The following is a 57,671-nucleotide window of genomic DNA, read 5'->3' as shown; positions in this document are numbered from 1 at the left end:
ATTAATCTGACGCAACAAGTTTTTCTCATAATTACGAGCTAACTTCTGTATTTGGTCGAAAGTAACCGTTTTATCAATCACTAATGAAAGGTCACGACGAACTTCTGGGAATTTTGGTAATTCTACAAAAGCAGCTTTGTCATTGTATTGTTTGAATAAATAATCCCAATCAAAATCAGCAAAGAAAACATGTTGTTTTACCTCAGCTTTTTTAGCTACGCTTGGTTTTACTAATCCTACTTTGGCTACTTCTTTTTTATTCAATAGATAGCTTATCCCATATTCAAAAGTAGCAGTTCCTTCTAATGGTTTTGTATCTAAATTTTTGAACCCTAAACTACCTAATACTTTATTTACAGCACTTGCCAAAGTATGAAAAGCTACTTTTTGCGATTTCAATTGCCATGTTTCATTTTCAGTATTTCCAGTCACATACAATGCTAAATGGCGTTTTTCAACGTATTTGTCATTGATTTTGTGATAGGTTTTACCAAAATCAAACACTTTTAAATCTTTCTGACGGCGATTGATATTATGGGCTAATACTTCTAATCCAGAAAATACCATCGTCTGACGCATCACGCCTAAATCTTCTGATAATTTATTCAAGATTTCAACATCATCATTTGGCAAATCAGCCTTAATCAACGCTGAATAAGCTGGCTTGGTTAAAGAGTTAGTAATGATTTCGTTGAAACCATTTGCAGCCAAAATTTGTGAGATTTTTAACTGTAATTGTTCTCTATCTTTATGAGGGAAGCCCGATAAAAATTCAGTACCCAAATTTTCTGACAACTCTACATTTTCAAAACCGTAGATTCTTAACACCTCCTCAATAATATCAGCTTCGCGCGTAACATCTACTCGATAAGGAGGAACTATTGCGGTGAAACCATTTTCATCTTCATTTTGAATCTGAATATCTAAAGCCTCAAGAATAGCTTTTACTAAACCTTTATCTAACGTTTTCCCAATCAAACGATTTACGTTTTTGTATAAAACTGGAATTGTAAAATCTGCAATTGGACTTGGATAAAAATCACTTACTCCCGAAGCAACTACGCCACCAGCTAATTCTTGAATCAACAAAGTAGCATATTTTAATGCATATAATTTAGCATTTGGGTCTGTACCACGTTCAAAACGGAACGAAGCATCTGTTTTCAAGGCATGACGCTGTGCAGTTTTTCTCACAGAAGCTGGGTTGAAATAGGCTACCTCTAAATACACACGCGTAGTTTCGGGCTTAATACCCGACTTTGTACCACCGAAAACCCCTGCAATACCCATTGGTTCATCACCATTACATACCATTAAATCAGTTTCGCCTAAAGTGCGTTCTACTTCATCAAGCGTAGTAAACTTTGTACCTGCTGGCATGGTCTTTACCACTACTTTTTGTCCAGCTATGGCGTGCCAGTCGTAAGCGTGCATGGGCTGACCTAATCCATGACAGATATAATTGGTAATATCTACAATATTATTAATCGAACGCAAGCCTATTGTTTCCAATGATTTACGCAACCATTCTGGTGATTCCTGCACTTTTACGCCATCAATCGTAACACCACAAAAACGTGGACAAGCCTCTGGGTCTTCTACGATTAATTCTATCGGGAAATTAGTATTGTCAACTTTGAAAGCTTCTATAGAAGGCAATGTAATAGCACGACCCGTTTTAGCTTTAATATCACGTGCTACTCCCCAATGCGAGGCAGCGTCTGCACGATTGGGTGTCAGACCGATTTCAATTAATAAATCAGCTTCTAAATTAAAGTATTGAGTAGCAGGCGTACCGTTTGGTAAATCAGTATCCAATATCAAAATACCATCATGCGAAGTACCAATTCCTAGTTCATCTTCTGCACAAATCATCCCTTCTGAAAGATGACCGTAAGTTTTTTTACTAGTGATTTTAAAAATCTCTACTCCTTTGGCATGGTCATAAAGTGTAGTACCAACTGTTGCTACAATTACTTTTTGTCCAGCATCTACATTGGCTGCCCCACAAACAATTTGCGAAGGTGTTTCAGCACCAATATCAACAGTGGTTAAACTTAGTTGCTTTTCTTTTACCATAAATCGTTCGCAAGTAAGTACTTCACCTACTACAAAACCTTCTAAACCGCCCAAAATTGCTTCGTGACGCTCGATGGATTCTACTTCTAAGCCCGTTCCAGTTAAGAGACTATCTAATTCTTGAGCCGACTCTGTTATTTCTACAAATTGTTTAAGCCAATTAAGGGAGATTTTCATTCTAAATGCAATGTAAGATTTCGTGATTGAGAATTGTTTTCTTTTAAAAATTTCTCGTAAATGCAAAGTTAAACAAAAAATAGAAGACATAAATAAACCCCACAAGATTGCTTGCATCTTGTGGGGTAAAGATTTTGTTAAAGTGTAGGCGATAAGTGCTTTTTATCACGTATCAAAAGTTATACTTTTGTGATAATACACAAAACATTTATTTAAACTCAACACTTTTAACATGAAAACACTCAATTACTTATTCATTTTAATTTTTGTTCTTATTTACGCCTTTCAAAGTAACGCACAAGAAAAATCACCTGACTACATCATTACGTTAGACAATGATACTTTAAGAGGAGACATATCTGAAATCAACAACAATTCAATTAATTTTAAAAGAGATGGTGAACAGATAAATAAAAAAATCAATGCCAACCAAATCAAAAGTTATTATTCTTTTCAAACTAAAGTGAGTGTAAGAAACATAAATATTGAAGGAGTTGAAGCACCTTATTTTCTTAAAGAAGTATTAATTGGATATGTTAGTCTTTACAAACTTGTTAAACCCAACAATTTATATCAGTTTTATTTAGAGCTCCCTGATAAAAGCATTGTTGCATTACCACAAAATAACACTTCTTGGGCAATACTTCGTACTAATTTGTTAGAATGCTCTAGCCAAATTTTTGAAAATCAGATGATTCAGAAAAACTATGCTTACTCTGAACCTTTCTTCAAGAGAGTTATCAAAACTTACAATCAATGTGTAAAGCCTAATGAACGAATTCATGAAACAACCAATGCTCAAAACGTTAATTATGGGATAATACTTGGGACAGGAATTGGAAATTGGAATTATACTTTTGATACGGGTACTAATCCTTTTTATAATTTCAATGGAAATGTGGGCAATCAAATTATATTTTCCTTAGGAGCATTCTATTCTTTCGGTTTAAGTAAAAAACTTTCTGCAGAAATCAATGTGATGTATAGTAAATACTATGGTACAAGGACTGTACCTATAATTAGTTTTGGTACTCCTTTAGATTCTTATTTATTCTCAATCGATGAGCAATATTTTAATATTCCTATCTTATTAAGGTATACTTTTTTATCAAAAAATGGCTTTAAATTATTTGGGAAAGCTGGTCCTTCCATTGGTTATGATTTAGTTTTGAAAGAAACACAGAAGCGTGAGAGTGTTGGAATAGACCTTGAAATTAATCACTTTAATACAACATTTATAGGTTATGGAATAGGTATTGGAATAGAAAAAAAGGTGAATCCAAAAATGTCTCTCAATCTTGATCTAAGATACTTAAGCCATAATGTTCAGGATAAAGTTAGTAATATAGGAATTAATAACACCTTTCAAATTACAGTTGGCTTAGGATTTCATAAATAAAAAGATAGTCCTGTATTCCAAAGACGAATACAGGACTATCTTTTTAAAGCTTCAATACTACTTGTGTTCTATCTGCTTTGCTTATTTTTTTGTAGTATTCAACAAATTCAGGGTAGCTCTCAGGAGGGAACTTTCCATGATTTCTGACGAATTTCCTAATATACAATAGGCTTCCATCTTTTATTTGAAATTCTGATTGGTAAGACCCAAATTTGTTTTCAAACTTTACCCCTTCTGGTTTAAACTCTAGGGCTACATTTTTAGGTAATTCATATAATACTGAATCAGTTTCTGTATAGGCCGTTTTTAATACTATTTCTGTTTGGCGTGGCTTATCTAAGGCAGGCGGAATAATATTTGTAACCGACATTAAGTTTGGGGTTAAAAACAACCTTGTCCCACTTTTAGAAGCACATTTTCTAACATTCAATGCTAGCTTTACTGTTGCCACAGGTATCATGCTTTTTTTGTCTTGTATAGAAAAGTCATTCAATTCAAAACTTGGTATACTTATGCTTTTATAAAGGTGTTTTTGTTGTTCATCGCGACTAGATAGATTTTTAATCTCCACATAATCATCTGATAACAGCCCTGTATATTCGGTAATTGCCTGAGCAGTAGCGTTGCCATCTTCCCCTAAAACTACTTTAATATTCCTATTTTGTTGGTTATCTTTTGTTTTATAAACAGGTGTGTGTACCAATTTCCCTCCCTCTGGAGTTGCCAGTAAAGCGTATCTATCACTAGTAAAATCAGATAAATAGCCAAAGGCATTATCTTGGGAAGTACACTCCAACCAAATAGTATCTGTTTTCATGGGTACACAAACTATTACATGATTGAATTGTTGCGAAGGAAAGTCTGTCTGAATATCTCTTTCATTACTACCTCCTCTAATAGAAGCATAAAATGATTCTATTCCTACATTTTTCAATAATGCCTTTGTGTAGTTAGAGAGTGCCTTACAATCGCCATAACCTTTTTCAGCTACATAACTAGCTTCAAAGGGTTGCCAACCACCAATACCCAATTGAATAGAAATATACCTAGTTTTCGACTGTAAATATTCATATATTTTTTTAACCTTTAACTTAGGGTCTGTAATATTGGCTACCAATTGTTTTACTTCCTGTTGAATATTTTCTGGTAAAATATCTCTTCCTTCGTTCAAAGTGTTATCAAACAAACCGATGTCTTTCCAAGTTTTCAGACTTCCCTTAAAGCCCTCTACCTCAAATTCATTGGGAGCTGTTAATACTCCTTTTCCATAGCGTGTCCATTTAGGCGAATATGTTTCATTTTCATACACTTTCATCCCCTTTACTTGCCAAGTATAAGTAGTACCTTCTGGCTTGTTTTCCAAAGTAGGTTCAGCCATCCCATTAATGCTTTTATAACGCAATGGCATACCTGTTGGCATTTGTATTTTCAACGAAGATTGTTCAACTGTTACATTTTCCTCATCTTCTTGTGGGAACCACATTGGATAAAAGAGTAAATTTTTGTTAAGTGTCTCAGTAATAAACTCTACTGTAAAAGGGAAAAGAGCATATCGAAATTCAGCGTGTTTATAACGATTATCGCCAAAAAGTGTTCCGTTGCCGTTCGCACTTCCGTCTTGAATATCATCTTTCTTGAGTTTCTTTACTTTCTCTCCATTACTATCATACAATACCCCTTCAAAATTGTTTACTTTTTGAAGTTTATTATAAAATAAATTCATAGAGGCATACTGCAATCCTTGTTCATCAAGGATTGTAATAATTGTATGCTGTTTTTCAATCGCTTCACCTAAGTTTTTTACGATAAAAACTGTTTCACTATTTCTGATAACAGCATGAGCTTTTTCCTTTAATTCAGCAGGAATACTAGCTACTGTCCAAGTATTTTGAGCAAATGAATTACTCAGCGTAGCCATGAATAGTAACGAACTTATTATGAATGATTTCATCATTTTATTGAGCTTTCTTTAAAACAATTTGTTCGGCGTGTTTGGCAATAATTTGGTCATAGAATCTCTTCAACAATTCATATTCTTCGGCAAAATACATCGTCTTCTTTAATTGTATTTTACTAGAAATAGAAACTCTATCCTCGGCTTTGCCCACTAAAAATGTAAATCTTCCAGAGTCTTCTGGCAAATTCACTTTCATGCTTTTAGGAACTTCCTCAATGACATACCCTTTAGGAATCTGATAAGTAGCAACAAAACTATCTTCAATCAAAGTTGCAAAATCGACTGGGTATTTCCTTTCAAGCGTAGTAAAAGGGTTTTTATCTTCTCCTTGTCCAATCATTGGACTAATGTAAATTCTTTCCCCAGCTACCCCTACACCTTCAGTAATATTCAGGTCTAATTTTATTTGTAGGGGTCTGGTAATATCTTTTTCATCTTCAATATCAACAGTCTTTATCTCCCATGCTGAATGTTTTTTCTTTAAATTTTCTATGTACTTTGCTTTAGTATCTTTTACAACACTTACCCTTTCATCATGTGCTAAATATCCCATGTGGTTTATGCTTAATTGTCCCTGTAATTGTCCCTCAGGGGTAATCTCCAAATTGGCTATCACAGTTTTGGCTAGTTTATCATTACTTTCCAACTTCACCCAGTCCCCCGAATCACCATGAATTAAACGCCCTTGTCCATTCAAACAACGTATTGGTAAAATACCCAAAGGCATCATTGGCTCAGTAGCATCTATCAGTAGCCATTTTCCTTGATAAGCAATCGCAGCAATCACATAATTGAATTTTCGTTCTAATACATAATGGTCCAAGACTCTCCCATTAGTTCTAGTACTCATCACAACAGGGTCAGCTTCTATATCTAATTCTCTTAATAAAACAATCAGCATCAAATTCATATCAGCGACATTACCTGTTTTCGTTTCAAAGGCTTTTTTCAAGTTACTGGTAGCCAAAAAGCTTTCGTTTTGGTTCCATGTCATATTTTTTGAAACGTAGTCGTATGCTGCTTGTATTTTTGATAAGCTATCCTTAGCAGTCAACTTTATAGTAGCTGCAACATCCTTCAAAAATCCTCCTTTATTTAATAATCTGCCGAAGCGTTCATATTCATTTAAAGTTTTAGAAAAGTCATTCCATGTTGATGAAAAATTCTTGTGAATTCCACCTCTTGGCGTATATGCAGAAATCTCAAACTCTACTTGTGTTCGGTAGTCATCAATCGTCGTGATATAAGGTTCTTCTCTTAATGCGGGCACATCTTTTTGAACAAATCTGTAATATGTGGCGTTGATTGTTCCTACGCCAGCACCAAGATTTATTGATTCTTGCGTATTGCTTGCAACAAGGAAGGGCTGATATCCTTGCGTTATTACTTGAAATTGATAAAATTCAGGCACTTTTACTTGGTATTCACTCCAAACTGTAGGAATACTTCTTTGAAATTCCCAAGGACGCACTTCAGTATCAAAATCAGATTCAATCATATAAGAAAACTCTATTATAGACCCTTCTTTTACATTTGGTAACGTAATTTTTTTAACACTGTAATATTCACTTTTCTTTTCTGAAAAGATAGATTCTTTCTCTAACTTGGTAACCTCGATTTTGCCATTAACAAGATTGTAGGTAGCCCCTTTGATATTAAGAGCGTATTCTTTGGCAGTACTATTTTTAGAAATACTTAATCCAAATGAATGGGTCGCCCAATCGTATCCTGACTTCTTGAGGATTTTGACTCTTCTGTGTCTTGTAAATAACACTTTCAACCCTCCTTCTCCTCGGTAGGTATAATCATGGGTTCCAAAATCACAAAGTACTACAGCCTCTGCTGCCGTATCTTTATCGTAGGTTTTAATTTGTAAATCTGCAATATCTACTTTACCATATTTGATGGGACTGTTTTGTGCGTAACTAGCAAAAGTCAACAATAGCAATAAAAAAAATAGTGGTTTTCTGAGAACTTTTAAGGGTTGGTTAATCATCTGGATATATTTGTTTGTAGTAGTTTAAATAGTGGTAAGAATAATCCTTTACTTTTTCTTCAAAATAATCTTTTCTGCATGTTTAAAAACAATTCTATTGTAAAACTCTCTTAATGCTCCATATTCTTCACTAGAATATATGGGCTTTTTCAAGGTTATTTTACTATCTATTTTAAAGCCTTCTTCCAATACAGTCGTTCTAAAGTCAAAGCGTCCTCCATTATTAGGCAAAGCGATACTCTCTGATTTCGGTAATTCTTCTATTGCATAATCTGTTGGAAGCTTATACGATGCACTAAATATTTCCTCTTGAGGCACACCAAACTCTACTGGGTAATTTCTAATAGGTGTTTTAAAAGGGTTGGTATCTTCGCCCATTCCAAGCATGGGTGACAGGTAGATGCGGTCGCCTGCTATTGAATAGGCTTCGTTTAAGGTAGTTGTTAGTTTTAGCACAGGCATCGTTTCGGCTGAGTCAACACCAGTTAATATTATTTTACCAAAATCATAATTAGGCTTATTTTTTTTATAATCGGCTAAATAAGCATCTTTTCCTTTAGTAAGCACCGCCGATTTGAAATAGATAGCATCATGCCCTAAGTACGATATATCAACATTTCCTTTGAGTTGCTGGTCAGGCAGCATATCCATCGTCATTAAAACTACTTTTCTGCTAGTTTGTGGTGCAGGAATTGGTATCCAACGACTATTTTTCTTGACAATTAATCTTCCTTTTTCATTCAAACAACGTAAGGGTAATTGCCCAACTTTGGTAAGTTTACTAGTAGCATCTAATAACAAATCTTTCCCGTTTAGTACGACATGAGCGATAGTAAAATCAAATCTATCTAGTAACACTAAATCTGTAGGGAAGCCATTTTCACGTGTACTTAAAATAACGGGATTAGCCTCAAAACCACACTCTCTGAGCAACCGTACCAACATCAAATTAACCTCTGCGGAGTTACCTATTTTTTTCTCTGCTACTTTATTAAGGTTAGTACCTGAGGTGAACACCCTGTTGTCACCATCCCACTGCATCGAATTTTGGATATATTGATAAGCCGCTGTTAATAACGACAATGAATCCTTGGTTTGGCTTTTTAATACTTCAGCTATCTTCTGGGCTTCATCATATTTCTTGATTTGCTTTCCGAAATAGTCACTCGTTAAAAGTGTTTCATTAAGGGTTTCCCAAGTCTGAGAATAATCTATTTTTCCCTGACTAGGGAAAAAAGTAGAGGCTAATTCAAATTCTAGCTTAGACCGATAATTTTCGATAGTCGTGATAAAAGGTTCAGGTTTGAGGGCTGGCGCATCAGCCAATGCAAATCTATAGTCAAGATAAGGGTCACGAATGCTCCCACGCATAAAATTGCGAACATCTTGTTTTGTTTCCTTTATTTGTAGGGGGAGGAGGCTCATCAAGGTTATTTTGAAATCAAAATAAGCAGGAATCTCAGCCCTTAATTCACTCCAGATAGTAGGAATGTTTGTCTGAAAATTCCACGGCCGTAGGCTATACCACAAGCCAGATTCTAATTCATAACTGAATTCTAGGACAGAGCCTTCACGAACTTGTGGGAACGTAAATTTTTTATAAAAAGTATTACCACTTCCTTTTTCTTCAAAAAAATCCTCCTGACCCATTGTATAGCTCACTAATGAACCATTTTCAAGGTTCCAAGTGATAGCTTTTAGGTTACTTACTGATTCAGATTTGTTTACATCAGAAAATAAATAAAAAGGGATTTTTTGGCTTGCAAAACTAAAGCCAGCCTTTTTTAGGATTTTAATTCGGATATGTCTTTTGTAATGTACTTTGGGCAAATCATCCCCAAAATAATAGGAATATTCGCCATAGTCGCAAAGTACTACGGCTTCAGCAGATGTATCTTTTTCGTAAGTCTTCATCTGAAGATCTTTCAAATCGATACTCCCAAAGGTTATTGGAATAGTTGGTCTTTGGGCATTAATACAAAAACTTAATAGGGCACAAGCGATAAATAGAATACACTTGTGAGGTGTAAAAATAGGTGACATGTAAGAGTTAAATTTGTTCGTGGCTTAATAAATTATAGCATAGTTACTCATAATATTAAAACTCTCAAAAAATATTATGAAACTTTTTTTTAATTAAAATACCAACAATTTTATCACTTGAGCGAAAGCAATTAAAAAGAAAGTCCAGCCCATAATCTTATCAAACATATTCTGCGATAAATATTGAAAAATCGCTCCCTTCTTCTTGATGGCAATCAAAGCACATAAATAATTTAATATAAAAGCACCTGCACTTGCTCCCAACACAAAAGCAATTTTATCAAACAAAAACTCAACTTTTAAGTATTCATAGTTTTGATAATTAATCAAAATAACTAACCAGAAAGCCATTATCGGAGGATTGAGAAACGACAATAAAAAACCTTTAATAAAGTCCCCCCAATAAGAAGTTACTTCAATATCTACATTTATTTCTTCAGACTTAGAAAGCTCTTCCTGCATTTGCTTTGGTTTCAAATACTTCCATCCTATTAATAGCAAAACAGGTAATATAGCCCATTGCATAATTTCAAAAACCTGTGGGTATTTATCAAATACTTTTAAGCCTTCTACGGCTAAATATCCATAAATTATTTCAGGAAGTACGCCTCCAATAGTCATCCATAGACCCGCTATTAGGCTTTTTCTAAGGGTAACTTGAATCACCGACATATTCAATGGGCCAGGGTGAAAAGAACCTAAAAAACTAATGATAGTAGTGACGGAGAAAATAATAAGTGCTTTCATGAGACGGTAATACGTTTAGATTATATAAAATGTTATTAAACAAAACTACTATATTTCTTTACTTTGGGTTTGTCGGCTGTATTACCAAAACATTATTTCCCGTAAATTGCATTTAATCTCGACAACACCGAGCTTAATATTAGCATCCATTTTATTCCTGTTTGAATAACAAGAAGGCATCAATCAAGCAAATGCAATCCTCAGAAAATAATCAAACATCATCCTATACAGAAGAAATCACCCTTTTTGCCGATGTAATTGTTCCCGTAGCAGTACCTAATACTTTTACATATCGTGTACCGCGTGAATATGCTGCCAGTATCACTACTGGACTTAGAGTAATTGTGCAATTTGGCAAAACCAAAGTAGTAACTGCTGTTATTGCGCGCATCCATAATAAACCTCCAGAAAAATATCATGCCAAGTATATTTTAGAAGTATTAGACGACGCCCCTTTGGTAAATACTAAACAAATAGAACTATTTTATTGGGTAGCCGACTATTATATGTGTACTGTAGGGGAAGTAATGAACATCGCTTTGCCATCAGGTTTAAAGATTTCTAGCTTGTCGAAAGTGCAGTTTAATCCTGAATTTGACAAGCCTGAATTATTAACTGAACGAGAAGTAGAAATCATTGAGGAACTCAAGAAACATCAATCCTTAAATTATGATGAACTAGCCCGTTTTGCTGAAGTCAAAAATGTTTATCATATCATCAAGTCTTTGATTCAGAAAAAAGCAATTATTGTTTTTGAAGAAGTACGTGAAAAATATTCCCCTAAAATTCTAAAAAAAATCAGGCTCAATACCTTTTATGAAGATACTAACTACCTAACCGCCCTAATTGGGGAATTGGAAAAAACACCAAAGCAATTGGATGTCATCCTGAATTATTTAAAATATGTCCCCGTATTACGCACACCAACATTAAATAAAAAAGGATTAGAAAAAAGTGCCTTGACTAAAGCCAAAGTTTCGGAAAGTTCATTGAATACCCTCTTGAAAAATGGTATCCTTGAACAATTTGAAGTAATCGTTAGTCGCTTTGAAGAAGACCTTGATTTCGTTGAAACCTCCGCTCCTACTTTATCACCAGCACAAGACAGAGCTTTCTCTGAAATCATGCAAAGCTTTCAGGAAAAAGATACCACACTTTTGCATGGTATCACGGGTAGCGGTAAAACAGAAGTTTATATCAAACTGATAGAACAGGTATTAGAAAGTGGATCACAGGTATTGTATTTATTACCCGAAATTGCTTTGACTACCCAAATTGTGGTGCGACTCAGAAAAGTATTTGGCGATAAAATGGGCATTTATCATTCTCGTTTTTCGGATAATGAACGTGTTGAGGTTTGGAAAGGTGTAGTATCTGGGAAGTTCCAATTTATAGTGGGTGTACGTTCTGCGGTGTTTCTGCCTTTTGATAATTTAGGACTTATCATCGTAGATGAAGAGCATGAGACTTCTTATAAACAATTTGACCCTGCTCCTCGCTATCATGCCAGAGATGTGGCGGTAGTAATAGCTCACCGACAAAAAGCCAAAGTGTTGTTGGGTTCTGCTACCCCCTCTATCGAAAGTTTTTATAATGCTAAAATAGCGCGATATGGTTTTGTGGAAATGAAAGAGCGTTTTGGAAATACTCAGTTGCCCGATATTGAACTGATTGACATCAAAACTGCCCGTAAACAGAAGCTGACGAAAGGCGATTTTTCTAACATGATGTTGGATACGATGGGATTAAATTTTGAAAAGAAACAACAAACCATATTATTCCAGAATCGTCGTGGATATTCGCCTTATATTCAGTGCGAAGATTGTGATACCATTGTGGCGTGTCCTAATTGTGATGTTAGCTTGACATATCATTACAGTAACCAAGAATTACGTTGCCATTATTGTGGACACCACGAACCAATGTCGAAGACTTGTCAAGCTTGTGGTTCTGCTAAATTGAAAACCAGAGGTTATGGTACGGAAAAGCTAGAGGAGGAATTACAACTATTTTTTCCAACTGCTAAAATTGCCCGCATGGATTTGGATACGACCCGTACAAAAACGGCATTCCAGACGCTAATTAATGAAGTAGAAAGTGGAGAGGTCGATATATTGGTAGGTACACAAATGGTATCTAAAGGACTTGATTTTGAAAAGGTTAGTCTTGTTTGTGTTTTTGATGCCGACCGAATGATTCATTTTCCCGACTTCCGTTCATCTGAAAGAGCCTTCCAAATGCTAACACAAGTAGCAGGGCGAGCAGGACGAAGAGGAACACAAGGCAAAGTATTGATTCAGACGAATAATCCAACACAAAAGATACTCAAACAAATCATCGAAAATGATTATGAAGGCTTATATCAAGATGAAATCAAAGAGCGGGAAGATTTTCAATATCCACCGTTTACGCGCATCATCAAGATTACGTTAAAACATATTGACCAACCAAATGCTGAAAAAGCGGCGAAGGCATTAGCGTTACAGCTAATCGAAAAACTAGGGACACAAAGAGTATTAGGTCCCGAAAAGCCATTAGTTGAAAGAGTACGCAATCAATATTTATTTGAGATTTTGATAAAATTAGAAAAGGCTATCAACTTAAAAGGAGCCAAAACATTTATTGCAGAGCAGGTGCAAAATATCGAATTTTCTAAGGATTTTAAGGGAGTGGGGATTGTGGTGGATGTAGATTGTGGGTAGGGTAATACACTTCAGATACAATCCTTTTCCGTGGTCTTTGGCAGACAGAACACGGAAAAAAAGTGAAATATAAAACGATAAAAATTTATACATTAAATACAGCCTCTTTGTAATATTTTCCTTTATATTCCAACGGAGACATACCTGTAATTTTTCTAAAGACTTCGCGAAATGCTTTTACATCTGAGTAGCCAACTTCATACATTACCTCATTAATCGTTTTACGATTGGTTTCAAATGATTTTTTTGCAGTTTCAATTTTCACTCTTTGCGAATATTCAATAGGAGTATTTCCCGTTGCTTTAATAAACCTTCGGTCAAAATTTCTTCTACTAATATTATACTTGGTAGATAAATCTTCAATAGTGATTTTTTCGGCGATATTCTTTTCAATGTATTCCTGTGCTTGAAGAACCACTTCGTCATCATGTTTTTTTTGCCCTGTGAAAATGGCAAATTCAGACTGTGCATTCCTATCCATTTCTATCTGAAACACTTTTGAACAATAAATAGCCGTTTGCCTGTCGTAGTATTTTTCAATCAGGTATAGCATTAAATTAAGAAATGAATACGCTCCGCCATTGGTATAAATGCCGTTCTCATCGGTAATTAATTTATCAATTTGCAAATTAACTTTTGGAAACATCATTCTAAAGTTTTCAGTAACCGACCAATGTGTAGAACAACTTCTCCCATTAAGCATTCCAGATGCTGCAAGCATAAACGCCCCTGTGCAAATAGTGGCAATTTCCGCTCCGTTTTTATATTGTTTTTCCAGCCATGGTATTAACAACTCGTTGTCTTTCAACGTAAGTTTATAATTATGATTTAAGGAAGGGATAACGATAAGATTTGTTTTTTCAATAGCCGAAATATTCAAATGTGGTTTTACTGTAAATAATCCCCCATTGAAATCTACTTTTTCAGAAATTCCAGCTAGTTGAATGATAAACAATTCTTTCTTGAAGTTTTCTTTCCAATAGTTATTTGCCTTATTAAATATTTCATACGCACCTGAAATACTGCTAAGGTTATTTTCGCCATTAGGAACGATAATAGTGAGATGCTTCATTGTTTTTTAGTAAAAATAGTAATTTATTCTGTCCAAATCAACCCATTATAAAGTCTATTTAACACCTCCTTAAAGTAAAGTTTAGACAATATATTTGTATTATAATACAAAAGAAAGAAACATGAAAGCATCTAATTTTACAACAACTATCTTAGTTGATAATACAGCGGAAGAAGTTTATAAAGCCATTAACAATATTCGTGGGTGGTGGAGTGAAGAAATTGAAGGTACTACAGACAAACTTTACAGTGAATGGAACTATCATTATCAAGATGTTCATCGTTGCAAGATGCTAACGATAGAACTTATTCCCAACAAAAAAGTAATTTGGCAGGTACTAGACAACTATTTTAGTTTCACCCAAAACAAAGACGAATGGAAAGGCAATACAATGGTTTTTGAAATAACCGAAAAAGATGGTAAAACACAGCTACAATTCACACAAGTAGGCTTAATGCCTGATTATGAGTGTTATGATATTTGTGAAAATGCTTGGAACACCTATATCCAAAAAAGTTTGTATAGCCTTATTACAACAGGTACTGGACAGCCCAACAGCAAAGAAAACCCACAAACTGAAGACGAAAAGAAAATGGCGACATCCAACTATACCACTACCTTTTTTGTAAGCCAAACTCCAGAGGAAGTATTTAGTGCCATCAATAATGTTCGTGGGTGGTGGCAAGGAGAAATTGAAGGCAACACTAATCAACTGGCTGATGAGTTTGATTATCGAATGAAGGAGCATCATTTTTCAAAACAGAAAATAGTAGAATTTATTCCGAACGAAAAAATTGTTTGGCTTGTAACCGATAGTAAATTAAATTCTTTTACCGACAAATCTGAATGGACAGGCACAAAGATAATTATTGAGATTAGTAAAATAAACAACAAAACACAAGTACGTTTTACCCACGTCGGTTTAGTGCCAACAATAGCGTGTTATGATGCGTGTTCGGGTGCTTGGGAGCAACTAATTCAAGCAAGTTTATTCAGCTTGATTACTACAGGAAAAGGGACAAAGGTTTTTGGATAATAAAGGCTATCTTGTTTAGAAAAGCAATTTTCGTTGATACAGAGATAAAAGCCTACTCAAACAACACAAATTTAACTATTATGAAAATTTAACATCTTTAATTTTAACTTTCAATCTTTTAGCTTTGCTTGTAAAATTACAACAAATAAGAGTAATACATTTTGCTAAAATATAACACATTAGTTACTCAAGTTTAAGTGCGACTTCTTCTGATTTTAATGTCAATAACGCTTTGCTCAACACTTAAATCAATGAGAAGACAGTTTTTTCAAAAATAGGTGTAGCTACTATATAAAATATTATTGTAATACTGTCGATTTTAAGTTCACTTATTTTACCGTATTCTAGCTTCTTAATAATTACCATTTGCCTTACTTGTAGTAGTAGCCGACATAGAAGGGCTATCGGTCATGTTTGTTGTCAGCGTGAACGACTTCGCTCCTGTTTTGGTAAGCGTTCCATTAATGCTGGCAGATAATGCTCCTGCTTCTTTTACGGCTAATACATAAATATCTCCACAAGAGATGCTACCACTCCAACCATTAGTAATAGTAAAATTGCCAGAACTACTGGCTGGCATATTATAAATAATATAAGAATTAACCTTATTCGTGGATACAATCATTACATCTGTTGAACCAGAACAAGATGAGGAAGGCGTTGTATAGCAACTTCCTGAATATGTAGTGCTACCAAAAGTAAATTCACCATAAGCAGGTCTTCGTCTTTCTTACAGCAAACAACAATTATGCAGACTACTGCCATTCCAAAGAGAGATTTCAGTAATGAAGTTTTCATAATTTCAGTCCTAAAAACCTTATTTTACAGAGCATAAGAAAACCACAAGAGCATCTTTTTTTAAACATAATAGTAATACAAACAACTGAAACAACTTACTTATTTATATAGTCAGTCAATCTACTTGTGGGGGTGATTACGTGACACAATTTACTGTAAATACCAATTATTTTAAAAATTTAAAGTAGAAAAGTGATACTTTGCTTAAAACAACTTACCTTGTTTAATAATTTTTATACTGAAATAATCCATCTTTTCTGGTTGCAAAGTTGTTGGATATGCAACCTCTCCACCAATGAAATAATCCGTTGCATAACTAAAATCAAACATTATTTCGCTTAAGATATTTACTTGAAAATTATAACTTAAAACGGGTTTTGCATCTTTTGCAAAGAAAGAAGGTTTTTCATAAAATACAGCAGGGCGAAGATAGGTTTCTTTTCCGTCGGATACCCAATGAAACATAAATCCACCCCCATATTTTATAATATCATACTTTAAAGTGCCTTTCCTAACATCATCAGTAGCAGAGTTACCCCCACGAGCCGCATCTTCATCATAAGAATAATTACCTTCTTTTTTGAAATAGCCACCTTCAGCAAAAACTTTAAATCTTGAGTGAGCTTTATGGCTCAAATATAATGATGCTGTTGACCCATATTCAACATAACCACCACTTGTCCCTGGGCTAAATGCACTAAACCCAACATTCAGCCCAGGATTAAGCACAAAAGATACTGCTTTGTTATTAAAAAAGCCAGCTTTAAAACCCATATGAAAAGTTGGAAGTGTAAACGATTCTATATACGATTTATTTACATGATATTGGCTTGCATTATTACTATAAATTGGCAAATTCTCATAGCCTAAGCCAGCTTGAAATTTCATTGCATACCATTTATAACTATAGCTATCATTTAGCATAGCCATCATACCGCCCATACCTGTAGCCAAACCAGCATATTCTAAATTCTCTTGTCTATCTTTTTCTTTCTGTTTTTCAACCCTTACCTGGCGTTCAGCTGTTTTTTTCCCTTCAAAGGCTTGATTGTATTTGTTTTGAGCAAAAGTACTTTCATTAGAGTTTTGAGCATAGTTTTTTGCAAGACTGTAATAACTCATTGCATTATCATATTGTTTACTGCTCAAAGCATTATCACCATTTTGGATAGCGCCATCAAATTGTGCTCTTTTTGTTTCCTGTGCTTTTCTTATTCGTTGTTGTTCTACTTCTTGGGCTTTTATTTTTTCTTGTGCTTGTTGTGCTTGTTTAGATACCATACCTATTGCATTTTCTAATCTGGTAATATCATTGTTTAAGCGGGCATAATCATTAATTGAATAATTAGAGGGGGTACCTGCACATAGCTCTTCATATACTGGGTTGGTAGTTCCATTCTTTTTTACTAGATTAAACATTTCCTGACAGAGGTTATTTTTTTTACTGATGAGCTCCATCATGTTGGCTTGAGAAGTAGCTTGGTTTGTTTTTTGATTATCATTTGTAGAATTATTTTGATCATTGCTCTTATTAGCATTTTGACCAGTACTATTTGAGTTCTTCCAGTTACTACCAAATAATTTCTCCTTTATCTGTCTTCCTTCACAATCAAAATAGTTATTATCTGAACAATCATATCCTTCAAAACATAGTCCCCAAATATCAACTTTATATTCATCAGAACTGCTACTTTTAAGTAACAAAGCAAGTCTTCCCCAGTCAACTGACCAAGTTTTTCCTGGTTCTATATAATACGTTGGCTGACCACCTCCAGACTTCTCATCGCCAACTGAAAGTTTGTAGGTGAATTTAACCGCTGTTTTATAATTGTTTTTTATTTTGACGCCCCACCCATAAGCTTTATTATCCTTTAAGTAACCATAATTTTTTACGGTAATTTCCAATTGTTTAAAACATTGATGCGAATATGTCATTTCGCCTTTTTCTTGTCCTAATGTTGTGTCAGCAAATACTGCACTTAAAAAAAAAGTTATTAGTAAAACTTTAATTTTCATCTTAGTAATTTTAATTTATAGTGATTATATAATATATGAAGACTTCCAGAAACCACTTGATACTTGCTTAACTAAATCTGAATCACCTCTAGCTTACCACATGGTAGAATAGAGGTATAAAGACTCAGAAGAATTATTTATAGGTGAATCAGTTTTATAAAAACTAATGCAAATTATCTTGCTATTGATGAAAAAAAAATAGCTAGTACTAGCTATTTTTTTTTCATCAATAGCAAGATAATACAGTTGAAATCGGAGAAAATAGATGCTTTCGCAGCATTAAACTGTGTAATTGATAATTTATACCCAACCTTCATGTAATGCTTTGCACACTAGTTCTACAGGCGTTGTAACTTTAGCTTTTTTCAATATGTTTTTACGATGAGCATTTACCGTATGTGGACTTATAAAAAGCGTATTAGCTATTTCTTTACTGCTTTTAGTCTCTACAATCATCTTTAAAATTACCCGCTCTCTTTGTGTAAACAAGTCTTCTGATAAGGTGAGGGTATTGGTCTCGGTAATATTATAATATGATGGTTCTCCGTCAAGTCCAATAATTGAAAAAGAAGGTGTTCCGTCTTTTTTTATGTGTGATATATCTGTGTCTACATCCAAAGTACGGTAGTAGTTTGTTTCGTCAAAATCTATTTGCAATGCTTGATGTAGTATTCGTACATAACGGTTGTCCTTTGTACGCATCCTCAAATCGTACTGCATTTTATATTTTGATATCTTCTCAAACGGCAAATCTTTGAAAAACTCAGCAATCCGTTGTTCAAATTGCATAAAGTAGGGTTTATCCTCAGGATGTATTATTTCCAAGAATTTATGAATATCCATTTCTTCGGGCAGATAGCCTAATAGATTGGTAACTCCATGACTTACAAAGTCAAAATCTGCCTGAAAAATATTGAATACATAGTAGTAATAAGTACCAGGCTGAAAGAGATTAAGAAGTTGCTTGTGTATCTCCAATTGTAATTTTAATTCTAAGGGATAACCAGGGCCTTCTTTTACTACCGTACTCCATATTTGTTTAGCTTTGACATAAAGTTGTGAATGCTGGTTTGACATACTATTAAATTTGCTGTGGTCTAATTGCTAAGTTAGGGGTAAGTTAGGTATGCATATTGAATACTCCAATTAGAAAGAGGAGCAATCGACTTTATATTGTTATTTTTTATCGTAAAATAACAATATAAAGCAATTACTAAATTAACCTTTTCATTAAACAAAGCAATGCTTTCAATCAAATATTTTTTGATTGAAAAATCTTTCTTCCTAAAGAATATCATCCATCATATTACAAAACCCAAAACATAAACAGAATTTCCTAGACGACCTTATAGCCATCGGAATCTATTCATGCACAATACCCTCTTTGTAATATTTCCTTTTATATGTCAACGAAGACCTACTTATTAGAAGGTGATACAGAAGGCGAAGTAAACTTTTTGATTTCTATTTTCCTTTGTCTCACCTTTATTACGAAATCAGTTGTTCCAATACTCCCGTTTTCAATTTTTATATCCTTACTATTATCAGGCACTTCAAATTCAGAAGAAAACCCTGACGTATCAATACTAATTTTATATTCTCCAACAGGAATATAAAACGTATAACGACCATCAGGAGCAGTTCTGGTACTCAAAGTTTTACCATTTTTATCAGTTGCCAGTATGGTAACACCCAACAAATCTATGGCTGTTTCGTAACTAAATTGACCGCGGATATAACTAAGTTGCCCTTTTAGCGTACCTGTTATGTGCAATGGTATTGCTATACTTGTTTTTTTCTGAAAAAGAATCTGTTGTTCGGGGCATACCATCCTTGTTGAAAAGGTGAAGATATCGTCACCGTTTCATTAGGTAGGTTTTTATAGACAATATCTATTATCTCATGATAAGATACGCCCAGTCGCTATTTTAGTATTAACGAAAGAAGAATAGCCTTTATTTACTACAAAAATTACTTTGGAAGCATAATTTAGTAACATTTATTTTTAGCCAATATCTGAGGTCCGAAAGCAAAAAACCAAAACTGTCTGACTACCGACATCTACCATTTCCACAATATGCGTAAGTTTGTGATATGAATAAAATACAATTACCTCTCTGGCTCATTAAACTTACGAATTTTGAATATTGGACATGGTGGATGTTTTATATTCCCCTACTCCCCTATTGGCTTTATCAAGCTATTCGTACTCGCTCACTTACTTTTTTTACCAATGCTGATCCTTGTATTGACTATGGGGGTTTCTTTGGAGAAAGTAAAATTGAGATTCTTAAACAAATTCCTGCGGAATTTCTGCCAACTTATTTCTTTGTATCGAAAGGGACTTCATTAAACAGTATTCAACAACAATTAATAGCAAATCAGCTTGATCTCCCCATCATTTGCAAGCCAAATGTAGGAGAAAGAGGGTCGCAGGTAGAAAAAATTGCTGATGTTACATCTCTGGAAAAATACCTACAATCTGTTCAAGAAGATTTCATTATTCAAGAGTTTATTCCTTTTGATATCGAATTGGGGGTGCTTTATTATCGCTATCCAAATCAGTCAACAGGACAAGTTAGCTCTATTACCCGTAAAGAGTTTTTATCTGTAATAGGTGATGGAGAATCAAGCATTGAAGAATTGATGCGAGCAAATACACGTGCCAGATTTCAATTAGAAAATATGTATATACGTTTGGGTGAAAAAATAAAAGAAGTAATTCCAGCAGGACAAAAGCGTTTATTAGAACCAATTGGAAATCATTGTAGGGGTACTAAATTCTTAGATAACAACTTCTTGATTAATGAAAAAATTAACCACGTTTTTGATAAAATCGCCTTACCTATTGATGGTTTTCATTACGGCCGTTTTGATATGAAAGTAAAATCCATTGAAGACTTATACGAAGGTAAAAATATCAAAATTATGGAGTTAAATGGGGTCAGCTCAGAACCTGGACATATTTATGACCCCAGTAATACAGTTTGGAATGCCTACCGTGATTTAGCCAAACACTGGAAAATTATCGCAGATATTTCTATTCAACAGCAAGCTAATGGAATTATGCCTGTTCCAACTAAAATTATTTGGCGTGTGGCTCGTGACCATTTTGCTTAGAGTAATTTATTCACCAAATAATATTTTGATGCTCTACCTGTCTTTAATCCTTAAAGGATACTGCTTGGTTCTTCAAAAGCTATTTTAAGCTTTATCTTCAATAATCCACTAAGCCCAATTAAACAGATATTTTGTTTTACCTTTGTGGTATGGAAACCAATCAGACAACACAACAAATTCTTCAAAATTTAGGGATTACAGCTTTGAATCCGATGCAAGAAGCGGCTCAAAAAGCTATCATTGAAGACAGTAATGTACTTTTAATTTCACCTACAGGTTCTGGAAAAACCATTGGTTTTTTAATGCCTATATTGCAATTATTAAAGCCTGATGTTCCTTCTGTACAGTGTTTAATTCTTACTCCGTCACGTGAATTAGCGTTACAAATCGAACAGGTTTGGAAGAAAATGTCAACGGGCTATAAAGTAAATGTCTGCTATGGCGGACATGATGTTGGTACTGAAATTAAAAATTTAAGTAATCCGCCAGCGGTATTAATCGGTACTCCTGGGCGAATTGCCGACCATATAACACGTAGGTCTTTTAATCTGGATAGTATCAAAACTTTGGTATTAGATGAATTTGATAAATCGCTAGACCTTGGCTTTCATGAGCAAATGTCTTTTATCATTGGTGGTTTACGAAAACTCAATAAAAGAGTATTGGTATCGGCTACTAAAGGCATTAAAATTCCTGAATTTACAGGCGTTTCTTCTCCTACTTTATTGAATTTTATTCCAGAAGATAAAGTAGCCGAGGGCTTGGTAATGAAAGTGGTTATTTCAGAACAAAAAGATAAAATTGATGCATTGTTCAATCTGCTTTGCTCAATTAATTCTGAATCTGCCTTGATTTTTTTAAATCATAGAGATGCCGCTGAACGCACTTGCGAGCTACTCCAAGATATGGGTATTTATGCCATTTTTTATCATGGCGGAATGGACCAAGACGACCGTGAACGTGCTTTGATTCAATTTAGAAATGGCAGTGTTCGTTATTTAGTTACGACCGACTTAGCGGCTAGAGGCTTGGATATTCCTGAGATGAAACACGTAATTCATTATCACCTGCCTTTACAGGCTCATGAGTTTATTCATAGAAACGGAAGAACGGCTCGTATGAATGCGGAAGGCACGGCCTATTTAATTTTCTCTAGCAACGAACATCGTCCGAGTTATGTAGATGATTCTTTAGAGGAATTAGAATTGCCAGATAATAATCCTTTACCCCAAGCACCTGAGTTCCTGACAATTTATATTAGTGGAGGCAAGAAGAACAAACTCAACAAAGTTGACATCGTTGGTTTCTTCTCTCAAAAAGGCAAATTAGAAAAAGGTGATTTAGGACTTATCGAAGTAAAAGATTTTACTTCTTTTGCTGCCGTGAAAAAAGAAAAAGTAAAAGAATTACTACAAACCATTCGTGATGAAAAGATGAAAGGTAAGAAGTATAAGATTGAAGTGGCTAGATGATATTGATGGATTTGTTGACTTTAGGACTGGAGGACTTTAAGAAAAAAATTCCTGTCTCAGTTAATTTTACAATCAAATATTTTGAAATCATTGACTTATACTTTTAGTCTTAAAGTCCCTAAATCTTTTAGTCATTTTTCAAAAAACTATTCAACATTGAACACGCAAAAAGTTTTTTTAATAACCCCTCCTTTTACGCAACTGAATACGCCGTATCCAGCTACTGCGTATATAAAAGGGTTTTTGAATACTAAACATATTATTTCTAATCAAGCTGATTTAGGAATTGAAGTAATATTAAGCCTTTTTTCAAAAGAAGGTCTGTTGAATCTTTTTGCTCAAATTGAAGGTCAAGCACTACCATTATCAGACAACGCTCAACGCATTATAGCCCTTAAAGACCACTATATCCACACGATTGATGCTGTAATCCTTTTTTTACAAGGGAAAAATCCTACCTTATCACATTTAATTTGTCAAGAAGATTTTTTGCCAGAAGCCAGTCGCTTTGCTCAGTTAGAAGAACTAGATTGGGCTTTTGGAACCATGGGAACACAAGATAAAGCCAAGCATTTTGCTACACTTTACCTTGAAGATATTTCAGATATTATTGTAGAATGCGTTGATGCACATTTTGGTTTTAGTCGCTATGCCGAACGGTTAGGTCGCTCGGCCAACAGTTTTGATGAACTGTATGAAGCATTATCGCAAGAATACACTTATATAGATGAATTACTCATCAAGATTTTAGCGACTAGAATGGTTGATTTCAATCCTAACTTGGTAGCGATCACAGTACCTTTTCCGGGTAATTTATACAGTGCTTTTCGTTGTGGTCAATGGATTAAAAAACATTTTCCTTCCGTGAAAATTGCCATGGGTGGAGGTTTCCCGAATACAGAACTACGTTCGCTTTCTGACAAAAGAGTTTTTGAGTTTTTTGATTTTATTACCTTAGACGACGGTGAAGCACCTTTGGATAATTTAATTGAACATTTAGCAGGCAAGCGAAAACAAGAAGATTTAAAAAGGACTTTTACGTTAGTAGATGGCGAGGTAAAATACATCAATAATAGCCATACACACGACTACAAACAGTCGGCTGTGGGTACGCCAGACTATGCTGATTTACCTTTGGATAAATATATTTCTGTCATAGAAATTGTAAATCCTATGCACCGAATGTGGAGCGATGGCAGATGGAATAAACTAACGATGGCGCATGGTTGCTATTGGGGCAAATGTACTTTCTGTGATATTTCGCTAGATTACATCAAGCTTTATGAACCCATTTCTGCCAAAATACTCTGTGATAGAATGGAGGAAATGATGACTCAGACAGGGCAAAATGGTTTTCATTTTGTCGATGAAGCTGCCCCTCCTGCCCTAATGCGTTCTTTGGCTTTAGAGATTATCAGGCGAAAATTAACCGTTACTTGGTGGACAAACATTCGTTTTGAAAAAAGCTTTACAGCAGACCTATGCTTATTATTGAAAGCCTCTGGATGTATTGCGGTTTCTGGAGGGTTGGAAGTGGCATCTGATAGACTCTTAGAATTAATTCAAAAAGGAGTAACGGTAGCTCAGGTAGCTAGAGTAACGCGTAATTTTACAGAAGCCGGTATCATGGTACATTCGTATTTGATGTACGGTTTCCCTACCCAAACGGCACAGGAAACCATTGATTCATTAGAAATGGTACGTCAGATGTTTGAATTAGGTATTTTACAATCTGGGTTTTGGCATCAATTCGCTATGACGGCTCATAGCCCTGTTGGAATGTACCCAGAACAATTTAAGGTTCAGAAAGAGAGTGCTAAAATTGGTAGTTTTGCCAATAACGACATTTTTCATATTGACCCTACTGGCACAGACCATAGCCTATTTAGCGACGGTCTAAAAAAGTCCCTATTCAATTTTATGCATGGTATTGGTTTTGACTTAAACTTGAATCAATGGTTTGATTTTAAAATACCTAAAACAAAAATACCCAAAAATTATATTGAGCAAGCCGTCAATCAAGAGGAAGATGTTTCACTAAAGCCTAGTAGCAAAATTGTTTGGTTAGGCACAAAACCAACGGTTAAGTATATTACCAAAAACCAAAAAGGTAGGCTCTTAAATCTTGCTAGTCTATCCTTTCATGATAAAAAGGAAAGCTTTAATATTGCTGTGGAGCAAAAGCAAGGTGAATGGCTGGTTGAAATACTTAAGTTAATTTCAGCTTCAAGTCCAAAAGTTTATACGTTTCAAGAAGTAAAAACACATTACGAAACGTATGGACTAGAAGATTTTGAATTGTTTTGGTTCAATAAGCCTGTCAATAATCTCCAAAATTTTGGTTTATTAACTTTATAATCGTTTTCTTAAAACGCCGATAATTTTCAAAACATTGAAGGTTTTTAATTTTTTAATAAACTCCAATATTTACATTTCGTTAGCGGCAGTGGCACTAACGGTAGAAACTCAATTGCAATTGGGGATGGCTCCCCAGTGGCACCCTTATTTGTTTATTATCTTTTTTGCTACCTTGTTTGATTACAATTTACACCGCCTTGTTACACTACTGACCAATAAAGAGGCTTTAAATGATGATAAACACAAGTGGCTGAAAGAATACTTAAACCTCTTTTATGTCTTAGTAGTTTTTTCTGTAATAGGGTTCTTAATCGCTGTATTGCTTGCTAAAAAAGAAGTTTTAATCACCTTAGCTCCTTTTGCTTTAATTACATTTTTTTATTCATTACCCGTCTTCAAAAAACAAAAATATCTTTTCCGATTAAGAGAAATACCCTTCCTAAAAATATTTCTTATCTCCATAGTTTGGGCAGCAACTACTATATTATTGCCCATCATTCAATCAGGAAGGCATTTTGATTCAGAGCACGTTAGCATTATGCTTATCGAGCGTTTTTTATTTGTTTTTGCCATCACCATTCCATTTGATATTAGAGATATGCACGCCGATATTCAGTCGGGATTAACTACTATTCCAAATTTTATTGGCAGAAAAAAATCATTAGGAATAGCCAATTGCTTAATGGTCTTATTCTTGTTGATTAGTTGTTTTCATTATTCAAATGCTCCTTTTCACTTTATCCTTCCTGCCTTTATTATTTCTGGAATCAGTACTATATTTTTTTTAAATATTAAGTCTATCCAAAATCTTCCTTTTTATCATTACGGTATTTTAGATGGAACCATGCTTTTGCAAGGTATTTTAGTTTGGCTCGCCCATACAATACTTGTTTAAAATAAAAAGACTAGATTCAGATGATTGAATCTAGCCTTTTTCGAAAATATTATTTTATGATTAGTCAACTGTACGAATCAAGTCTTTTTTAACAGCGGTTTTCGTTTTGCTGATGGTATAAGGAATACATCTAGCAACACCGCAATCACAAGTTACTTGTTGGATGGTCACGGTATGGTCTGAAAAACAATCATTTGCATTAAATACACGCACTGTATATTGCTGAACAACTGTTGTTGGATTAGGTACATCAGACCTTAACACTCCGTCAGTTGGAATAGCCGTTGAAGTAGCGTATAGTTTTCCTCCCGTATAAGTTCCTCCTGCACTAATATCATATCTCAAATTTGTGCTAAATCCTGCAAGCTTTATCGTACCATCATTTCTTGCAAGGTCTTGGTCACAAGTTGAATTGGTAGACGTGGCAGTTATACCCAGTGCCCTATCAAAAACAATTAAATTAATCATCGTAGTATTTGAACATAGTCCATTGCTTACTTCTACACTATAAATCCCACCTTGGCTAACTTGAATATTATTAAGCTGTGGACTTTGAACAGATGAAGTAAAACCATTTGGGCCCGTCCAAGCATACGTAGAAGTAGCTGGCGTAACCGAAAGAATAACATTTGTACCTGCACAAACTGGTGAAGTAGAAGTTGATATGACAGGGTCAGGAATTGGGCTAAATGTAGCCACAACTGGCGTTCTACTACCTGCTGGCGATTCACAACCACTCACTAAATCTTTACAAGCTACAAAATATGTTTTGGTAGCAGTTACTGGTACTGTGAAAGGACTACCTCCTCCTAAAATAACTACTGAACTTTGTGAATCATACCAAATAGGAGTAAAACTAGGTGCGCAAGTAGCTTTTAAATCAAGGCTTCCAGCACCACATATTAATCCTCCTGCCACCGTCGCTGGTAATGGAGGAGCTGGAGTGCTACTCACAGAAATTGTCAATTGTGTTCTATTAGCCGTTGCCACTCCACAATGATTATCATTTGCTTTACAACCAACAAAGAATGAAATGGTCGAGGTTGCATTAAAGATAAAGGTATTTCCCGTACCCAACACAGTGGTTGAAGTTGCTGAGTTATACCATTGTGGGATTAAACCTACAGGACAGGTAGCATTCAGTGTAGCAATACCTGGATTACACAGAATCGACCCACTTGAGGTTATTACCTTCGAGCTAAAATTTAATGTTGTAAAAGTTACATCGTTATAACAAGCATCACTACCTGACCAGATACGAACAGTATATTTAGTTCCTGGCTTTAAACCAGTAAATGTAAATGATGTTTGTCCAATACCTAGCGTTTGGTTAGCACCTGCACCAAAAATTGGCGATGTACCAAAAGTTTCGCCTTCTTTAATACTAGCTTCAATAACCTTTGATGCATTATAAACAAGGTTTGCAATCGTAGCAGTACCATTGTTGTTAGGCACAAACCCTGTACAAGTTCCAAGCGTAAAGCTAATATCGCTTGCAAGTACAGTGGGTGCATCACAACCAGCACATTTTAAGTTACCACATACAAAGGCAATAGATTTACCTTGTTCCCCAGGTTGATAAGCTATTTCAGTCGTAAATGTATTGGTGGTAACATTAAATTTTGATACGCAGTCACCATAATAAGTAGTAATGTATAAATTACCGTCAGGACCAAAAGCTAAATCGTATGCCTCTACATCGCCAACTGTTCCTGTGATAGAAGGAGTGATAAAATCGAATGAACCAATTAGAACACCTGTTGATGCATTATAATGAAATAGTCTATCAGGACCAGTAGTACCAGCGGCAACAGCCCAAAGAGTACCATCAGCGGCAAAGTTTAATCCACGGTAATTGTATCCACTTGGAGCTGTAGCAAACAATGTTGAAGCACCCACATAGCTTGAATCTACAGATTCTATGGTACTTACCCCACCTCCAGAAAAATAGTTTGTAGCTACAAATACTCTTCCGCTAGAAGGATTAACAGCAACGCCCCATAATCCAACATCTTTATTTGTTAAGCGGTTAGTTCTATAAATATCTATTACGGTATTAGTAGTTGTACTAATCTTTGTTACTCCTTGATAACTAGTTACATACAAAAACTTTCTATCTGTAGACAATACCACATCTAATAAATCTTGTCCTGGCACTGATATAGGTGTCAAGTAAGCGCCTTTGGCTAAATCATACACTAAAATTTCTGATTTAAAACAACAGGTAGCGATATAGGCTACGTTTTTAGTGGGGTCTACTACGATACCCTCTCCACCTCCACTAATCGAACAACCCACAGGACCTGCTCCCGCACCACCAAAAGGGTATATCTCTGAACGACTACCTTGCGTAGCATTTGGCAGTTCACTTACAATCATGTAGTATTTATCACACCCAAGAGGAGCATTCTGAGCTTTCAAATAAAAAGAAGAAAACATAGAACACAACAATATTAAAAATGGCGTTATGTTCTTTGGAAAACGAGAGGGTTGTATTCTCTCATAAGAAAGTAAAGGTTTTGTCACAATATTATGATGGATGTTTTGTCGGAAAAATACGCCTACCTTGGTTATCGGTAAGAAAAGGTTGAATAAAGCCTGATTGACTTTACTTACCCATGATTTAAAATTGTTCATCATTTTATATTTGTATTTTTTCAGTAATATATTTATCAAATTAGATTAAGCTTATTTTTGAACTTTATTCCAAGGTAATGAATTGATATTCTTTCCTACTTTTTTTCCTTCTGCTAAACCGACTTCATTATCTTGTCGGGTATGAATTCCTCCATATAAACGCGACATGGCTGATTCTTCAGCAGCAGCCCAAAACGAATTAAAACTTCTTACTTTATAGTCTGTATTTCTCTCTTTATCTCTAGGTCTTCCTACGTGTGAATCATCAACGAAACTAAAATTTGGTCCATACAAATCTGTCAAAATAGTGGCAGTTGATGCACTTTGAACGGCATGCCCCGAATAATATGCTGGGAAGGGCGGTTCAGGCCAATATAAATCCCAAAGGGTATCAATGTTGAAATAAATAAAAGAATACGGCCGTTGAGCATTATAAATATATTTTGTTTTCCAACAATTAATAAATGAATCTGCTACTCCCATTCCAACTTTAGCATACGTTTCGGCCGCTTTAAATAAATCTGGATTTGCTCCTTTTACAGCAAAATTGGCAATGTTATATGAATGCCCAGGTGGTGAAAATGTTTCTGAAGGGTCGTCTCCCCACCAATTGGCAATTTCTTTTTCTTCCTGCGTCAATGTCTTACGTTTCATATAAACCTCATACATGTAAGCATAGTATTTTGAATCAGGCTTATAATCATAACCAATCATTGTCGGGATAGGTAATACGCCATTCAATGGTGCAAATGTTCTGTTTTTCCCCCAGTATGGATGTAAAGGAAGCGGAACTTTTGATTGCCCTTTAACAGGTGCTTTCCATAAGCCTTTACCTACGGGCACTTTATAAGCTGTATCAAAATTCCTTTTATATCCTTCATGTCCTCCATCTGATTTCGACCATTCAAAAATTGCCTGAGCCACAGATAAGCCAAAAGCTTTTGAACGTTCTGCTACTTTTTCATCAGTAGTTTTAAGCTCATTGTTATAAATAGTAGTCTCTAAAGAATCTATTGCATCAATGTTTTTCTTGGCGGATTGTTGATATAATTGTTTTAAAAGAAAGGCTTGTCCTGCATTTAATGAAAGTGCCCAATTGTAAGTTTGTCCACTTTCAGGCTTAGGTAAGTTATTTAATCCTTGTAATTTTCCTGCTAATGAATTCTTCTTCACTGCTCCCGCCACTACACATTCATACATGGTTAATCCTAAATATCCCAAAGACCGAGAGCCATAAGTAGGCGTACCCCCAGGGGTATTTTTCATCGTCCTTAAAGCCATTTTTCCCCATAATAGCGCTACCTCAGACGAAACAGCATTTTTGATAGGCTCGCTTGGTTGCACCTTATTTTTTATTGCTTGCCCTTGAGCACTCCAATAAGACAAACAAAGAATCGAGACAAATATAAAAGCTAGCCCTTTGTTATAGAACTTTTCTTGCTTAATAGGCAAGCACAATGAATTAGTATTAACGTTTATATGCTTATTAATTATGTAAAAAATCATATTTTAAATTATTAACAGAAGAATTTTCAGCAAAACAGCATTAGCTAACTGCTAATACAAACTCATTTAAGGCATCAAAAGTTATTAAAATAACGTAGAATTTATTCTTCAATCGATAAAAAGCAACCAAAACCATGCCAAATTATGGTGAAATTCGCATTAAAATCCAGTAAATGACTCGTTTTAATGTTTTATTATGAAAATGGCGTACCCATTTCTTGTACTATCGATAGAATTTTATAATGAAGCTGTTTAAACTTTCCGTTTCTGAGGTGAAAATATTGTATTTTTGAATTGATTTTTTCAAAATTTGGGAAGCATAGCATCGCTACGTTGAGTAAATTTTGGAACAAGTTATTCTAAAAGACTTAGTTTAACCCGAAAGGGAAAGTTTAAACAGCTTCAATACTAAGACCAGTTAATAAAAAAATCCCCTTACTTATTGAGTAAAGGGATTTGGTATGTTAGTATAATGGATTTTGTATTAGACTACTATTTTTATTCAGCTCTTCTAACTTTATGGGTAAAAAGTAAGCCCTATCTTTCCAGTTCCTATCTTGTACATCTATTACTTTATAGTTAGGAGTACTTGATGTTGTTTTATCTGGATTTAACGGATACCTAATCTCTATCCCTTTGGCATTATCAAAAGTGGTAGGTGCTATCATCCATCGGCGAACATCAAAGAAACGATGGTCTTCAAAAGCCAACTCTACCCTTCTTTCGTTTCGGTAACGCTCTGATAAGGCCTGTCCGCTTTCTGTTACGTCGGGCATACCTGCTCTTTTACGAATCATATTGAGGTACTGACGAGCTTCGGCGTCTTGCCCTAAACCGATACAAGCTTCTACATAATTCAAAATCACTTCTGTATATCTGATATATCGCCAAGGAAAATCTTGTTTTACATATTGGGCATCAATTGTCTGATCAATAAACTTTCGAAGATAATATCCAGAATAGGTACCATTCCAGTCTTCGATAGGTCCTTTACGCGTATCCAGACCAGCCACTACATCCACCGCATTGGCTGTTGCGTTCCATTTTTCCCAAAAACCTACCTGTATTACGCCTTTAGGGTCTGATGCTGTTACATCTGACGGACGTTTTCTCCATTGCACGCCTTCATAAAGGATAGTAGCATAAAAACGTGGGTCACGATTTTTGTATGGGTTTTTAGCCTGTGTCGTATTTAACCAACTAAACTTCGAACCATCTTTCATCTCATAGGCATCTACCAATTGCTGTAATGGCGTATTGCTTCCCCAACCATGATAACCATTTGGATTGTTAAACAAACCTGGGTTGTACCCATCCCAGCTATCTTCCGTTTTAGGTAAAAAGAATCTCACGAAAATATCTTCTACATTTTCTTTCACCAAAAACATTTCTCCATAGTTTTTTGCAGTAGAGTCACCTGCAACGGGACTACCTTTATAAATACTATAAGCCCCTAAATCAATTACAGCTTTCGCCGCATTCTTAGCTGCTAACCATCTTGCATTGCGGTCACCACCAACATAACCAATCAGTTCTGGATGGGCATAACTTCCTGCCCAAGTAGGTGTTTTATTGTACAAATCACTTGCTGCATGTAATAATACTCTGGCTTTTAGTGCTAAAGCAGCTCCTTTGGTAGCTCTTCCTTTATCGGCTCCAGTATTGGCCAATAATAAGTTTTGTGAAGCTTTATCGCAATCATCAACAATGAATTTGATACAATTTTCATAACTATCTCTAGCAGGGGTAAAATCATCTGACAACTTGTAGGCTTTTGTAATAATAGGTACACCACCGTATACTGACACAAGGTTGTGATATAAATAAGCTCTTAGGAAATACACTTCTCCTAACAATCTTTTCTTAGTGTCAGCATTATCAAAGGGTGTAGTTTCTATTTTTTCAAGAAAAAGATTACACGCACGTATATACTTATAAACGTTTGCCCAAATCATCCCTTTGTAGCGATTGCCCGACCAGAAATCCCAAACAGAATAGTCGCTGGCTGTGACTAAACATTTAGTAACGTTGCTACTTCCAAAATCAGCATTATACATTGATTCATCACTTAATGATGCCATCATCATATTGCTGAAACCATGCGGAATGCCTAAATAAATATTATTAACGAAAGTAGTTACCAAGGCTTGGTCTTTCCAAACGGCATCTTCTGAAAACTGATCTAAAGGTTGAAGGTCAAGGTCAGTTTTACACGAAATAGTGTTAAGAAGCACTAAGGCAGTTGTAAGTAAAATATATATTGTTTTTTTCATCTGATTAAATGTTTATGTAATTCCTGCAATGAGTGTTGATTAATCAGCACTCACCAAGAATTATTTGATTTTCAAAAATCAAAATTTAGAATGTAAACGAAAGCCCAGTATTAAGCACTTTTTGAAGTGGATACCCTTGTCCGCTTCCGCTTCCCATTTCTGGGTCAAAGTCTTTATAGTCTGGACTATATGTCCATAGATTAAGACCACTCACATAAATTCTCGCTCCTTCTAAACCTAGTTTCTGACTTAGTTTTTTAGGAAGAGAATATCCAAATTGAATATTTTTCAAACGGATATAATCAGTGTTTTTCAAGAAATAGGTATTTCTATTACTTACCCAATATTCATTACTACGGTTGAAAGTTCTTGGGCCACTAGCATTTGGATTTTCGGGCGTCCAACGTTCGTCATAAAAACTTTTCAAGAAATTACCAATTTCGCCCGATTCTGTAGAGATATAATTGACCGCCCCAAAAGCTCCTTGAAACAAAATGCTCAAGTCAAATTGTTTATAGCGAAGATTAGCCGAAAAGCCAGTTGTAAAGCGTGGAATATTGCTTTTAGTATTTCTTATACGGTCGTTTCCATCAATTTTACCATCTTTATTCACATCCTCAAAAATCACATCGCCCGGTCTAGCATTATCCCAATGCGGGTAAGCATCCACCGATGCTTGATCTTTAAAAATACCAATAGCATTATAATACAAATCTGCCGTAGGATTTTTTGGGTCAGTCGGGATAGGATATCCTGTAGTTTTTTGATAGTCTGGCGCACCTGGAGCTTCATCCCAGAATACAATTTTATTTTTTGAATACCCTCCGTTAAAACCAAGCTGATAACTAAAATCTCTTGACTTGTTATGATAATTAATATCAAACTCAAAACCTGTATTGGCTACCTTACCAATATTTTCGCTTGGTAAGGTTAGTCCCGTTGATGTTGGTACAGAGGCATTTCTTGGCCACAAAATTTGCGAACGAGTATTATAGAAGTAATCAGCAGAAAACGATAGTTTATCTTTTAACAATTGCATATCAAACCCAATATTGGCCTGATTGGCTACTTCCCATGTTACGTTTAAGTTAGGAATACGTGTTTCATAAAGGGTTTTGTTTTCTTGGTCTATGCCCAAAATAAGTGGTTGAGCAACACCTCCGCTATTAGCAAAAAAACCATAAGAAGAAAGATATTGCCATTCTGCAATACGGTCGTTACCAGTTTGTCCCCATGATGCCCTCAACTTCATGTTATCAATAAACGAAACCTTGTCTTTCCAGAATTCTTCTTCTGACAATCTCCATCCTAAAGAAACACCAGGGAAGAAACCATATCGTTTGTCGGCAGGGAAAATGTAAGACCCATCATAACGCCATACAAATTCGGCCAAATATTTTTCTTTATAATTGTAGTTTACACGACCAAAAAAGTTTCTACGTGCATTTTGTGACGCTGAACCAGTGTTATCTTTTTGTAAATCCCCTCCTGCAAAAAGTTGGTCAATTGCCGTAGAAACAAAGTACCTACGATAAGCAGAAAATTTATCCATTTGTCCAGAACGAGACTCAGTACCAACCATAAATTTCATATAATGATGACCAGCAATTTGTCTTTCATAATTCAGGATAGCATTCATCAAAATGCTATGATTATCCTCCATTTGTTCTGTTAAACGAGCATCATCAAAGCCTTTTTTACCTTTTACTAACACAGGCTTACCACTAGCATCAACCGTCTGACCATCCCAAGAGTACAAATACCAAGGTGTTTCAAATCTCTTATCGAAACGTAGCCCTTTGTCTATGCTGGCAGTGGTTAAAAATGATAGACCTTTCACCCAAGGAATCTGAATATTCAGTTTCATATTACTATTTAGGTAATACCATTTATCTCTATCATATCCTGTGGCATCAGTACTTACTACTGCTGGGTTATCACCATATTCAATATCTGGACCAGGGGTTCCATCTGGCCAATAAGCAGGCAGATTAGGCTTGCCACGCATCACCATTCTAAAAATACTTCCAGCCGAACGCGTAGGATAATTTCTATCTTCCATTCTTCCAGAAACATCAAATCCAAAACTTATATTTTTGCTAATTTTAGCATCTATATTACTTCTAAAATCATATTGACTGTACTTTGTACCACTATTTTTGTAGTAACCATCTTGGCTTTTGGCACCGAACGATACAAAGTATTTAAAGTTATCACTTCCTCCAGCAATACCAATATTAGCATAGTTTTGTGAAGAAGATGGTTTTAGCACAGCCCCAAACCAATCAGTATTAGGATAACGCCAAGGGTCTGAACCGTCTCTAAATTTTTGAACTTCTTGTGGCGTGAATCTACCTGTTCTGTTAGCATAAGCATCTATTTCATTGAGCATTGTAGCATATTCTGCTGCATTTGCCATCGCTGGCAAGCGGGTAGGCTGTCCAAAACCTTGATTAAGGTTAAAAGTAATCGTTGGCTTACCACTCGCTCCTCTTTTAGTAGTTACTAAAATAACGCCATTGGCAGCCTGAGCACCATAAATTGCAGCGGAAGCATCTTTCAAGATAGTTATACTTTCTATCGTACTTGGGTCTAATCTTTCAAGCGAACGACCAGGGACACCATCTACTACCACCAACGGACTGCTATCTCCTAGCGTGTTTACGCCCCTGATGCGTAATGTAGCACCATCATACCCTGGCTCACCACTGGATGTTACAGCGACTAGGCCGGGTAAACGTCCCACCAAGCTATTACTGACATTCATAGATGGAGATTGCACTACCTCTGAACCTTTTACAGATACTACAGAGCCAGTTACGGTTACTTTTTTCTCAGTACCATATCCCACGACTACTACTTCATCAAGCGACTGGGCATCAGTCGATAACGTGATGTTTAGTACTGATTTACCACCTACCACTACTTCTCTTTTTTGAAAACCAATTGAGCTAAAAATCAAAATGCTATTATTATCAGGTACAGATATTTTGTATTGCCCTTTAGCATCGGTGATGGCTCCTCGCTGGGTACCTTTAATTAGGATGTTAACACCCGGCAATACTTGCCCCGTTTCGTCAGTAACGGTTCCTGTTATAGTTTGCTCTACAATTTCAATATTTAATATATCATCATTTTCTTGGGGCGTATTGGTTGTAGAGGAACTCCCCGTAGAACGATTGATGATGACCATTTTACCAGAAATCTCATAGGTGAGGTGCAAAGGTTTGAATAGATTATCAAAAATTTTTGATAATTGAGCATTCTGGAAGTCAACACTAATTTTTCTGTTTGATTGGATAAGCTTTGAACTAAAAACAAACTTTACATCTGTTTGTTTTTCAATTTGGGTTAGTACACTTCTCATGCCTAACTCCTGAGCTTGCAATGTTACTCGTTGACTTAGAACATTTTGGGCATTAGTATTACTCGCAAAAGTGGAGCTCATTAGCCCGATTGCAAGAAAAACTTGAGTGAGTGTAATTTTCATAGCCGTAAGTAGTAACTTATGGATTTGTAATGTTTTTTTCATAAATTTGGAAATGTTTTGTTTAGGTTGAATTTGAGCAAAACAATTCCCGCACCTTACCTAGTAAAGTGTTCATTGGCTGAAACCAAAAAGGGAATTTTCTAGGTCGGTAATGCGGGAACATTACCGACTTTTTTTGTGGAGTCGGTTTTTAGTGTTTCATCTAGTTAAATAGTCTTGGTTTAAGTAAAATTCAATATTTAGTTTAAGGTTTACTTTATTTGCAGCCTTTGCTATAGATTACAATCTGACCATCCAGAATTTCGTAACGAGCCTCTACTCCTTTACAGATAATATCTAGTTTGTCGAATAATTGTAAATCAGTTAACGAAGCTGTCAATGGGCAATTGGATAATAGTTCTTCATCAAAAACGATATCAATACTATAAGCTTTTTCTAGAGTTTGCAACACTTCGCTTACAGGGGTATCTTCAAATTCAAATTGTGGTTTTGTATTCTTTTTGATGGTAATTTTAGGGAGTTCAACCAACAATTTATCCATTCTAACTTCTTCGCGGGCATAAACAATCTTTTGGTTAGGTGTTAGCACTACGCCTTTCAATTCTCTGCTTGTAGCTTTTTCTTCAACCCGCGTATCTGATTGAGCAAAGACAGATACTTTTCCTGTTTTCACTTCTACGGTTACTTCCTTTTCTTTATCATAAGCACGAATAGTAAAACTTGTACCCAACACTTTGGTAATTAACCCATTAGCATATACTAAAAATGGTTTCTCTGGATTTTTAGTTACTTCGAAAAAAGCTTCTCCCGAAAGGTAGATTTCACGATTGTCACCCACAAATTGCTTGGAATAACTAACTTTACTTCCCTTCTTAAGTAAGACTAAACTTCCATCAATTAACTGAATTGGCAAAGGGCTTTCATGGTCGTTTTTTACTTCTATTAGCTTATCAGGATTATCGGCAACATATTTTTCATAAATTCCTTTTGGTTCGCGTATCTGATTCAATAGTTGGTGATAAGTAATGCCTAACCCAATGATGATGGCTATTAAAGCGGCTACTTTAAGCCATTGATTTTTGTGGGTGTTGAACCATTGTATTTTTTTAGGAGTATTATTTTCCTTTTCATCAATTTTTGAAACGGTATTTTTTACTAATTCTTCTACCTCTGCTTTTTCAAATGATACTTCTTTAATAACCAGTGCTTTTACAATTGACTTTGCGTTTTCTACTTGAGGCGTTTTTTCTGGATTTGCCTCTAACCATTTTTCCCAAAAGGCATTCACTTCTCTGTTTGGACTTAATACCCAATTTCGGAAATTAATATCCCACACAAAATCTTCTGTATTGAAGTCACGATAATTTTTCATATAGCTTAATAACACCTTTCTATATAGCGTTAGACATTAATGGCATTGAGATACCATAAATTATTAAAAAAAATATAAAAAAAGTTAAATTAATTATTTTAAAGCCTCTATTAGCGTAATAAAAGCGGTAAAAACAACGCAATAAACTCGGTAGTCCAATATTTTTTGAGTTGTTTAATAGCCATCTGAAGAAGATTTGAGGCTGTCTGAGGGGCAATATCCATAATCTGAGCGATTTGGTCACGCTCTAATTCTTGGAAAAATTTAAGATAAATAACTTCTTTCTGCCTTTTAGGCAAAGTCTCGATTACTTGTTTAATGCGTTGCGTTAGCACTAAACTGGTTTCATCTTGAATAAACTTTTCTTCGATAGAGAATTCAATATCAAAAATATCATTTGCTTCGGTATAAGGGTCAGAGAAACGAAGTTGAAGGGAGGCTCTATGAATTCTTCGCCTTAATGAAGCCATCAAGTAAGGTTTTACTACAATATCATTTGATAGGTGCTCACGACGTTCCCATAGTTGCAAGAATAAATCTTGAATACAATCTTTAATAAACTCCTTATCCTTAGAAAATTTTGAACCATAATGAAATAATGATGAAAAATTAGCTTTCATCAATTCCTCGAATGCGGATTTCTCGCCTTCAAGAAATCTAAGCCATACAAAGTGGTCTATATAATTTTCAGGATTTAGATTAGAGGGTTTCATAGAGATTTGGACATACGCAATTATGTTAACTGTAAACCAACAATGATAACTGTGGAAATTTACAAATAAATATTGAAATACTTAAATTTATATGAATAAAATCTTAAGCTGTCATGATACCAATACCACACATAAAACTGTAAAGATAGTTTTATCCAGCAAAATCTTAATCAGCTAAAACCGTAACGATATACACTAACTAAAATATAATATTATTATAAAGAGGTTTTAGTTAGTTCAATACTCAACTATTTATATTATAATAAATTATTGAAAAAGTTCTGCTTAAAAAATTGGTTAATGGAAATCAAAAAATGCCAAAAACCACAGCATACTGTAATGGTTTTTGGCATTTTTTGAAACAAGCATTAGGCAATATTATTTCACTGATAATATTTTAAACTCTGTCCTTCTATTTTCTTGATATTGTTCTTCAGTACAAGACACCCCATCGATGCATTCATTAATCGGTTGATTTTCTCCGTACCCTTTCGCCACAAGACGACTAGGGTCTATACCACTTTCAACCAAAAAATCTACAACAGCTTTGGCACGTTTTTCTGATAGTTCTAAATTATAAGTCGCGCTCGCCCTTGAATCAGTGTGTGAACGAATTTCAACTTTCATAGTAGGGTATTTCTGAAGAATTGGCAAAAGCGTATTTTCTAATTCTCTAGCTGCATCAGCACGGATAAAATACTTATCAAGGTTATAATAAATATTATTGAGTTTGATAATATCTCCTTTGCCATACATCTGTACATGTTGGCGTTTATCTATGTTCTTAATTACTTCGCTATTGGTAGCATAATTATCTTTTTCAACCGTTAATTTATTTTCTGCTTCGGGTTTAACTTCAAATTCGTACCCTCCATCTTCACCCGTAATGACGGTTTGTTTAGTATTATCTTTCTGGTTTTCTAAGGTTACTTGTACGCCAGCGATTGGCTTCTGATTTACTTCCGACTTCACAATACCTTTTAATACCGAAGTATTAGACTTTTCAAGATAAATAGCCAAAGTAGTATTCTGAGCAGTATTACTTCTGGTAGAGAAAGTAATTGAGTTCATCTGGTAACCTTCTTTAATAGCCTTGAACTCATACTCTGATAGCGATTGTAAGCAAATTGACATCGCCCCTTCTGCATTAGTCACTTTCAATTCTTGATTTTCTCCATTAATTACACTTCTGATGTCAACCTCCTCTAAAGGCGCTTTCGTCAAAGCATCATACACCATAATATTTAATGGATGACACTCTCTTCTAAAACTATAAATATTGTCATCATGAATGCCCTTTTTACGGTTTGATGAAAAGTAGCCTGAATTTCTAGCACCATCTGTAATCAATCCGAAATCATCTTTTTCTGAGTTTAAAGGCGCACCCAGATTCACTACCGTACCAACGAATGCACCATCTTTTCTTTCAGCATAAAAAATATCTAATCCGCCCAGTCCTTCATGTCCGTCAGATGCAAAATATAAGTTATCGTTCTCATCTACATAAGGAAACATTTCATTTCCTTCTGTATTAATTTCCCGTCCCGCATTTACTGGCGTTCCCCATCTCCCACTGTTATATTCTACTACATAAATATCAGTTCCGCCAAAACCACCTGGCATATCAGAAACAAAATATAATTTGGTATTATCCACATTCAAAGCAGGGTGCCCACAAGAATACTCATTGCTATTAAAGGGCAACTCTTTTACATCACTCCAGTTTGTTTTATTTAAGTTGGCTATGTATAATTTCAGTCCATTCGTACCACTTTTTGATTGCCTCGCTTTACCATTGTTATAATTATTTCTAGTAAAAATAACTCGCTTCTCATCTTTAAAAAAACTCACTGGCCCTTCATGGTATTTTGTATTGAGCACCCTACTAAAATCTTCTATTTTGCTCAAGGGCAAGTCTTGTACCACTGCTTCATTATTACTAGTACTTGACGACATTCCCCCTAATGATGCAGCACCCTGTAAACCTAATTTAGGCGACAACAACGCTGTATCGGTAGCAATGTATAAATTTAGAAAAGGTGTTTGGTTCCATCCGAAAACACGTTTTATTACCCTAGATTCGTCACGCGCCGAGCAAAAAACTAACCCTCCTTTGTAATACATCGGACTAAAGTCTGCTTGGCGAGAATTAATACTGAGGTATTCTATTTTATAAGAAGATGAATCTCGATAAAATTGATTCATATCCATGTATGAAATCGTAAAACGCTTCCCTCTTAAGTCTGCTTTTTGTTTTTCTCCATACAATGAATAATATTTCTGCGATTCACGATATTTTTGATTGGATGCTAAGGCTTGGGCATAATACAAATAAATCTCGCTCTCGACATCTGGATAATCTTTAATGATATTGAAATATACTCTTTCTGCATTTTTAGTATCTTGTATTTTCCGATACGAAAAACCAAGTTTTCTTAACGCCTCTAAGGTGCTTTGAATGTCTTTGTTTTCACGTAAAAAATCTTCATACAAGCGAATAGCTTCAAGGTAGCTTAGCTTTTCAAATTGATAATTAGCAGCCTTTAGTTTGGTTTGAGCATAGACATCCCCAAATGTGCCAAGCAAGAACACACATAAAACTAGACCTATTTTATAGATTTGGGTTATCATTAAAGTAATGGTATACTACCTATAAATGTGCTGAATAATAATTGTTTAACGGTATTATTCATCTAAAATAACAAACAATATCTCAAAACTAGCACAAGATATTTAGGTTTTAGGATTAAAACCAATAAAAAAGGTTTGGAAATTCATCCAAACCTTTACTTTCACTAGGTAAATGATATTTTAATGCTTAGATTTTAACGGCTTGTCTAGCAATTAATTTCCAATCTTTTTTAGTTTTCTGGAAAACAAGTAAAATACCTAATTTCACTGTTGCTGGTACATTACGATTATTCGTTTCAGCAAATAACTTATGGCGAACAATGGCAGTATTACCAATTATTTTGATTGTTTGTTCTGTCAAATCCATTGTTTTGAAATCAGAATCACCATTCATCAAGGTCTCAATCAAATGAGCCTTTCCTTCCAAGCTTCCGCCCGAATGTCCGTAGCTCAAATCATCATCCAATATTTTTTCTAGTGTAGCTTTGTCTGCATCCACTACAGCTTTTCTAAATGTCTCGACGGCAGCAGCTACTTTTGCTTCATCATCTGTTTGTGCTTGGCTCATAGTTATTGATCCTAATAAGATAGTACTTAATATTAATAGCGTTTTCATTATGTTAAAATTTATTGTGCGAATACACATTATTTATTTTTTAAGCTGTGTTTTAGTATTGCCTTTTTGTAACAACCAAACTGATAAGTTTTTAGCCGCTTTGAAATTTTCAAATTCCATTGGCAAACGCTTTCCGTTTAAGTATTCATTGTAAATCCAAGGGTCACCAATGGCAAATACTGTTCCTTTACCTACTTTGGCTACAGCCATGATAACGTCGTTGCCTTCACTAATACTCGCTTTTGCAGGTGCTTTCACTGACAACACAGATAACTCTTTTACAAATACTTTACTAACATCTTTAAAAATAGGATGACCCGCAGGAACCGTTACTCGTCCTTGCTCATACACATTATTTTTTACCATGTTGATGCTTTTGTTCGTAAACTGAATACCAAACTTAGCCGCCAATTTATTGAAATGTGGCAATTCTACGTTAGCAGAATCGTTTGCCATCAACACTAAATTACCCCCAGCTTTTACCCAGTTTTCAATCGCTGTAATATCCTGTGCTTCTACAAAATTAGGATTTGGTGTTTCCTTTTTAGTATCAGGGTCAACAATGATGTAAACATCTAAATCCTTTAAATTGTCGGCTCTTGGTGCAGTCGAAACTGTACGTAACTCAGCACCATAATTTTCAAAAATACTTCCCCATAAGGTAAAGCCTGAGTCTTTACCATCATACCATGTATAATGATATGGCTCAGTAATGCCTTCACGAGTAGTACGCATTTCGTGGTTGAAATAATTATCTAACCCTACCTTTTTGCCTGCACCTACCCCTAAATCTTCAGCAATTTCCATTTCAACGCTTGCCATGATAAATGGAGCCATGCCTTTTAAGTCATCACGACGGATAGGCTCTTTAAGGTAATATTCATAGCTACCATCACGGTATGGATTTCCGCCTAAACCACTTACTAACACTACTTTTTCAAGGTGATTGATGCCATTGCTTTCTGTAGAAATGAAGTTTCTTAAAATCCCGTCATATCCTTTTTTAGCATTTTGATAATACGCCTTATCAATATATCCCATTCTAGCACCTTTTGCCAATCCATAAACCATCATGGAAGAACCTGACGCTTCCAAATAATTGCCTTTTCCATTGATTTTATCCACAACCTGATACCAGCAACCTTCTTTCGGATCTTGATATTTTACGATGGCAGTCGCTAGTCTTTGATAAATTGCGATTAGTTCCTTACGTTTTGGATGGTCTTTTGGGAAAGTATCCAACACATCTGCTAAAGCCATGATGTACCAACCGATTGATCTACCCCAGAAGTTTGGAGAAACACCAGTGGTTTTATCTGCCCATTTTTGTTCGCGACTTTCGTCATAACCGTGGTATAATAAACCTGTTTTAGGGTCACGTGCATTTTTTTCCATCCAAATAAATTGGTTGGCGATGTCATCAAAATTCTGTGGCTGATTAAAAGCTTTGCTATATTCTGCATAGAAAGGCTCTACCATATACAAACCATCTAACCACATTTGATTTGGATAAATTTGCTTGTGCCAAAAACCTCCTTCTTTAGTACGTGGTTGTTCAGAAAGTTGTTTTCTAAGCAAATCGGCAGCCAATTTAAACTTTTCTTTACCCGACTCACGGTAAAGCATTACTAAAGAACGACCACCTGTAATATTATCAGAATTGAAATTATCGTATCGGTACGTCTTGATTTCGCCTTTATCGTTTACATAAGAATCCATGTTGTTCAAGATAAAACGATAATATTTAGCGTCGCCAGTACGATACCATACTCTTTCAATGGCTTTCAAAAGAATAGCTTGTTCATAGTCCCAACGAGCGCGCTTTCCTTCTTCTTTGTAGGTAATAGAGTCTTTGTGAACATCTAGCATAATATCTGCCATTCTCGTAGACCATTTCGTTTGTGCAAACGAAGTATTCATCGAAAAGAAAAGGCAAATTCCAGCAAGAATCACACTACACTTGCTAACAATAGGAATGGTAAAAAAAAGTTTTCTTTGCATTTTTTGTTAAATAATTATTAGTTATGAGCTGTAAGCAATGAGTTGTGAGTGATGAATTGTGAGTTGTCATTGCCTAACATATGTTGCCCTTAAACAGTAACAATTGATTAGGAAAACATTAATATTCAACACTTTAATTTAGACAAAAACATCGTTTATTTTATATTGGCTAACGACTTATATAAATAGCAATATCTTGATATTTATATAAGTAATCACTCATTCATTAAATCGCTCAATTACACAAGTAATGAATCAAAACTAAACGATATCACGCGTATGATAATTTATTGATAATGAAACTATTAATCGCTAAATCACTCATTCACTAAATCACTCAATTACTCTATTACTTAAATCTCTACTTGTGCATTGCGTGGAGCAAAAAGATGCATAATTCCCCAAGCTAAAATATACGCACTTCCACATAGTAAAAAGATGATATTATACCCTGCATTGATATCACCAGAGGCCTTATAAGTATCCAATAATGAGCCTACCACAAAAGGGAAAATCATCCCTCCTACTGAGCCAGCCATTCCACCAATACCAATGACAGAACTAATTGCTTTTTTAGGAAACATATCAGATGCTACGGTGTAAATATTAGCACTCCACGCTTGATGAGCCGCTGCCGCAATACTGATTAACGCTACGGCTTCCCAGATATTAGTGGCATAACGGGCAGCCATAATTGGCACAACACAAATAGCAAAAATAAACATTGATACTTTTCTGGCTTTAGGAATTTCCCAACCTTTTTTGATAAAGTATCCTGACAAATATCCTCCGCCAATACTTCCAATGGTAGTGGCTGTATAAACCAAAATCAAAGGCAAGCTTGGTTTTTTCAAATCTAAATTAAACCTTGTTGAAAAATATGAAGGCAACCAAAAAAGGAAAAACCACCAAATAGGGTCTGTCAACATTTTTCCAAAAACAAAAGCATAGGTCTGTCGAATACCAAAAAGCTTTATCCAAGTAACAGGCTTTTCATTAGCATTTACGGGTTCAACGTCACTATGAATATAATCATATTCAGGTTTCTCTAATTTTTTATGTCTCGATGGAATTTCATAATAAATTATCCAGAAAACCAGCCAAATAAAGCCTATTCCCCCTGTAATGATAAAAGCCATTTCCCAGCCATACGAACCCAAAATCCAAGGTACCATGATGGGTGCTACTACTGCACCGATGTTAGCTCCTGAGTTAAAGATACCTGTTGCCAAAGCTCTTTCTTTTTTAGGAAACCATTCAGCCGTTGCCTTAATGGCTGCTGGAAAGTTGCCCGCTTCCCCTAAACCAAGCGCTGCTCTCGCTAAACCAAATCCGAAAGTACTTTTTGCAAAAGCATGAGCAATGGCTGCAATACTCCACATAATGACAGAAATTGTATAGCCTAGTTTTGTACCTATCTTATCAATAATGCCACCAAAAGCCATTAAACTTATTGCATAAGCCGCCTGAAAAGCTATTACGATTCTACTGTAATCTGTTTCCGTCCAGCTAAATTGCTTCTCTAAAGTCGGTTTCAAAAGACCTATCACTTGTCGGTCTAAATAGTTGATGGTTGTAGCAAAAAAAAGTAGCGCAACTATTTGCCAACGGTACTTACCAATCGTCTTGTTCATTTTTTTGGGGTTAGACTATAACATTTAAGCAATTAATATTTTCATCTCTATCTAAAAAAATGAACATTAATCATACTTCACTAAAAGGGAAAAACACTTATTTTTTACTTGATTTATAAAAAATGATTCCAGATTAATGAGTAATTATACAGTATTTAAGCCTTATTCTTTTAATAGAAATTATTGAAAAATATTTTCCCCCCAAAAAACGTTTTAGTAAACTAGTATAACTAGATTATTTCAAGAAATGGCATTTTGTTCTATTGTCTGTTCTGAATAAAGGTTTAGATAAACATATCTCTTAAAGTAGAAGGATACAAACATTTTATTGAATATTTTTCGTAAATCTTTTCGGGAACGTTGCCATTCATACAAAATTTAAATTTCTATATTTGTAGGATAACATATTTAGCTGAAAATTGTCATCTCAACATAGAAAAAACGGCACGAGAAAAGGAATCAAAAATTTGTACAATTCAAAGAAATAACATTTTGGAACATATTACCATTAAAGATATTGCCAAGGCCTTGAGCCTCTCGACTTCAACCGTTTCGAGAGCGTTAAGAGGCAGTCATGAGATTAATCCAGAAACCAAACGTTTGGTGATGGAATATGCCGAAAAGTTCAATTATCACCCTAATCCAATTGCATTAAGTTTAAAAGAAAACAAGAGCAGATCTATCGGCGTAATAGTCCCTGAAATTGATAATCCTTTCTTTTCACAGGCCATTAATGGCATTGAAGATATTGCCTATAACAAAGGTTATCAGGTAGTTATCTTTCAGAGCCATGAATCATACGAAAGAGAAGTAATTAATACACAGCATATTACATCAAGACGGGTAGATGGTTTATTGATTTCTTTGTCGGGACAAACGACTAATGTTGACCACTTGAAAAACTTGCATGACAAAGGTTTACCCATCGTTTTATTCGACCGTATTTCAGATGAAATAGATACCCATAAAGTAATTTCAGATAATTTTGAGGGTTCGTTTACAGGCACCGAACATTTAATCCAAACTGGAAGAAAAAGGATTGCCCATATTGCAGCTTCGCCACATTTATCAATTTCCAAAGAAAGAGTAAAAGGTTATTTAGCAGCCTTAGCAAAATATAATATTCCTGTAGACGAGTCTTTGTTAAAGTATTGCAACTATGGTTTACAAGATATTGAGTTTGTAATAGACCAACTTTTCACAAACGACAACCCGCCTGATGCCATTTTTACGGCCAGTGATAGACTAGCATTAGGTTGTTTGAGTACCCTGCAAAAGAGAGGAATTAAAATTCCAGAGGAGGTAGCTTTGATAGGCTTTACTAACTTAAAAGTGGCGTCGTTGTTAGCTCCTTCACTTAGTACTATTGTACAGCCTGCTTTAGATATGGGTAAGCGTTCGGCTGAATTATTGTTTGAGCTAATAGAAAGTACGTCTAAATTGCCCAAAAAGTATCAAACGTTTAAATTATATACTGAATTGATTATCAGGAAATCATCTGATAACAAGGTTCTGATTGATTTATAAGTAGTGATTAGTAAATAGTGATTGGTGAATGGTCTGCCGTCGCGGTAGTATTTCAATTTACTAGTGATCACTTGTTTACGTCAAATAAAAAGCTGATTAAATTGTACTGATTACTTAAGAATCTAACAAGTTATGTTTAATTTATTTAGTCCTTTCAATCGTAAATTGAACCAAGCCAGCCAATGATTTTCTATAGATAGAATCAGGGAAGGTTGAAAGAATATTCTGTGCCTCTTCAACGATGCTTTTCATCACTTTGGTAGCATATTCTAAGCCTCCAGATTGTTTTACGAATGAGATGACCTCTGCTACCTTTTTAGGATTATCAGACTCGTTCTTGATGATATTAATGATATTGCGCTTGGTACTCCAATTAGCTTTATTGAGTGCATAAATCAAGGGTAACGTCATCTTTTTTTCTTTGATGTCAATCCCTAAAGGTTTACCGATTTCAGCATCACCATAATCAAACAAATCATCTTTAATCTGGAAAGCAATACCAACCTTCTCTCCGAAAGAATGTGCCTTGGCAACAGTTTCTTCATCTGCCCCTACTGAACTAGCACCAGCGGCACAACAAGCCGCAATAAGCGTTGCCGTTTTTTGACGGATGATTTCAAAGTAAACATCTTCGGTAATATCCAGTCGGCGAGCTTTCTCAATCTGCAATAACTCCCCTTCGGTAATTTCTTGGAAAGCCGTAGAAATGATTTTCAGATTTTCAAAATCGTTATGCTGTACTGACAATAAAAGTCCTCTGGTTAATAAATAATCGCCTACCAAAACGGCAATTTTATTTTTCCAAAGCGCATTTACCGAGAAGAACCCACGGCGGTAATTAGAATCATCCACCACATCATCATGAACCAATGATGCCGTATGCAATAATTCGATTAAAGCAGCACCACGATAGGTTTTTTCAGTGATTTCTCCACAAATTCCAGCTGATAAAAACACAAACATCGGGCGTAATTGCTTGCCTTTGCGTTGTACGATATAATTCATAATCGTATCCAACAGCATAACCTTCGTTTTCATAAACTCCTTAAATTTTCCTTCGAAAGCATTCATTTCGGCAAGGATAGGAGCCTGTATTTCTTTGATAGATAAATTCATGTTATTTTTAAATGGTTTGCAAATTACGCTTTTCTCTAAAAAAATGTATATTGCCTGAATTAATAACCTAAATTTATTTTTTTAGTTCGTTATTCAATGAATCGTTTGTTTTGCTAAATTGTTCATTCATAAGTGCATACCAAACCTTGACTGGAGTATTAAAAATCAATATTTAATTATGAGTAAAATTTTAGTTTTGGCGGGTGGGTCGGTAAAAGGTGCGTATCAGGCAGGGGTTGTTAAAGCAATTTTTGAAACAGGGTTTTCGCCAGATGCCATTTATGGTGTTTCAGCAGGCAGTATGAATGCGTCTTATCTGATTAACAGTTTTGGCAGACAAAGTATTGAAAATGATGGCTATATTAACCTAAGTCAATCATCAAAGGATTTATGCGATTTTTGGGTAGACAACATCTACGCCCCTGAATGTTTATCACTCAGAAGAGGTACTTATGAGTTAGGTTTAAGCGCTATTCGCAGGAATTTTGAAGGTTTGTTGGATACAACACCTTTAAGAGAAATTTTGAATAATAACATTTCTATGCGAAACCTTAATGCTAGTCCAGTGCAACTAAAAGTTGGTGCTGTGGACATTATTAATGGCAATATGGTTTACGCCAATCCCTCTTATGATCATTTCTTAGATTATATCATGGCATCCTCTGCTATTCCTATTTTGATGCCCGTAGTTAATATTGGTGGACAAAATAATATGGCTTTTCTGGATGGAGGTATGCGTGATGTAGCTCCTGTTAAAAAAGCTATTCAAGACGGCGGTACTGAAATTATTTGCGTAGCCTGTCATACGCGTAATATTGACGGAGGATATTTCCCTTATGGCAATCTTTTAGCGTTGGTTGACAGAGTAATGGATATTGCTGTAAATGAATGTTTGAATGCCGACTTAGATTGGGCAGAGTTTAGAAATGAGTGTTTACCAGGCGATGGCTCACCGAGTCAATTTGGTATTTTAGCTGGACAATCCAGAATAAAATTAAAAATCATTCGCCCTCAACACCATTTGAATATCGATATTCAAGCATTTAATAGTGATGATATCAAAAGAATGATTTTGTTAGGTTATGAACAGGGAATGGAGGAAATGAGGGGGTATAAGTTGTAGTTTTTAGTGATGAGTTAGTGAATTGTGAGTGATGAATTATCTAAAAGCTCATGCATGTTCAAAGATTAAAATGGTATTTCATTAAATGAAGTACTCATATTCTACTTCTACCTAGAAGAGATACTTTCTAGGAATACTTTGACATCGTTTTTGTATTTCGTATTGTTAAAAACACAAACAATACAAAATTACCCAAACAACAAGTATAATTAACAGGAAACAACTCACGTATAAAGTATAAAAAATAATAATTTGTTTATTTGTATCAATTACTTATTTTTAGAAATAACGCAAAATGCATATAATTACGATTTGGGCGTAATGTGGTGTGACAACTTTCAAAAGCAAAATTAAAAAAGATTAATAGATTTTATGGACGTACAACCAGACAAACAAAACATTGACAAACTTTTCTCAAACACGACTTACTACATTGACTTTTACCAAAGACAATACAAGTGGACAGGTGAACCTGTAAAGCGTTTGCTTGATGATGTATTTTACAAGTTCAATGAGGAATACAAAAAGTTTAAAGACTTGAGTTTACCATTAGACCAGATTATCAGCAAATATTCATGGTACTACTTGAATACATATGTAACTAATAATGTTGATGGAAAACTTTACATAGTGGACGGACAACAGCGTTTAACAACTTTGACTTTAATACTTATTAAACTAAAGCATCTTGCAAAACATTTCAATTCACAGTTAGAAGGTTGGGTTGGAAATAAAATCGTTGGGCTTTCAGGTTATAAAACGGATTTTTGGATGAATCATGAAGCACACAAACTTTCTATGAAGGGTTTGTTTGACGGAACACCATCTGACAAAATTGATACATCAACAGGATTAACAGCCGAAAATATGGTGAGCAATTATTCCGTAGTTTCATCAAGGCTTGACTATGAACTTTCAGATAACACAAGATTAGAAAGTTTCATTTTTTATTTCATGCACCGACTTGTTTTAATAAATCTGAATGTTGAACAGACAGATGTTCCAATGGTTTTTGAAGTAATCAACGACAGAGGTGTTAAGTTAAAACCGTATGAAATTTTGAAAGGAAAACTTCTTGGGCAAATTTCAAAAGAAGAATTAGAAGGACTTAAACTTAATGAACTTTGGGAGGGACAAGTTTCAAAAATTAATGCTTTCAAAGAAGATGAGATTGACCAATTCTTTATTTACTTTTTAAAAGCAAAATTTACAGACTCCATTGGAGAAGGAAGACGATACGACAAAGAGTATCACAGAGCAATTTTTTCCGACAACAAACTTAACCTTGACCACAATGCAACAGAAGTAAAAATATTTTTGCTAAATGATTTCAAATACTATACAAATCTATACTCTAAAATTTATAAGTATTATAAAAACAATTCATTGAATACAGATTTTGTTCACGTTTATTTCAATGGCTTAACTGAAATGGATATGCAATTTCTTCTTATCCTTTCATCTTGTCAATTGAATGACCCCCAAGAAGATGAAAAAATTAAGACCATTGCTTATGAAGTTGATAGATTGTTTTGCCTGCTTCAATTACAAAGGAGTTATAGCAGTAATGCTTTTGCTGTTTCTATTTACAGACTAAGTGCAGTAATTCGCAATAAAGACATTTCAGTTATCCGACCAGCATTTGACAAAACATTGCTTGAGCTTTTAACAGAAACAAGAGGTGTTGAGGCAACTGCTCCTTTATCTTATGGATTCTTTAAGGAAACAGGAATTGAGTTAGACAAACGATTTAAAAGATACTTCTTTGCAAGGATTGAAAAATTTATTGCAGACAACACAAAACTGAATGTTAAACATTCTCTTTATGACCTTGTCCAAAATACAGGAACAGTAAATGGCTTTCACATTGAACATATTCTTGCAGACAATGAAGAAAACCTAAATTTATTTGGAGGTGACGAAGAGAAATTTAAAAGCGAAAGAAACAGACTTGGCGGTTTACTTCTTTTGAAAGGCAAGGACAATATTTCAAGTAACAACGAAACATACAAAAAAAAATTAAAGTCATACGCCAACACTCTTTATTGGAACGAAACTTTACGAGAGGACAGCTACAAATCTAAACTTGACTTTACGGACATGATAAATAAATACATGTTGAATTTCCGACCAATGAATGAATTTGGACAAATGGAATTAGAAGAACGCCACAAACTTCTGTTTGACATGGTTTCACATATTTGGAACTAAAACCATGAGAAAGTACTACAATCAATATGGGGTTTTTTCCGACGTTGTTGGTGGTTGTTCACCAACAATATTTGCGTCAGCAACGCACCGATTAGTAAAACACCCATAATCATAAAAAAGAGTTTTGAATACTGAAATTTAAACTCTTCATACTAAATGGCAAACAAGATATACGAAAAACATTTAGATAATTCGACAATCAATTGAAAAATCATCGTACTCACGACTGAGACTGAGCGAACCCATATCACCCGTTCATTACATTTAATCTCTAAAATACAGTTCATGAAAAGTAAAATGATTACCTTTTTCCTTTTAATTAGTGTAGTATCTTATGGGCAGATAGACAGCACTGATTTAATTGTTCAGAAAATAATGAACGAGCAAAAAATTGTTGGACTTTCCCTTGCAGTGATTAAAAATGGGCAACCCCAAGTGAATAAGGGATATGGTTTAGCAAACGTAGAACACAATGCACCTGTAACAGCTGAAACTGTCATTCGGCTCGGCTCTGTAAGTAAACAGTTTTTTACTACGGCCATTTTGAAATTACAGGAGGAAGGAAAACTAAGCATTGAAGATGATGTTCACAAATTTTTCCCTGATGCTCCTGAAACATGGAGGCCAATACGTTTGAAACACTTGATGTCACATACATCGGGACTAAAAAGAGAAGGCCCTGCTTATAATAATTCAATTATCCAACCCGATCTTGTGATTATCAAATCAGCTTACGCCTTACCGCTTGATTTTCAGACTGGTGAAAAATACCAATATTGTAATCTTGGATATTATATGTTGGCAGAAATCATCAAACAAGTAAGCGGTATGCCTTGGCAGGATTATATACAAGAAAAACTCTTTATTCCTGCTGGCATGAAAAACAGCGGTATGACAGATTTTTATCCTATTATTCCTCATCGTGCCAATGGTTATATGCACAAAAATGGAGTTTTGGTAAATGCTGATGCAATGTATGCAGTAAGACCAAGCGGTGGTTTTCTTTCCACCAGCTCTGATATGATTTTATGGGAGAAGGTGTTGAGAGAAAAAAATAGCATCCTGAAAAAAGAGAATTGGGAACTGTTATGGCAACCTGTTATAAAAACAATAGACGACCCCAACTCAAAAGCATATTATGGCTTTGGGTGGACAATTGATGAATATAAGGGACACGAGGTGATTGAGCATGGTGGTGCTAATGTTGGTTTTCGTTCACATTATGCCCGGTTTGTAAATGACAATTTGACAATCATTATTATGACGAATACAGACGAAGCTAATCCAAAAGCGATTGTCAGAGCTTTATCAGACTACTATTTTAGAAGCCCAAAACCTTAAATATGTAACACAGAAAGAGTCCATGCACGAATGCAAACCTTTTAGCATTAATAGGCTAGCTACGTTAATAAACTGCTAACTATAACGCAGCATAACAACAAAAGGTTTATTTAAACCAATATTTACATTATGGAAAATTACAATTCAAAATAAGCATCAATGCACCTGTGACCAAGGTATATGATTTTATGCTTGGTACTAACAATAAATCAACTTAGTGAAGAATGGACTTCTTTGTTTAACCCGACATCTACCTATGAAGGAAGTTGGGACAAAGGAAATAAAATGCTATTTATTGGAGTAGATGAGAAAGGAGAAAAGGGAGGTATGGTTTAACATTACCAACCAATTTGTATCAATTCAACATTATGGTCTTTTACAAGCTGACAAGGAAATTACAGAAGGACCAGAAGTGGAAAAATGGGCAAACGGATTTGAAAACTACACCTTCGAAGAAAAAATGGGACCACAACCGTAACTGTCGACTTAGATACAGCAGAAGATTTTGTAGATTATATGAACGAGAGCTACCCAAAAGCACTCGATAAGTTGAAAGAACTTTGTGAAAAATAACAATTTAATATTTCATAAATATTCTATGCCATTGCTCGTATTCCAACGAGCAATTTCATTATGATTTCTATTTTATTAAGACCGTTAGTTAGCACCAATAATAAAATCAATACAAACCAATGGGACTTTTAGACTTTATCTTCGGAAAATCGACCAAATTGCAAAATGAATTCTTTGGTACAATGCTATATATAGAAGACAAAAAAGAATCATTTAAAAGTTATTTTGAATGTAGACGACATTTTAATCCTTCTGACAAAATAATAGAAATTGGAATAGATGGAAATCTAACTGGACCGACACAAAAACAAATTGACTTTTTCAAAAGTATTGAAGACAATTATTCAATAATTACAAAAGCAATTTTACCTTTAATCGAAGACGAATTTGGAAATTGGAAAGAGGGTTTTAAAATAGATGACTTTCAAAAAGAATTTGAACCAGTTTATATGCAACTCCCAATATGCGAAAACAAACCAATAGTTTGGACAATTGCTTTTGAATCAGACCACGACAGAAATCATATTTTCACATTAACAATGTCGAACTTTGACGTAAAAAAACTATTAATTGATGGATAAAATTAATAGCATTAAGTTGCGTATGAAGACGCTCGCCTTGGTAAAAACAACCTATCATATCACGATGAGTAATCTACTTCGACATTAAAAATGAGAAATGATTCTTCAATAAAAAATATCTGTGTAGCTAGCCTTAGATGGACAAATACGAGAAACTACCGTTGGCAAAGTTAATTCTTGGAATTGGGGAGACTTTAAAGGTTATAAAGATGGCAAAACCACTGTTGGAGAAATTAGGTTAACAGATGGTAGTATTCAAAATATTCACATTGAAGTTGGTAGAGCATCAATGATTATAAGAAAACACCCATAAATAAAGAGTTTTAAATACTAAAATTTATCATTCAGCATTCAAAACTCTTCACTCAAAACTCAAAACTTACACTGACATAATATCTCTTTCTTTATCAGCAAAAACAGCCTCTACTTTAACAATATAGCTATCTGTGATTTTCTGAATACGTTCTTCGCCAGCTTTTACAGCATCTTCTGAAACGCCTTCATTTTTTAATTTTTTAATAGAACTGTTCGCATCTTGACGAACGTTTCTCACATTAATTTTAGCTGTTTCAATTTCAGCTTTTACTCTTTTTACTAATTCACGACGACGCTCTTCGGTAAGTGGTGGAATATTCAAACGAATAATTTCTCCATCGTTCATCGGTGCTAAACCAATATTTGAATTACGAATTGCTTTTTCGCATTCAGCAATCATTTTCTTTTCAAAAGGTTTTACAACGATTGTACGAGCATCGGGTGTATTGATAGATGCCGCACCTGTTAAAGGGGTCATCATGCCATAATAATCTACTTGAATACCATCTAACATTGAAGGGCTTGCCTTACCAGCACGAATTTTTGAAAGCTCAATCGCTAAGTGCTTTAAAGCTCCATCCATCGTTTCTTTGGCTGCATCAATGTAAAATTCTATTTCTTCCATTGCTTAATATATGATTTCGGATTTTATATGCTGATTACAAGGTTTCGATGTTACTATAAATTCATCATCGGTCAACCCATATCATTAACTAATTAAAGTTCCTACTTCTTCTCCTTTTGCTAAATCTACTAAATTGTTGTTTTTATTCATATCAAATACAATGATAGGAACTTTGTTTTCTTGGCATAACGTAAATGCCGTAGTATCCATGATTTTCAAACCTTTGCTGATAGCTTCTGCAAACGAAAGGTGGGTATAACGCGTAGCAGTAGGGTCTTTTTCAGGGTCGGCAGTATAAACGCCATCTACTCTGGTACCTTTTAATACTACATCCGCTTCAATCTCAATAGCACGTAATGCCGCTGTTGAGTCTGTCGTAAAATATGGGTTTCCTGTTCCTGCTCCGAAAATTACAATACGACCTTTTTCTAAATGGCGCATCGCTCTACGACGGATAAATGGTTCGCAAACAGCATCCATTTTGATAGCGGTTTGTAAACGAGTGTACATCCCGTGTTTTTCTAAAGAACCCTGAATAGCCATACCGTTGATGACAGTGGCAAGCATTCCCATATAATCTCCCTGAACACGATCAATACCTGCTTTGGCAGCTGCTGCGCCACGGAAGATATTTCCTCCGCCAATAACGATGGCAATTTCAACACCTAATTCTTTTACTTTCTTAATTTCAAGAGCGTATTGCTCTAAAATTGATGGGTCAATTACTTCACCATCTGAACTGAGGGCTTCGCCCGATAGCTTGAGAAGAATTCGTTTATACTTCGGTTTGTCCATGATTTAAGGTTTTTTCGGAGGCAAAGATATACTTTTTTTTTATTTGGCGTGGAAAATTGTCGGTTTCACGATGGAGACTTATTCAAATTCAATTAAAACTTGGTTTTTTTCCACATTTTGTTTATTACTCACTTTAATGTTCTTAATAATACCCTCACCCGTAGCTTTCAACACATTTTCCATTTTCATTGCCTCTAAAATCAGCAAAGAATCGCCCTTCTTAATACTATCGCCTATTTGCACTAATAGGGATACGATTAGTCCCGGCATTGGGGCTTTTAAATCGTTAACTTTGGTAGAAGCGGCCTCAGACATACCCAATTGTTCTAATAAAATATCAAAGCGGTCTTTTACATTGACCACATACTGACGATTATTCATTTTAATCAAGAACGATTTTGTTTGATAATCGGCCTCTAATACCTCCGCATTATACGAACGATTGTTGTATAGGATATGAAAATGATTATTCCTGATTTCAACAATATCCCAATCTAGTGGTTGTTCATCAATGGTTGTACCTGTATTATCTGATACAATGTTAAATGTTTGCTGATTTACGGTGGCTTTCAACATGGATGTTTAATTAGATTTGTTCACCAAATATACACCAATAAGGATGATACTCATACCTAAATAATGCTGAAATATTATCGCTTCGCCATCAAGTACCCCCCATAGGATAGCTACAATTGGAATCAGGTAAGTAACAGAGCTTGCTAGTACGGCACTCGTCATTTGAATTAAACGATTAAAAAGTACCATTGCAATGGCAGAGCCCAGAACGCCTAATAACATGGCAAAGATTAAAGCTTGTAGCGCATTAGGCTGTTGTAGTTTAGCCACAAAGTCAGTTGAGAACAACACTCCTGCTGCTACAGGCCCAATAGTCATAAAAATACTTGAGGTGATTAAGAAAGAATCTATGCCTAGCCCCGTCAGGTATTTTTTAGTAATGTTCAGATTAATACCATACAGCAAGGTAGCGGCAATAACGAAAAAGGCATAGCTATTAACATGAAAGCCAGTAGCACCAGCCAATATCAGTAATAAAGCCCCTACAAAACCAAGGACAATGCCGATACCTTGACGCTGAGTGATTTTGTTACTAAAAAAAAGTGCTCCCACAATCAACGTAAACAAAGGCGTAGTAGAATTTAAAGCTCCTGAAACACCGCTATCTAATTTTGACCCTGCAAACGAAAACAAATAAGCAGGAAGAAGATTGCCTAATAAACCTGCCAATAGAAAATAGACTGCTTTGTTAAGAGGAATCTTTTTGATATTGATGACAAAGAAAGGGAGGAAGAAACAAAAAGCTGAAAAAATACGGATTGAACCAACCTGCGCAGGGTCAAAGACGGTCAAGCTTTTTTTAACGAGGATAAACGAACTCCCCCAAATGCCAGCTAAAAGAGCCAATAAGCCCCAAACGAGTAAAGGATTTTGAAGTTTTGTAGGTATTGTTGTTGAAGTAGTAAGGGTTGTTTTCATAAAAAGATTTTAGTCGAAAATTAGGGAAGTTTATTGGGCATTGATTGAATTATTAAAAAAATAGCGAAGTAAATGAAAAGATTTACTTCGCTATTTTTTGGGGCTTTAAGTCTACTGATTACTCACAAGCATATAAATAACTAATAATCAATCTCTTATCCCTAGCGAGGGACTTAAGTCCCTCGCTAGGGATGAGGCCTTCAACGCTTGGTTTTAAAGACTATTTATGTACATTTAAGCTAATTTAATCAATAATAACATTTCCATTTCAACTTTTTAAAAGATGTGGGTAATTGATAGGGTTTTAAGTAGTCTCTGTAAAGCAAATGATGTCGTTGTGTCAATTAAAGCATTTACATTAATACCTTAAAATCGTATCGGCTGATTGCTCATAACTCATCACTTACAACTCTTACCTAACAAGGAGTTCTTCCTCACTATAAAATATGGCTACTTCATTCAGAATACTCAGAATCTCTTCATAATTCATGGAAGTAACTAATCTCATCCTAAAGTCTTTGAAATGCGACAAGCCTTTGAAGTAATTGGCGTAATGTCTTCTCATTTCTACAATACCTGTATGTTCGCCTTTCCAGCGAATACTAAAATCTAGGTGTTGCTTACAAACATTTATTCTATCATTCACCGTTGGTGGAGCCAAATGCTCTCCTGTTTTGAAAAAATGCTTTATTTCATTAAATATCCACGGATATCCAATGGAAGCCCTGCCAATCATGATTCCATCTACACCATAACGATTTCTGTATTCTAAGGCTTTTTCAGGTGAATCTATGTCACCATTTCCAAAAATAGGAATCCTGATTCTTGGGTTTTCTCTAACCTTGGCAATCAATCGCCAGTCTGCATCTCCTTTGTACATTTGTACCCTTGTTCTTCCATGAATAGTCAGGGCTTCGATGCCAATATCTTGCAAACGTTCTGCTACGTCTTCTATATTTCTAGTGGAATCATCCCAACCCAAACGTGTTTTTACAGTAACGGGCAAATGTGTTGATTCTACTACTGCCTTGGTCATCAATACCATTTTTGGAATATCTTGCAATAATGCCGCACCTGCTCCACGACAAGCTACTTGCTTGACAGGGCAACCGTAATTAATGTCTATCAAATCAGGACCAGCTTTAGTGGCTATTTCCCCACAGTTACGCATCGTTTCTATGTCTGAACCAAAAAGCTGAATCCCTATTGGGCGTTCGTATTCAAAAATAT

At 35.1% G+C, this 57,671-nt stretch carries 39 protein-coding genes (2 of these 39 running past the window's edge); 13 read left to right on the top strand and 26 right to left on the bottom strand.

Going from position 1 to position 57,671, the window contains the following annotated elements; translation table 11 throughout:
- Positions 1 to 2,256: the 5' portion of a phenylalanine--tRNA ligase subunit beta gene (gene pheT / locus AC07N0_RS09510; RefSeq protein ID WP_494588993.1), read on the bottom strand. The gene continues 171 nt to the left of window position 1, outside the view; only the first 2,256 of its 2,427 coding nucleotides appear in the window; the start codon lies at positions 2,254 to 2,256; the stop codon falls past the left edge of the window.
- 232 nt (positions 2,257 to 2,488) lie between these two features.
- On the opposite strand from pheT, the gene AC07N0_RS09505 reads away from it, so the two are divergent.
- The gene (locus AC07N0_RS09505) at positions 2,489 to 3,655 is read left to right on the top strand and encodes an outer membrane beta-barrel protein (RefSeq protein WP_494588992.1); all 1,167 of its coding nucleotides are present in this window, start codon (positions 2,489 to 2,491) and stop codon (positions 3,653 to 3,655) included.
- Between the two features lie 43 nt (positions 3,656 to 3,698).
- Here the strand turns inward: AC07N0_RS09505 and AC07N0_RS09500 are convergent, their stop codons facing one another.
- From AC07N0_RS09500 to AC07N0_RS09485, 4 genes are all read right to left on the bottom strand, one after another.
- Positions 3,699 to 5,609, bottom strand: coding sequence for a DUF3857 domain-containing protein (locus AC07N0_RS09500; protein ID WP_494588991.1), 1,911 nt, complete (start codon positions 5,607 to 5,609; stop codon positions 3,699 to 3,701).
- Between the two features lies 1 nt (position 5,610).
- Entirely contained in the window at positions 5,611 to 7,608 is a 1,998-nt protein-coding gene (locus AC07N0_RS09495; RefSeq protein ID WP_494588990.1) for a transglutaminase family protein, read from the bottom strand.
- A 48-nt stretch (positions 7,609 to 7,656) separates the two neighbouring features.
- Complete coding sequence (locus AC07N0_RS09490; RefSeq protein ID WP_494588989.1) at positions 7,657 to 9,522, bottom strand: DUF3858 domain-containing protein; 1,866 nt, start codon at positions 9,520 to 9,522, stop codon at positions 7,657 to 7,659.
- Between the two features lie 222 nt (positions 9,523 to 9,744).
- Complete coding sequence (locus tag AC07N0_RS09485; protein ID WP_494588988.1) at positions 9,745 to 10,398, bottom strand: LysE family translocator; 654 nt, start codon at positions 10,396 to 10,398, stop codon at positions 9,745 to 9,747.
- Between the two features lie 191 nt (positions 10,399 to 10,589).
- On the opposite strand from AC07N0_RS09485, the gene priA reads away from it, so the two are divergent.
- Positions 10,590 to 13,100, top strand: a complete 2,511-nt coding sequence (gene priA / locus AC07N0_RS09480) for a replication restart helicase PriA (protein ID WP_494588987.1) — start codon at positions 10,590 to 10,592, stop codon at positions 13,098 to 13,100.
- A gap of 85 nt (positions 13,101 to 13,185) precedes the next feature.
- On the opposite strand, the gene AC07N0_RS09475 is transcribed toward priA, so the two are convergent.
- On the bottom strand, positions 13,186 to 14,172 hold the full coding sequence (locus tag AC07N0_RS09475; RefSeq protein WP_494588986.1) for a GlxA family transcriptional regulator: 987 nt from the start codon (positions 14,170 to 14,172) through the stop codon (positions 13,186 to 13,188).
- A gap of 121 nt (positions 14,173 to 14,293) precedes the next feature.
- Between AC07N0_RS09475 and AC07N0_RS09470 the strand changes: the two genes are divergently transcribed.
- Positions 14,294 to 15,208: an SRPBCC family protein gene (locus AC07N0_RS09470; RefSeq protein WP_494588985.1), complete on the top strand. Its 915-nt coding sequence runs from the start codon at positions 14,294 to 14,296 to the stop codon at positions 15,206 to 15,208.
- Positions 15,209 to 15,560: 352 nt separating this feature from the next.
- Here the strand turns inward: AC07N0_RS09470 and AC07N0_RS09465 are convergent, their stop codons facing one another.
- From AC07N0_RS09465 to AC07N0_RS09450, 4 genes are all read right to left on the bottom strand, one after another.
- Entirely contained in the window at positions 15,561 to 15,833 is a 273-nt protein-coding gene (locus tag AC07N0_RS09465) for a hypothetical protein (protein WP_494588984.1), read from the bottom strand.
- A 377-nt stretch (positions 15,834 to 16,210) separates the two neighbouring features.
- Positions 16,211 to 18,022 carry a hypothetical protein gene (locus AC07N0_RS09460; RefSeq protein WP_494588983.1) on the bottom strand — a complete coding sequence of 604 codons (1,812 nt, stop codon included), beginning with the start codon at positions 18,020 to 18,022 and terminating at the stop codon, positions 16,211 to 16,213.
- Between the two features lie 300 nt (positions 18,023 to 18,322).
- On the bottom strand, positions 18,323 to 19,099 hold the full coding sequence (locus AC07N0_RS09455; protein WP_494588982.1) for a LuxR C-terminal-related transcriptional regulator: 777 nt from the start codon (positions 19,097 to 19,099) through the stop codon (positions 18,323 to 18,325).
- Positions 19,100 to 19,439: 340 nt separating this feature from the next.
- Entirely contained in the window at positions 19,440 to 19,853 is a 414-nt protein-coding gene (locus AC07N0_RS09450; RefSeq protein WP_494588981.1) for a carboxypeptidase-like regulatory domain-containing protein, read from the bottom strand.
- A 263-nt stretch (positions 19,854 to 20,116) separates the two neighbouring features.
- Between AC07N0_RS09450 and AC07N0_RS09445 the strand changes: the two genes are divergently transcribed.
- The 4 genes from AC07N0_RS09445 to AC07N0_RS09430 all read left to right on the top strand — a co-directional run bounded on the left by AC07N0_RS09445 (position 20,117) and on the right by AC07N0_RS09430 (position 25,867).
- A complete protein-coding gene (locus AC07N0_RS09445; RefSeq protein ID WP_494588980.1) occupies positions 20,117 to 21,142 on the top strand; it encodes an ATP-grasp domain-containing protein in 1,026 nt (341 codons plus the stop codon).
- 149 nt (positions 21,143 to 21,291) lie between these two features.
- A complete protein-coding gene (locus tag AC07N0_RS09440; RefSeq protein ID WP_494588979.1) occupies positions 21,292 to 22,614 on the top strand; it encodes a DEAD/DEAH box helicase in 1,323 nt (440 codons plus the stop codon).
- Positions 22,615 to 22,770: 156 nt separating this feature from the next.
- Complete coding sequence (locus tag AC07N0_RS09435; protein ID WP_494588978.1) at positions 22,771 to 24,972, top strand: B12-binding domain-containing radical SAM protein; 2,202 nt, start codon at positions 22,771 to 22,773, stop codon at positions 24,970 to 24,972.
- A 34-nt stretch (positions 24,973 to 25,006) separates the two neighbouring features.
- Positions 25,007 to 25,867 (top strand): UbiA family prenyltransferase, encoded by an 861-nt coding sequence (locus tag AC07N0_RS09430; RefSeq protein WP_494588977.1) that lies wholly within the window; start codon positions 25,007 to 25,009, stop codon positions 25,865 to 25,867.
- A 60-nt stretch (positions 25,868 to 25,927) separates the two neighbouring features.
- On the opposite strand, the gene AC07N0_RS09425 is transcribed toward AC07N0_RS09430, so the two are convergent.
- The 10 genes from AC07N0_RS09425 to AC07N0_RS09380 form a co-directional block, all read right to left on the bottom strand.
- Positions 25,928 to 28,507, bottom strand: coding sequence for an Ig-like domain-containing protein (locus tag AC07N0_RS09425; protein WP_494588976.1), 2,580 nt, complete (start codon positions 28,505 to 28,507; stop codon positions 25,928 to 25,930).
- A 48-nt stretch (positions 28,508 to 28,555) separates the two neighbouring features.
- Positions 28,556 to 30,010, bottom strand: a complete 1,455-nt coding sequence (locus AC07N0_RS09420; protein WP_494588975.1) for a vanadium-dependent haloperoxidase — start codon at positions 30,008 to 30,010, stop codon at positions 28,556 to 28,558.
- A gap of 464 nt (positions 30,011 to 30,474) precedes the next feature.
- Positions 30,475 to 32,283, bottom strand: coding sequence for a RagB/SusD family nutrient uptake outer membrane protein (locus tag AC07N0_RS09415; protein ID WP_494588974.1), 1,809 nt, complete (start codon positions 32,281 to 32,283; stop codon positions 30,475 to 30,477).
- An 85-nt stretch (positions 32,284 to 32,368) separates the two neighbouring features.
- Positions 32,369 to 35,815: a TonB-dependent receptor gene (locus tag AC07N0_RS09410; protein ID WP_494588973.1), complete on the bottom strand. Its 3,447-nt coding sequence runs from the start codon at positions 35,813 to 35,815 to the stop codon at positions 32,369 to 32,371.
- Positions 35,816 to 36,029: 214 nt separating this feature from the next.
- Positions 36,030 to 37,145 carry a FecR family protein gene (locus AC07N0_RS09405; protein WP_494588972.1) on the bottom strand — a complete coding sequence of 372 codons (1,116 nt, stop codon included), beginning with the start codon at positions 37,143 to 37,145 and terminating at the stop codon, positions 36,030 to 36,032.
- Between the two features lie 110 nt (positions 37,146 to 37,255).
- Complete coding sequence (locus AC07N0_RS09400) at positions 37,256 to 37,858, bottom strand: RNA polymerase sigma factor (protein ID WP_494588971.1); 603 nt, start codon at positions 37,856 to 37,858, stop codon at positions 37,256 to 37,258.
- A gap of 378 nt (positions 37,859 to 38,236) precedes the next feature.
- Complete coding sequence (locus AC07N0_RS09395) at positions 38,237 to 40,489, bottom strand: OmpA family protein (RefSeq protein ID WP_494588970.1); 2,253 nt, start codon at positions 40,487 to 40,489, stop codon at positions 38,237 to 38,239.
- Positions 40,490 to 40,676: 187 nt separating this feature from the next.
- Complete coding sequence (locus AC07N0_RS09390; RefSeq protein ID WP_492802476.1) at positions 40,677 to 41,105, bottom strand: nuclear transport factor 2 family protein; 429 nt, start codon at positions 41,103 to 41,105, stop codon at positions 40,677 to 40,679.
- A gap of 33 nt (positions 41,106 to 41,138) precedes the next feature.
- The gene (locus AC07N0_RS09385; protein WP_494588969.1) at positions 41,139 to 43,106 is read right to left on the bottom strand and encodes a glycoside hydrolase family 88/105 protein; all 1,968 of its coding nucleotides are present in this window, start codon (positions 43,104 to 43,106) and stop codon (positions 41,139 to 41,141) included.
- Positions 43,107 to 43,459: 353 nt separating this feature from the next.
- Entirely contained in the window at positions 43,460 to 44,740 is a 1,281-nt protein-coding gene (locus tag AC07N0_RS09380; protein ID WP_492802472.1) for an MFS transporter, read from the bottom strand.
- A 492-nt stretch (positions 44,741 to 45,232) separates the two neighbouring features.
- Here AC07N0_RS09380 and AC07N0_RS09375 point away from each other — a divergent pair, with 492 nt between their 5' ends.
- Positions 45,233 to 46,267: a LacI family DNA-binding transcriptional regulator gene (locus AC07N0_RS09375; protein WP_494588968.1), complete on the top strand. Its 1,035-nt coding sequence runs from the start codon at positions 45,233 to 45,235 to the stop codon at positions 46,265 to 46,267.
- Between the two features lie 141 nt (positions 46,268 to 46,408).
- On the opposite strand, the gene AC07N0_RS09370 is transcribed toward AC07N0_RS09375, so the two are convergent.
- Complete coding sequence (locus tag AC07N0_RS09370) at positions 46,409 to 47,383, bottom strand: polyprenyl synthetase family protein (protein ID WP_492802470.1); 975 nt, start codon at positions 47,381 to 47,383, stop codon at positions 46,409 to 46,411.
- A 178-nt stretch (positions 47,384 to 47,561) separates the two neighbouring features.
- On the opposite strand from AC07N0_RS09370, the gene AC07N0_RS09365 reads away from it, so the two are divergent.
- The 5 genes from AC07N0_RS09365 to AC07N0_RS09345 all read left to right on the top strand — a co-directional run bounded on the left by AC07N0_RS09365 (position 47,562) and on the right by AC07N0_RS09345 (position 53,212).
- Positions 47,562 to 48,506: a patatin-like phospholipase family protein gene (locus AC07N0_RS09365; RefSeq protein WP_494588967.1), complete on the top strand. Its 945-nt coding sequence runs from the start codon at positions 47,562 to 47,564 to the stop codon at positions 48,504 to 48,506.
- A 372-nt stretch (positions 48,507 to 48,878) separates the two neighbouring features.
- A complete protein-coding gene (locus AC07N0_RS09360) occupies positions 48,879 to 50,717 on the top strand; it encodes a DUF262 domain-containing protein (protein ID WP_494588966.1) in 1,839 nt (612 codons plus the stop codon).
- Between the two features lie 285 nt (positions 50,718 to 51,002).
- Positions 51,003 to 52,058 (top strand): serine hydrolase domain-containing protein, encoded by a 1,056-nt coding sequence (locus AC07N0_RS09355; RefSeq protein WP_494588965.1) that lies wholly within the window; start codon positions 51,003 to 51,005, stop codon positions 52,056 to 52,058.
- 304 nt (positions 52,059 to 52,362) lie between these two features.
- Entirely contained in the window at positions 52,363 to 52,536 is a 174-nt protein-coding gene (locus AC07N0_RS09350; RefSeq protein ID WP_494588964.1) for a hypothetical protein, read from the top strand.
- Between the two features lie 214 nt (positions 52,537 to 52,750).
- The gene (locus AC07N0_RS09345; RefSeq protein ID WP_494588963.1) at positions 52,751 to 53,212 is read left to right on the top strand and encodes a hypothetical protein; all 462 of its coding nucleotides are present in this window, start codon (positions 52,751 to 52,753) and stop codon (positions 53,210 to 53,212) included.
- A 379-nt stretch (positions 53,213 to 53,591) separates the two neighbouring features.
- Here AC07N0_RS09345 and frr read toward each other — a convergent pair whose 3' ends face one another.
- The 5 genes from frr to dusB form a co-directional block, all read right to left on the bottom strand.
- Positions 53,592 to 54,152 carry a ribosome recycling factor gene (gene frr, locus AC07N0_RS09340; RefSeq protein WP_494588962.1) on the bottom strand — a complete coding sequence of 187 codons (561 nt, stop codon included), beginning with the start codon at positions 54,150 to 54,152 and terminating at the stop codon, positions 53,592 to 53,594.
- 84 nt (positions 54,153 to 54,236) lie between these two features.
- Entirely contained in the window at positions 54,237 to 54,947 is a 711-nt protein-coding gene (gene pyrH / locus AC07N0_RS09335; protein WP_492802464.1) for a UMP kinase, read from the bottom strand.
- A gap of 78 nt (positions 54,948 to 55,025) precedes the next feature.
- Positions 55,026 to 55,523, bottom strand: coding sequence for an acyl-CoA carboxylase biotin carboxyl carrier protein subunit (locus AC07N0_RS09330; RefSeq protein WP_494588961.1), 498 nt, complete (start codon positions 55,521 to 55,523; stop codon positions 55,026 to 55,028).
- A gap of 6 nt (positions 55,524 to 55,529) precedes the next feature.
- Positions 55,530 to 56,441 carry a DMT family transporter gene (locus AC07N0_RS09325; RefSeq protein WP_494588960.1) on the bottom strand — a complete coding sequence of 304 codons (912 nt, stop codon included), beginning with the start codon at positions 56,439 to 56,441 and terminating at the stop codon, positions 55,530 to 55,532.
- A 412-nt stretch (positions 56,442 to 56,853) separates the two neighbouring features.
- Positions 56,854 to 57,671, bottom strand: the 3' portion of a protein-coding gene (gene dusB, locus AC07N0_RS09320; RefSeq protein WP_494588959.1) for a tRNA dihydrouridine synthase DusB. It continues 181 nt past the right edge of the window; only the last 818 of its 999 coding nucleotides appear in the window; its start codon lies off the right edge, out of view; it ends in the stop codon at positions 56,854 to 56,856.

Source organism: Arcicella sp. GW821-FHT09D11, assembly GCF_059416265.1.
The sequence above is the reverse complement of the archived record's forward strand: the minus strand, read 5'-3'. Positions and strand labels throughout refer to the sequence as shown.

Excerpts from the sequence above, each read along its gene's own strand:
- AC07N0_RS09450 (WP_494588981.1), bottom strand. The coding sequence starts at position 19,853 with ATGGTATGCCCCGAACAACAGATTCTTTTTCAGAAAAAAACAAGTATA.
- AC07N0_RS09420 (WP_494588975.1), bottom strand. The coding sequence starts at position 30,010 with ATGATTTTTTACATAATTAATAAGCATATAAACGTTAATACTAATTCA.
- AC07N0_RS09410 (WP_494588973.1), bottom strand. The coding sequence starts at position 35,815 with ATGAAAAAAACATTACAAATCCATAAGTTACTACTTACGGCTATGAAA.
- AC07N0_RS09360 (WP_494588966.1), top strand. The coding sequence starts at position 48,879 with ATGGACGTACAACCAGACAAACAAAACATTGACAAACTTTTCTCAAAC.
- AC07N0_RS09445 (WP_494588980.1), top strand. The coding sequence starts at position 20,117 with ATGAATAAAATACAATTACCTCTCTGGCTCATTAAACTTACGAATTTT.
- AC07N0_RS09475 (WP_494588986.1), bottom strand. The coding sequence starts at position 14,172 with ATGAAGCATCTCACTATTATCGTTCCTAATGGCGAAAATAACCTTAGC.
- AC07N0_RS09390 (WP_492802476.1), bottom strand. The coding sequence starts at position 41,105 with ATGAAAACGCTATTAATATTAAGTACTATCTTATTAGGATCAATAACT.
- AC07N0_RS09405 (WP_494588972.1), bottom strand. The coding sequence starts at position 37,145 with ATGAAAAATTATCGTGACTTCAATACAGAAGATTTTGTGTGGGATATT.
- pyrH (WP_492802464.1), bottom strand. The coding sequence starts at position 54,947 with ATGGACAAACCGAAGTATAAACGAATTCTTCTCAAGCTATCGGGCGAA.
- AC07N0_RS09395 (WP_494588970.1), bottom strand. The coding sequence starts at position 40,489 with ATGATAACCCAAATCTATAAAATAGGTCTAGTTTTATGTGTGTTCTTG.
- AC07N0_RS09345 (WP_494588963.1), top strand. The coding sequence starts at position 52,751 with ATGGGACTTTTAGACTTTATCTTCGGAAAATCGACCAAATTGCAAAAT.
- AC07N0_RS09455 (WP_494588982.1), bottom strand. The coding sequence starts at position 19,099 with ATGTCAAACCAGCATTCACAACTTTATGTCAAAGCTAAACAAATATGG.
- AC07N0_RS09425 (WP_494588976.1), bottom strand. The coding sequence starts at position 28,507 with ATGATGAACAATTTTAAATCATGGGTAAGTAAAGTCAATCAGGCTTTA.
- AC07N0_RS09385 (WP_494588969.1), bottom strand. The coding sequence starts at position 43,106 with ATGCAAAGAAAACTTTTTTTTACCATTCCTATTGTTAGCAAGTGTAGT.
- AC07N0_RS09380 (WP_492802472.1), bottom strand. The coding sequence starts at position 44,740 with ATGAACAAGACGATTGGTAAGTACCGTTGGCAAATAGTTGCGCTACTT.
- AC07N0_RS09460 (WP_494588983.1), bottom strand. The coding sequence starts at position 18,022 with ATGAAAATTAAAGTTTTACTAATAACTTTTTTTTTAAGTGCAGTATTT.
- AC07N0_RS09370 (WP_492802470.1), bottom strand. The coding sequence starts at position 47,383 with ATGAATTTATCTATCAAAGAAATACAGGCTCCTATCCTTGCCGAAATG.
- priA (WP_494588987.1), top strand. The coding sequence starts at position 10,590 with ATGCAATCCTCAGAAAATAATCAAACATCATCCTATACAGAAGAAATC.
- AC07N0_RS09485 (WP_494588988.1), bottom strand. The coding sequence starts at position 10,398 with ATGAAAGCACTTATTATTTTCTCCGTCACTACTATCATTAGTTTTTTA.
- AC07N0_RS09355 (WP_494588965.1), top strand. The coding sequence starts at position 51,003 with ATGAAAAGTAAAATGATTACCTTTTTCCTTTTAATTAGTGTAGTATCT.
- AC07N0_RS09350 (WP_494588964.1), top strand. The coding sequence starts at position 52,363 with ATGAGAAAGGAGAAAAGGGAGGTATGGTTTAACATTACCAACCAATTT.
- AC07N0_RS09470 (WP_494588985.1), top strand. The coding sequence starts at position 14,294 with ATGAAAGCATCTAATTTTACAACAACTATCTTAGTTGATAATACAGCG.
- AC07N0_RS09330 (WP_494588961.1), bottom strand. The coding sequence starts at position 55,523 with ATGTTGAAAGCCACCGTAAATCAGCAAACATTTAACATTGTATCAGAT.
- AC07N0_RS09415 (WP_494588974.1), bottom strand. The coding sequence starts at position 32,283 with ATGAAAAAAACAATATATATTTTACTTACAACTGCCTTAGTGCTTCTT.
- AC07N0_RS09400 (WP_494588971.1), bottom strand. The coding sequence starts at position 37,858 with ATGAAACCCTCTAATCTAAATCCTGAAAATTATATAGACCACTTTGTA.
- AC07N0_RS09500 (WP_494588991.1), bottom strand. The coding sequence starts at position 5,609 with ATGATGAAATCATTCATAATAAGTTCGTTACTATTCATGGCTACGCTG.
- AC07N0_RS09440 (WP_494588979.1), top strand. The coding sequence starts at position 21,292 with ATGGAAACCAATCAGACAACACAACAAATTCTTCAAAATTTAGGGATT.
- AC07N0_RS09505 (WP_494588992.1), top strand. The coding sequence starts at position 2,489 with ATGAAAACACTCAATTACTTATTCATTTTAATTTTTGTTCTTATTTAC.
- AC07N0_RS09490 (WP_494588989.1), bottom strand. The coding sequence starts at position 9,522 with ATGAAGACTTACGAAAAAGATACATCTGCTGAAGCCGTAGTACTTTGC.
- AC07N0_RS09365 (WP_494588967.1), top strand. The coding sequence starts at position 47,562 with ATGAGTAAAATTTTAGTTTTGGCGGGTGGGTCGGTAAAAGGTGCGTAT.
- AC07N0_RS09325 (WP_494588960.1), bottom strand. The coding sequence starts at position 56,441 with ATGAAAACAACCCTTACTACTTCAACAACAATACCTACAAAACTTCAA.
- frr (WP_494588962.1), bottom strand. The coding sequence starts at position 54,152 with ATGGAAGAAATAGAATTTTACATTGATGCAGCCAAAGAAACGATGGAT.
- AC07N0_RS09495 (WP_494588990.1), bottom strand. The coding sequence starts at position 7,608 with ATGATTAACCAACCCTTAAAAGTTCTCAGAAAACCACTATTTTTTTTA.
- AC07N0_RS09465 (WP_494588984.1), bottom strand. The coding sequence starts at position 15,833 with ATGATTGTATCCACGAATAAGGTTAATTCTTATATTATTTATAATATG.